This is a genomic window from Psychroflexus sediminis (assembly GCF_900099815.1).
In the GTDB taxonomy this organism is placed as follows: Bacteria; Bacteroidota; Bacteroidia; order Flavobacteriales; family Flavobacteriaceae; genus Psychroflexus; species Psychroflexus sediminis.
The window spans coordinates 115,343-173,013 of record NZ_FNCW01000006.1 but is presented as its reverse complement, the minus strand read 5'-3'; the positions used below and the strand labels follow the sequence as shown (position 1 = coordinate 173,013).

Annotated in this window: 41 protein-coding genes (2 of these 41 running past the window's edge); 16 read left to right on the top strand and 25 right to left on the bottom strand. The window is 37.4% G+C overall.

The genetic code is table 11. The features are described from left to right. From gap to BLP81_RS07615, 8 genes are all read right to left on the bottom strand, one after another. Window positions 1-704: the 5' portion of a type I glyceraldehyde-3-phosphate dehydrogenase gene (gene gap / locus BLP81_RS07650; protein WP_093367861.1), read on the bottom strand. 298 nt of this gene lie to the left of the window's left edge; only the first 704 of its 1,002 coding nucleotides appear in the window; it begins with the start codon at window positions 702-704; its stop codon lies off the left edge, out of view. Window positions 705-706: 2 nt separating this feature from the next. Next, entirely contained in the window at window positions 707-1,603 is an 897-nt protein-coding gene (lipA, locus tag BLP81_RS07645; RefSeq protein WP_093367860.1) for a lipoyl synthase, read from the bottom strand. 199 nt (window positions 1,604-1,802) lie between these two features. Then, on the bottom strand, window positions 1,803-2,438 hold the full coding sequence (gene trhA, locus BLP81_RS07640) for a PAQR family membrane homeostasis protein TrhA (protein WP_093367859.1): 636 nt from the start codon (window positions 2,436-2,438) through the stop codon (window positions 1,803-1,805). A 124-nt stretch (window positions 2,439-2,562) separates the two neighbouring features. Then, entirely contained in the window at window positions 2,563-3,489 is a 927-nt protein-coding gene (locus BLP81_RS07635) for a PorP/SprF family type IX secretion system membrane protein (RefSeq protein WP_093367858.1), read from the bottom strand. Next, a complete protein-coding gene (locus BLP81_RS07630; RefSeq protein WP_093367857.1) occupies window positions 3,489-10,520 on the bottom strand; it encodes a PKD-like domain-containing protein in 7,032 nt (2,343 codons plus the stop codon). The genes BLP81_RS07635 and BLP81_RS07630 overlap by 1 nt, the downstream gene beginning before the upstream one ends. 310 nt (window positions 10,521-10,830) lie before the next feature. Then, on the bottom strand, window positions 10,831-11,346 hold the full coding sequence (locus BLP81_RS07625; protein ID WP_093367856.1) for a DUF4468 domain-containing protein: 516 nt from the start codon (window positions 11,344-11,346) through the stop codon (window positions 10,831-10,833). A gap of 73 nt (window positions 11,347-11,419) precedes the next feature. Then, a complete protein-coding gene (locus tag BLP81_RS07620) occupies window positions 11,420-12,022 on the bottom strand; it encodes a class I SAM-dependent methyltransferase (protein WP_093367855.1) in 603 nt (200 codons plus the stop codon). Window positions 12,023-12,061: 39 nt separating this feature from the next. Then, window positions 12,062-12,703, bottom strand: coding sequence for an SDR family oxidoreductase (locus tag BLP81_RS07615; protein WP_093367854.1), 642 nt, complete (start codon window positions 12,701-12,703; stop codon window positions 12,062-12,064). Window positions 12,704-13,008: 305 nt separating this feature from the next. Here BLP81_RS07615 and BLP81_RS07610 point away from each other — a divergent pair, with 305 nt between their 5' ends. The 4 genes from BLP81_RS07610 (at window position 13,009) to BLP81_RS07595 (ending at window position 16,175) form a co-directional block, all read left to right on the top strand. Beyond that, window positions 13,009-13,557, top strand: a complete 549-nt coding sequence (locus BLP81_RS07610; protein ID WP_093367853.1) for a type 1 glutamine amidotransferase domain-containing protein — start codon at window positions 13,009-13,011, stop codon at window positions 13,555-13,557. Between the two features lie 172 nt (window positions 13,558-13,729). Beyond that, a complete protein-coding gene (locus BLP81_RS07605) occupies window positions 13,730-14,308 on the top strand; it encodes an RNA polymerase sigma factor (protein WP_245686430.1) in 579 nt (192 codons plus the stop codon). Window positions 14,309-14,374: 66 nt separating this feature from the next. Then, window positions 14,375-14,923, top strand: coding sequence for a hypothetical protein (locus BLP81_RS07600; RefSeq protein WP_093367851.1), 549 nt, complete (start codon window positions 14,375-14,377; stop codon window positions 14,921-14,923). Next, window positions 14,895-16,175, top strand: a complete 1,281-nt coding sequence (locus BLP81_RS07595) for a hypothetical protein (protein ID WP_093367850.1) — start codon at window positions 14,895-14,897, stop codon at window positions 16,173-16,175. Before BLP81_RS07600 ends, BLP81_RS07595 begins: the two co-directional genes overlap by 29 nt. 74 nt (window positions 16,176-16,249) lie before the next feature. Here BLP81_RS07595 and BLP81_RS07590 read toward each other — a convergent pair whose 3' ends face one another. The 5 genes from BLP81_RS07590 to pyrE form a co-directional block, all read right to left on the bottom strand. Beyond that, window positions 16,250-18,724, bottom strand: a complete 2,475-nt coding sequence (locus BLP81_RS07590) for a M14 family metallopeptidase (protein ID WP_093367849.1) — start codon at window positions 18,722-18,724, stop codon at window positions 16,250-16,252. Window positions 18,725-18,794: 70 nt separating this feature from the next. Beyond that, window positions 18,795-19,700, bottom strand: a complete 906-nt coding sequence (locus BLP81_RS07585; RefSeq protein ID WP_093367848.1) for a sterol desaturase family protein — start codon at window positions 19,698-19,700, stop codon at window positions 18,795-18,797. A 108-nt stretch (window positions 19,701-19,808) separates the two neighbouring features. Beyond that, the gene (locus BLP81_RS07580) at window positions 19,809-23,780 is read right to left on the bottom strand and encodes a PAS domain S-box protein (RefSeq protein WP_093367847.1); all 3,972 of its coding nucleotides are present in this window, start codon (window positions 23,778-23,780) and stop codon (window positions 19,809-19,811) included. A gap of 112 nt (window positions 23,781-23,892) precedes the next feature. Further along, window positions 23,893-24,285, bottom strand: coding sequence for an orotate phosphoribosyltransferase (locus BLP81_RS07575; RefSeq protein WP_093367846.1), 393 nt, complete (start codon window positions 24,283-24,285; stop codon window positions 23,893-23,895). A 2-nt stretch (window positions 24,286-24,287) separates the two neighbouring features. Further along, the gene (gene pyrE / locus BLP81_RS07570) at window positions 24,288-24,932 is read right to left on the bottom strand and encodes an orotate phosphoribosyltransferase (RefSeq protein ID WP_093367845.1); all 645 of its coding nucleotides are present in this window, start codon (window positions 24,930-24,932) and stop codon (window positions 24,288-24,290) included. 8 nt (window positions 24,933-24,940) lie between these two features. On the opposite strand from pyrE, the gene BLP81_RS07565 reads away from it, so the two are divergent. Further along, complete coding sequence (locus BLP81_RS07565) at window positions 24,941-25,564, top strand: NUDIX hydrolase (RefSeq protein ID WP_093367844.1); 624 nt, start codon at window positions 24,941-24,943, stop codon at window positions 25,562-25,564. Here the strand turns inward: BLP81_RS07565 and BLP81_RS07560 are convergent. Beyond that, the gene (locus tag BLP81_RS07560) at window positions 25,532-27,274 is read right to left on the bottom strand and encodes a M14 family metallopeptidase (RefSeq protein ID WP_093367843.1); all 1,743 of its coding nucleotides are present in this window, start codon (window positions 27,272-27,274) and stop codon (window positions 25,532-25,534) included. The genes BLP81_RS07565 and BLP81_RS07560 overlap by 33 nt on opposite strands. A gap of 63 nt (window positions 27,275-27,337) precedes the next feature. Here BLP81_RS07560 and BLP81_RS07555 point away from each other — a divergent pair, with 63 nt between their 5' ends. Next, on the top strand, window positions 27,338-29,401 hold the full coding sequence (locus tag BLP81_RS07555) for a TonB-dependent receptor (RefSeq protein ID WP_093367842.1): 2,064 nt from the start codon (window positions 27,338-27,340) through the stop codon (window positions 29,399-29,401). 334 nt (window positions 29,402-29,735) lie between these two features. Here BLP81_RS07555 and BLP81_RS07550 read toward each other — a convergent pair whose 3' ends face one another. From BLP81_RS07550 to BLP81_RS07530, 5 genes are read right to left on the bottom strand one after another with little or no spacing between them, the layout of a single operon-like run. Then, complete coding sequence (locus BLP81_RS07550; RefSeq protein ID WP_093367841.1) at window positions 29,736-31,013, bottom strand: amidohydrolase; 1,278 nt, start codon at window positions 31,011-31,013, stop codon at window positions 29,736-29,738. Between the two features lie 11 nt (window positions 31,014-31,024). Further along, window positions 31,025-31,558 (bottom strand): DsrE family protein, encoded by a 534-nt coding sequence (locus BLP81_RS07545; RefSeq protein ID WP_093367840.1) that lies wholly within the window; start codon window positions 31,556-31,558, stop codon window positions 31,025-31,027. Further along, entirely contained in the window at window positions 31,555-32,019 is a 465-nt protein-coding gene (coaD, locus tag BLP81_RS07540; RefSeq protein WP_093367839.1) for a pantetheine-phosphate adenylyltransferase, read from the bottom strand. Before coaD ends, BLP81_RS07545 begins: the two co-directional genes overlap by 4 nt. A 36-nt stretch (window positions 32,020-32,055) precedes the next feature. Further along, window positions 32,056-33,045: a D-alanine--D-alanine ligase gene (locus tag BLP81_RS07535; protein WP_093367838.1), complete on the bottom strand. Its 990-nt coding sequence runs from the start codon at window positions 33,043-33,045 to the stop codon at window positions 32,056-32,058. A 39-nt stretch (window positions 33,046-33,084) separates the two neighbouring features. After that, window positions 33,085-33,774, bottom strand: a complete 690-nt coding sequence (locus tag BLP81_RS07530) for an RluA family pseudouridine synthase (RefSeq protein ID WP_093367837.1) — start codon at window positions 33,772-33,774, stop codon at window positions 33,085-33,087. 159 nt (window positions 33,775-33,933) lie between these two features. Here BLP81_RS07530 and BLP81_RS07525 point away from each other — a divergent pair, with 159 nt between their 5' ends. Continuing rightward, the gene (locus tag BLP81_RS07525; protein ID WP_176752699.1) at window positions 33,934-36,744 is read left to right on the top strand and encodes a M16 family metallopeptidase; all 2,811 of its coding nucleotides are present in this window, start codon (window positions 33,934-33,936) and stop codon (window positions 36,742-36,744) included. Between the two features lie 82 nt (window positions 36,745-36,826). Here BLP81_RS07525 and BLP81_RS07520 read toward each other — a convergent pair whose 3' ends face one another. Continuing rightward, window positions 36,827-38,455, bottom strand: a complete 1,629-nt coding sequence (locus BLP81_RS07520) for an acyl-CoA carboxylase subunit beta (protein ID WP_093367836.1) — start codon at window positions 38,453-38,455, stop codon at window positions 36,827-36,829. Window positions 38,456-38,701: 246 nt separating this feature from the next. On the opposite strand from BLP81_RS07520, the gene BLP81_RS07515 reads away from it, so the two are divergent. Continuing rightward, window positions 38,702-43,714 carry a translocation/assembly module TamB domain-containing protein gene (locus tag BLP81_RS07515; protein WP_245686429.1) on the top strand — a complete coding sequence of 1,671 codons (5,013 nt, stop codon included), beginning with the start codon at window positions 38,702-38,704 and terminating at the stop codon, window positions 43,712-43,714. Then, window positions 43,707-45,980, top strand: a complete 2,274-nt coding sequence (tamL, locus tag BLP81_RS07510) for a translocation and assembly module lipoprotein TamL (protein WP_093367930.1) — start codon at window positions 43,707-43,709, stop codon at window positions 45,978-45,980. The genes BLP81_RS07515 and tamL overlap by 8 nt, the downstream gene beginning before the upstream one ends. Window positions 45,981-46,022: 42 nt before the next feature. Here tamL and panB read toward each other — a convergent pair whose 3' ends face one another. Then, a complete protein-coding gene (gene panB, locus BLP81_RS07505) occupies window positions 46,023-46,841 on the bottom strand; it encodes a 3-methyl-2-oxobutanoate hydroxymethyltransferase (protein ID WP_093367834.1) in 819 nt (272 codons plus the stop codon). Between the two features lie 89 nt (window positions 46,842-46,930). Here panB and BLP81_RS07500 point away from each other — a divergent pair, with 89 nt between their 5' ends. The 5 genes from BLP81_RS07500 to BLP81_RS07480 all read left to right on the top strand — a co-directional run bounded on the left by BLP81_RS07500 (window position 46,931) and on the right by BLP81_RS07480 (window position 53,093). Continuing rightward, window positions 46,931-48,103 carry a GlmU family protein gene (locus BLP81_RS07500; protein WP_093367833.1) on the top strand — a complete coding sequence of 391 codons (1,173 nt, stop codon included), beginning with the start codon at window positions 46,931-46,933 and terminating at the stop codon, window positions 48,101-48,103. A gap of 19 nt (window positions 48,104-48,122) precedes the next feature. Further along, window positions 48,123-49,106 (top strand): acyl-CoA dehydrogenase family protein, encoded by a 984-nt coding sequence (locus BLP81_RS07495; protein ID WP_093367832.1) that lies wholly within the window; start codon window positions 48,123-48,125, stop codon window positions 49,104-49,106. Window positions 49,107-49,199: 93 nt separating this feature from the next. Further along, the gene (locus tag BLP81_RS07490) at window positions 49,200-50,129 is read left to right on the top strand and encodes a YihY/virulence factor BrkB family protein (RefSeq protein ID WP_093367831.1); all 930 of its coding nucleotides are present in this window, start codon (window positions 49,200-49,202) and stop codon (window positions 50,127-50,129) included. 171 nt (window positions 50,130-50,300) lie between these two features. Further along, a complete protein-coding gene (rpsA, locus tag BLP81_RS07485; RefSeq protein ID WP_093367830.1) occupies window positions 50,301-52,130 on the top strand; it encodes a 30S ribosomal protein S1 in 1,830 nt (609 codons plus the stop codon). A 129-nt stretch (window positions 52,131-52,259) separates the two neighbouring features. Beyond that, a complete protein-coding gene (locus BLP81_RS07480) occupies window positions 52,260-53,093 on the top strand; it encodes an alpha/beta fold hydrolase (RefSeq protein ID WP_093367829.1) in 834 nt (277 codons plus the stop codon). 71 nt (window positions 53,094-53,164) lie between these two features. Here BLP81_RS07480 and msrA read toward each other — a convergent pair whose 3' ends face one another. From msrA to BLP81_RS07465, 3 genes are all read right to left on the bottom strand, one after another. Then, window positions 53,165-53,827 carry a peptide-methionine (S)-S-oxide reductase MsrA gene (gene msrA, locus BLP81_RS07475; protein WP_093367828.1) on the bottom strand — a complete coding sequence of 221 codons (663 nt, stop codon included), beginning with the start codon at window positions 53,825-53,827 and terminating at the stop codon, window positions 53,165-53,167. Window positions 53,828-53,950: 123 nt separating this feature from the next. Beyond that, complete coding sequence (locus BLP81_RS07470; protein WP_093367827.1) at window positions 53,951-54,733, bottom strand: zinc ribbon domain-containing protein; 783 nt, start codon at window positions 54,731-54,733, stop codon at window positions 53,951-53,953. 2 nt (window positions 54,734-54,735) lie between these two features. Next, window positions 54,736-55,830 carry a Nif3-like dinuclear metal center hexameric protein gene (locus tag BLP81_RS07465; protein WP_093367826.1) on the bottom strand — a complete coding sequence of 365 codons (1,095 nt, stop codon included), beginning with the start codon at window positions 55,828-55,830 and terminating at the stop codon, window positions 54,736-54,738. 48 nt (window positions 55,831-55,878) lie between these two features. Here BLP81_RS07465 and lpxK point away from each other — a divergent pair, with 48 nt between their 5' ends. Together lpxK and BLP81_RS07455 are read left to right on the top strand one after the other, a co-directional pair. Continuing rightward, window positions 55,879-56,877 (top strand): tetraacyldisaccharide 4'-kinase, encoded by a 999-nt coding sequence (lpxK, locus tag BLP81_RS07460; protein ID WP_093367825.1) that lies wholly within the window; start codon window positions 55,879-55,881, stop codon window positions 56,875-56,877. A 97-nt stretch (window positions 56,878-56,974) separates the two neighbouring features. Then, complete coding sequence (locus tag BLP81_RS07455; RefSeq protein ID WP_093367824.1) at window positions 56,975-57,235, top strand: type B 50S ribosomal protein L31; 261 nt, start codon at window positions 56,975-56,977, stop codon at window positions 57,233-57,235. 123 nt (window positions 57,236-57,358) lie between these two features. Here BLP81_RS07455 and BLP81_RS07450 read toward each other — a convergent pair whose 3' ends face one another. After that, a protein-coding gene (locus tag BLP81_RS07450) for an NADP-dependent isocitrate dehydrogenase (RefSeq protein ID WP_093367823.1) crosses the window boundary here: on the bottom strand, window positions 57,359-57,671 show its final stretch. The gene runs 1,916 nt beyond the window's last position; the window shows 313 of its 2,229 coding nt (coding positions 1,917-2,229); its start codon lies beyond the right edge, outside the window; its stop codon occupies window positions 57,359-57,361.

Sequence of the window (57,671 nt, the reverse complement as noted above, 5' to 3'; positions counted from 1 at the left end):
CTTATGCCACAACCTCCAATAACGTCGCTTAAGTCTGGAAATATTTTTGTGAGTGCTTTTGCTGCACCCGTTGTAGTAGGAATTATAGATTGTGAAGCTGCTCTCGCTCGTCTCAAATCGCGATGAGGTTTGTCGTGTAAACTTTGATCAGACGTGTAGGAGTGAACAGTGGTGATATAAGCTTGTTCCACTTCGAAGGCATCATGAATCACTTTAAGCATGGGAGCTGCATTGTTGGTGGTGCAGGATGCATTAGAAATCATCACATCATCTTTCTCCAAAACCCTATCGTTGACCCCCAGCACAATCATTTTTACTGAGTCATCGCTTGGCGGAACGCTTAAAATCAATTTCCGGGCCCCAGCCTGAAGGTGTTTGTTGAGTTCTGTTTTAGTCTTGAATTTGCCAGTACATTCTACCAGCGTATCCACATCAAACTTGGCCCAGTCCAAATCTTTGAGCTGAGGCGTATTCACTAAAGGAAATAAATTCCCATCAACTACGATTCCTTCAGGATTGAAAGTAACTTCAAAAGGAAACTGACCATGAACGCTATCGTATTTCAACAAATGTGATAAAGTTCTAGCATCAGACAAATCATTAATGGCCACGACTTCAATCTGTGGGTGCTCATACAATAAACGAAAAAGGCTTCGACCGATACGACCAAAGCCATTTATTCCAACTCGTATAGTTTTATTCATTCTTATTCAAGATGTTTGTGAGCTTTGTAAGAAGATCTCACTAATGCAGAACTCTCCACGTGTCTGAAACCAAGCTCTTTACCGATCTCCTCGTATTTTTTGAATTGTTCCGGAGTGATAAATTCCTGTACAGGAAGGTGCTGTTTACTTGGCTGTAAATATTGGCCAATAGTAACCACATCCACATCTACACTTCTCAAGTCTTTCAAGGTTTGGATTACTTCCTCTTCTTTTTCACCCAGACCCAGCATAATACCAGATTTGGTTCTTCTTATACCTTGAGCTTTCAAATATCTTAAGACTTCAAGACTTCTATCGTATTTAGCCTGAATTCTCACCTCTCTGGTTAAGCGTTTCACTGTTTCCATATTATGTGAAACCACTTCCGGGGAAACTTCAATAATTCGATCTATATTTCTTGTGTTTCCCTGGAAGTCAGGAATTAAAGTTTCCAAAGTCGTTTGAGGATTCATGCGTCTTATGGCATTTACTGTCTCAGCCCAAATGATAGAACCCATATCTTTTAAGTCATCTCTGTCCACGGAAGTTACGACAGCATGTTTCACTCCCATAATTTTTATGGATCTAGCCACTTTTTCTGGCTCATCCCATTCAATATCTTCAGGTCTTCCTGTTTTTACTCCACAAAATCCACATGAGCGGGTACAAACATTACCCAGAATCATAAAGGTAGCTGTTCCTTCACCCCAGCATTCACCCATATTTGGGCAACTTCCAGAGGTGCAAATCGTATGCAGATCGTATTTATCTACAAGCTTTCTTAAGTTTCTATATTTCTTACCTGTTGGTAATTTGACACGTAACCATTTTGGTTTCCCAGTTCTGGTAGTGGTTTTATTATCGGTAGTCGTTTTATTTTCAAGTACTGCAGTCTCCATATATTGCAATTTTGTACAAAGATAAGAAATAATGAATAGTTAAACTTCAGTTTGTCTCTGTGTTACCTTGAAATCTATAAACTCTAAGACAAATTTAACCTAGGTTTATTTTCTCAATTACAGGTCAGTTATTTTTTCTGAATTTATAGACCTTAGAGGTCATGTACAGAGGGGGACAGCTTACATTTTCAAATTAAGATTATGTTCTTGCTACTGAAAAGTAAATCATTAAAAAATGGCTCAAGCTTCCAAGCATAACAAAAACATGCCAGATCACATGATTAAAGGCCAATGTGGTTTTGACGTAAAAATAAATACCGATGCTGTAAAATAAACCCCCAAGCGCAAGCAATACAAGTTCTAGGTTTGTGAAATTTTCGAAAACAGCTACTATATCAAAAATGATTAGCCAACCCATTAACAGATAGAGTAGAAGTGATAGTTTTTCAAACTTGCCCGTAAAAAAAAGTTTTAAAATGGTGCCAACGAAAGTAATTCCCCAAACGGCGTAAAAAAGCAATATTCCATGGCTGTCTTTCAAAAGAGTAAGAACGATAGGGCTGTAGGTTCCGGCTATAAGGAAGTATATGCTAATGTGATCCAGAACTCTTAATTGGCGTTTCAATTTGTTATTTGAAACATAATGATAGCCGGTTGAAGCTGCGTACAGTAAAATTAAGGATAAGGCATAAAGACCAAGGCCAAGGTTAAGGTAGTTGTTATGAAACTCAGCAGTGAAAAATAAAATCGAAATACCAATGAAAGCTAAAAATAATCCTATGCCATGTGTAAGCGTGTTCCAAAATTCTTCCTGCTTAGTTTGTATATTTTCCATTAGTTTTAATAGTGAATAACTTACAAATCTAATTTATAAAACCCTTTTTAAAAAAAATCCCTGCAGAGTTTTTCCACTGAGATTTTGAAGACAAGATAAGAATAAAGCTTTTTGGTCATTAATATTAATAAGTAAAACATCCACATCGATCTCTCCTATACCGCTCTTTTGCTCTGAAGTTGATCATGAGTGAATGAATACCTCCATTGTATTGTGCGAAAGTAGTAATAGAGGTGTCGTAGGAATATCCAACCATTATTTGATCCATGATACGGATGCCAAAAAAGGCGCCTGCTGTCACATTATGTTCATAATTAACACTTGCAAACATTTTGTCTTTCCAATCTAGATTAAAAGAAACTAAAGCACTGTAAGGAGCCCCGTTGGCTATACGAGTCATTAGGGTAGGTTGAAGATAAACCTCTCTTTCAAGTTCAAATCTATAACCTGTAGTCAAATAATAATTTGGTGTTGTATTGGCTAAAGTGTTCCGGAAGTCATCTATATAACTGGTGGTTAGAAAGTTTGGGATTGATACACCGATAAAAAAGTTTTCTCTATGCAAGAAAACACCAGTCCCAAAAATAAGACTAGTTCTCGATAAATCTCCAAAGGGATTTCCAAATTCATTTTGATCTTCAATGGAAAGTAAATTATAATCTATAGCATAGTTTTTAACGCCAAATTTTACTCCTGCAGAAAGCAGCCAGTTTTGTGATAATCTCAAGTGATATGAAATATTTCCAGCGACTTTATTTTCTCTGCTTGCTCCTATTTTATCACTCATAATATCAAATCCTGCACCTAGATTTGTGAGCCCTATTCTATCATGTCCGGTAAGTATAAGAGTTTCTGGAGCTCCATCAAACCCAACCCACTGCGATGTATAAAACCCAGTGGCACTATAACCATCAGAACTTCCGGCGTAGGCCGGATTATAAATCAATGGTGCGAAAACAAAATTTGATAACTTAACATCGGTTTGAGCCTGCCCTAAAAAGCCTAGACTTAAAATCAGAGCCATGGATATGTTTTTCAAAAGTTGTATCATTAAATATTATTATCAATTTGTACAAAACCTTTTTTTGTATCATTCTTACAGGGTGATCTGTAGTTCAAAATATAGAAGTAGGTGCCGGTTGGTAAAAAGTTGGATTGATTGATTGTTCCACCTACATTTGATGCCCCTCTGAAGGCATTATTCGTATTGTTATAACCAGTAGTTTCCCAAACTAACTTACCATATCGATTATATATTTTCATCTCATTTTCAGGGAATAATTCAATATTTATAACATTCAATTTTTCATTTAAATTATTTCCATTTAATGTTATAAAATTGTTGACGTCAATTATACCTTCGATGATATTGACCTGTACTATGAGGGTTTCACTGCTCAGACAATTCAAGTTTTCATCGTAATTTCTGGCATACAAAACTGTATTCTCTGTTATCAGATAATTTTCCGGAAGAGTTTCATCATCGGTAGGAGATAAATACCATTTGATGTCCATACCACTGACATTGATATCTCTCAAGGACGGTTGATCCTCTATGCAAAAATCTTGAACAGACTCTCCAACAGGAGCTGCTATTTCATTAATATAATCTTGTTTAATTTCAATTTCCAAGACTTTCATACAGCCATTACTATCCATGACTTCTATATCATATACGCCTGGTTCTAGACCTTCAAAAAGGAATGTAGAGTCTCCAGGGCCAAAATTCGAAGTATAGGGTGGAGTTCCACCTTCTACAAAAAGACTTATTGTACCATCATCAATACCAAAGCAATTGGCTTGGGTCGTTTGAAACCTAATATCAAGGGGTAGAGGTTCTTCAATAACAAGATCTAAATCGACAGAACAGTTGCTAGCATCTGAAACTATTAGAGAATATGTTCCAGCATCAAGATTATTTAAAATTGGTTCTGTACTTGTAAACCCATTAGGACCAGTCCATTGATAATCATAAGAACCATTGTCTAATTTCCGGCCTCCATCAACCTCCACACTTACAAAACCGTCGGCAGCATTATAACAACTAATATTCTCAGAACTAAAAGCCAGGTCTAAAGCATTTACTCCTTTAATTTCAACACTTACAACTTCGTCACAGTTATACTTATCAGAAATATTGGCTGTGTAAGTGCCTGGAGCCAGGTTTGTAAGTGTAGGGCCGGTTTCACCATGATTCCATACGATGTTGTATGGTGTCGTTCCTCCCTCAATATCCAGAGAAATAAAACCATCCTCGTTAAATGCACAAGTTTCATCTTTCGAGTCGATTGTAATATCTATGGGATCGGGCATAATCAATTCAACCTCTTTTGATGCTAAACAGGTTAGGTTATCATATACATTTACTTTATAGAGCCCTGGTCCTACGCCAGTTAAATTCTTTTCTGTTGAAATGATTTGGTCTACAGCATTTCTCCATTCATATTGATATTTAAATTCATTTGCTCCAGTTTGAAGAGGTGTTCCTCCTTGAACATCGATATTGATAAACCCATTGAATTCATCGACTTTAGCTTTGGAGTTGGCGTTTTTTGGAATACTGATCAGGTCGGTGCAAACCAATGCTGTTTTTTCTAAAATTTCAATCCGTATAGGGGAAGGTTCAGTAACTTCAAAATCTTCAATTACTGTACAATTATTTTGATCTGTTATGATGACAGTATAATAACCAGCACCGATATTTTCGAGATCTTGAGTGGTGGATATAAGCATGCCGTTTTTCAGCCATAAATAGGAATAACTTCCTGTCCCGCCGGAAGGGGAAATAAGAATCTTGCCAGTAAAGTCTCCATGGCATTGTAAATTTAAGACAGCATCTTCAGTCACAATAAGTTCTTCGGGTGCTTCAATTTCATAAGTAAAGTCGTATATACAACCAAATCCATCAGTGATTTCTAAGTTATAGGTCCCTTGTTTTAAATTGAAAATATCTTCTTGATTAGAACTAAAACCATTGGGCCCCGTCCAGCTGAATAAATAAGGCTGATTATTTGATCTTGAAATTCCTCCTGACGGACTTATCTGTATACTCCCATCATTAGCGTCAAAACAACTGGTTTGGTTGCCATTGAAATCTGAAATTACAGCATTATCAACAACTTCTGATGGAACAGTAATCTCAAATTCTGTAGTATTTTGCCCGCAGGGATCACCATCGAAAATGCTTTGAGAAGTAACTGTGATAATGGCGGTTTGAGTTACACCAGTGGTATTCGTAGCAGTGAAAGTTGGAAGGTTTCCGCTTCCACTTGCTGCTAGACCTATTTCAGCATTGGAATTGGTCCAGTTGAAGGTGGTAATCATTGTTGGATTGGTAGTCGAAAAATTGGCTACATCTACCTCATCCCCGTGACATACTTCTAAATCTTCTATTGGATTAATTTCTGCAAAAGGAACCACAGAAATAGTCGCAGGATCAGAGACTAATGGACCACAGGTAGAATTATCAAAACTAACGACCACATAATAAAAGTATTCACCAGCAACATCAGCAGGAGGTAAGAAAGTGGATTGGGTTTCTCCCGTTAATGCCGTCCCTCCCAGATTGCTTTGGTCATCATTTTCAAACCATTGATACGAAGGATTTCCTAAACTGAAATTGACATTGACCGAAAGTAGATTTGGTGTTGCATCCAGGCAAAGTTTTTCCGACTGAGGATGTTGATTGATAAGAGGCTGAGGTTCAATTCTAATCCTTGCAGGATCGCTCACAGTTTCACATCCAGGAGTATTTTGAGTTATGCTTACATAATAATAAAAAGTTCCCACTGCATCTGTTGGTGGTGTGAAGTTTGAACTGGTTTCATTAGGGATTGCAGTACCTGTTGTTGTGTCTGCGGTATCATTAACGAACCATTGGTAATTAAACTGGCCTAAGCCCCCTGAGACTTCCACACTCAACTCATCGGCGAAAGCATCAACACATAAATCCTGGTTATTTAATTGCTGTACATCTATCCCAGGATCTTCTAAAACTTCAACTTCAGAAACCTGGCTTATGACATCTCCACACTGGTCGCCTTCTGGACTGACGACAACATAATAATAGTAAGTACCTGGAACATCGAATGCTGGAGGAAGATAAGTTGCCTCTGTGGCTCCGGGAATTGCAGTGCCTCCTGTATTTGTTGAGCTTGTATTAGTGAACCACTGGTAGGTGGTAGAAGTAGATTCGCCACTTTCCAGCTCAACTCCTAAAGGAGAAATTTGTCCTCCTTCACATAGGGATTGAAAAGCTAAAGGTTGTTCTTTAATCTTACCAGAACTTTCCACTACAATTTCAATAATGAATGGTTCACCTGCGCAATTCTCGGATTGTGGGGTGACGGTATAAGTGAGGGTGGCTATATTCTCTGATGTATTAGTCAGGTTTTGGCTAATCTCGGTTTGAGGCGTGGTTTCTGCAGACCCCCCTGTAATTGCTCCGGGCGGGTTGCTTACCGGCTCACTCCAGGTGTAAGTAGTATTCAAAGGAATTATGTTATTTCCAACATTCTTTGGTTCTACTGTAAAAGTCCCGTCACTACAAATATTCTCCGTGGTATCTTCAATAAAGACTTTGGGTTCAACAAGGACTTCAATTATAAATGGATCTCCTGCACAGCCATCACATACAGGGAAAACTTCATAAGTCACCATGACATCTTCACTGCTAGTGTTCACAAGTGTTTGTACAATTTCTTCCTCAGGCATTGTAGCTAGTGTATATCCTGAAATTGCTCCAGGTTGAGAAACTGTAGGAGTTTCCCAGGTATATTGGGTGCCAGTTGGAACTCTATTTGGTAAAATATCTTTTGGTGAAACCCTAAAAGTGTCATCACTACAAATAATACGATTGAAATCATCAATAACTGGTTCTGGCTTCACATTTACAGTAACTGTAAAAGCATCACCTTGGCAACCATTCACCACAGGAATGACAGTATATACAGCTGTTGAAGTTGAGCTGGTTGTATTTATGAGTTGCTGATCTCCGGTTTTAACCGGGCTAGTTTCAGCAGTGGCTCCTGTAAGTGATCCAGCGGGATTTATGGTTGGTAATCCCCAGGTGTATTGAGTTCCTGCAGGAATTTGATTGCCGCTTAAATTTTCGTCTGGTTCAACTGAAAATGCTTCGCCACTACATACTTCTCTATTGATATCCTGTATGATAGGTTCTTCAGGGAAATTTACGGTTAGGGTGAAAGGTGCTCCTTTACAACCGCCTAAAACAGGAGTAACAGTATAAACTATACTTGCCGCTTCTGTGGTTGAGTTTTCGATAGATTGAGAAATACTGGTTTGGGGAGTGCTTTCTGCAGAACCTCCAGTTACGGCACCCGATGGACTGCTTACTGGAGCATCCCAGATATAGGTGGTTCCTGTTGGAATAAAATTACCGCCAGAAGAATTTGGAATATGATTTAAAGGGTCACCATTACATAAATCAATAGTGGTGTCTAAGAGGAGAGGAGCAGGATTTACTGTAATCGTAAATGTTTCTGGAGTTCCTTCACAATTTGTGTTACCAGAATTTATAATCGGTCTTACAGTGACTGTAGCAACGATAGGATTTTCAGTTAAATTTTCAGCAGTGAAACTTGGTATATTACCTGTTCCACTCTGAGGATTCAAACCAATATTTTCATCGATTACCCATTCAAAATCTGTTGTATTTGAGGTATTTGGCGAACTAAAAACAATTTCAGAAACCTCTTCTGTGTTGCAAACCTCTAGATCTGGTATTGGTTCTACTTGACCTAAAGGAAGCACTTCTAAATCCACAGAATCTGAAGTTTCAGTACATGAACCCGCAGGATCGTCTGTGGTTATAGTAAGAGTTAAAGTGCCTACAAAGCCAGGTGGAGGAGTAAAAGTTGAATTGGGATCTGCCGGGTTTGAAAAGCTTCCTCCGTCTGAAGACGTCCAGGTAATGCTTGAGGCAGAACCTCCAAAGCTGCCATTCAAAGAAATTGTATCATCAATACAAAGTGGTTCATAATTTCCTGCGTCAACTTCAGGTGCTTCTAAAACTTCTACATAATGATCATCTTTTTGCTCAGAGCACAACGTGCCAGAATTGTCTGACTCTAATGTAAAGGTGATGCCTCCTGTATATCCAGCAGGTGGAGTGTAAACGGGGTTCAAGTCCTGAGCATCTGGAGAAAATGTTCCTCCTTTAACGTTTGCTTTCCATTCCCAATTTCCAGTACCTCCAGAAATGGTTCCATTGAGTTGAATACTTCCATCAACACAAATTTCTGTTGGTCCGTTTGCCTGAACATCTGCAGGGACCAAGACTTCTATGTTACCAGTGTAAGTATTGGAACCACATTCGTTAGTTATGGTTAAATCATAGGTATAATTACCCGGAGTAGTATAGGAAATAGAAGGATTTGGATCTGTAGAACTTGATATAGATGCAGGAGGAGATGCTCCAAAATCCCAAGAATAAGTTGTCCCATCAGTAGAGTAGCAGTCGTATACTTTAGGGTCTATTGTGAATGCTTCGTCTTGACAAACACTAAGATCTTCCAAATCAGCCCTGGGTCTATCTTTAATTGTAATCACTCTTTCAAAAACATCATCTCGACATTTTTCCCCAGGCAAAATATCCTGAACGAAAACTTCCAGACGAATAGTGTAGATCCCCGGAGCTAAAAATCTAAATTCAGGCTCTTCATCTTCAGGACCGGTTCCATTTACAAATTCCCAACTTGGATCAATAGGTGGACCATCTTGCGGGCAGTCTGGGTTTTCTCTTTCTACTTTCCATTCGTATGTTGGCTCTATATCACAACCGGAGGCCTGAGAAGTATTTGTGGTAGATACAATTTGATCGTCTTCAAAACAAGCTTCGTCTTCGCTTACTGTGAACTCAGATATAACTTCTGGTATGATACATATTGTCTGAGTCTTAAAAGTCTCACCACAATTATTTCTTGTCACTAACGTAATATCATAATATCCAGGTGTATCAAATATAACTCCTAAAACTTCAGACCCGTCAGTCCAAGAAAACCTGTCATCAGTTCCATTGTCGCTACCTAGTTGACCTGTAGAAATTGTAGATCCTCCAACTGGAGAAATTTCCCAATATCTGCTGTAATCCTCATCACAGCCAGAAGAAGAAGTATTAGTTCCTCCTTCTGAAATATCTGTAAAATCGACTAAAGAATTCACACAGGCTATTTCTGATGGAAGTATAAAATCTGCTTTTGTTGGTTCAGAAACTCTTATCGGACCAACGGAAACAAAATTTCCCTGGGCAGAACAGGGGTTTGAGGCATTAACAGTTATTGAAAAAGAATTTTCATATGGCGTACCATTTATAGTTGAAGTGCTGTCACAAGAAGTATCCAAAAAGACATGCGTGAAAGTTTCAGAGAATCCGGTTCCAATGGGATAATCCGAAGAATTTAAAACTATATCTGGAGAACCATCATTAATTGAAATTGTATAAGTTGTACCAGGAGTATTATTACTTACAGTAACAGTATATTCATATTCATCAGGCAAACAATTTTCGCTTTCTGTTAGTTGAACATAAACCACGGGCGGCTGTATGCCTACAAAAACTCTAAATTCGTTTGTGTTTTTGGTTCCATCAGGTAGTTTAACCGTGTAAGAAAGAGTATATAAACCAGAGCTATAAGTGTGAGATTCAACCTGATTGCTGGTACTTCCATCCCCCCAGTCTATAAAATAAGTTGTTCCAGCTGGATAAGATGATTCTTCTGGATCAAAAAAATCGAATGTTCCGTTGAATGATATATCATTTGTACACCTTAAAAAGGTTTTAATACCATTTTGAACTTCGATATTGTATCCACCAGCTCCTAAGACGTTATTCATCTCTAAATCCGGGGTATTAAAAGCAGTTGAAGTCTGGTCGGTGAAAATTTCAAAAAAAGAATTTACAGCTTTGATCTGCTGAGTAGGTTTTTCAACAGCCTCTTTTTTTGTATCCAAAAAAGCATATTCATCAATAGAATTCACGACTTTTTTAGCAGGGTTTATTGAAACAAAACCAGCTATAAGTAGACATCCAGTAAAAAATGTAGGGAGTAGTTTTGTTTTCATTAGCTAATATTTTATTACAATGTCTACAAGAGCTAAATTCAAAGCGACAATTCTGGCTAATGAAATTTTGTTTGTAGAACTAGTATTACAATATTAGTAACAATAATTAAGATATAAAAGCAATAATAATGAAAAAGAAAAAGAAATAGGGATTATGAGCTTTTGAAAACGCTGTAAATATTTGTCTGCCAGTTTTTTATGGAGAAAACCCTGAAGAGCAATCTACTTATATTTAAAGCAATAATAGTAGATTATTTGAATGTTTGCATCATTAATTCAATAAAACATTAATAACTTTTGAGTTTGTTCTTCACCAATCACTAGAATCGCGTGTAACAGATTCGTATAACTCTAAGTTTAAGTTATTAAAAAAAGAAGATAAGATAGAACGGCTTTCATCCAAATCTTTTTTAATAACCTCATCCATGATGAGGTTGATGTTGGATATTGGTCTATATTCTGTATAATATTTATACCTTAAGGAGGTGATTTCTAGCCTGTACTTACTATCTCTAAGGGAAATTCTAAGGTTATACCTTACTTCGGATGTCAAATTTTTCACCTCTATCAACTGGTCCACTTTTGCTTTTATAATAAACGTATCCTCTAAATATTGACATTCTAATAATGTAGATTTTGAGTAGTGAACTGAAAGCCAGTTTTGAATATTTTGCTTAAGCTTTGCTTTGTTTTTATTTTCGACCTGAACTATAATTGCTTTAGGGAACTCATAATTATCAAAATCAAATCTTGGTATTTTTTTATCTTGACTTAGACAACTTATCGAAATTAAAATCGAAATCGTTAAAAGGTAAACATTTGGCATAAGTAATATTCTTTAGGAATCGAAATTACTATTATTAACTTGAAAAGACAGTGATAAACTATAATTTAGCTGTTTATTTAACGCCCGTGAACCGAGTTATAAAACCTTTGCCCCTGTGAAATTGACCTTCATTTAAATCTATCTCCAGTTCTTCACCCTGACTCTCTGCTAAGTCTCGGAAATCCTTCTCAAGCATGTCTAAGGAGTAAAGCATTTCCCTATTTTTTGGTCCACCAGACTTGTAGTCACCTGTAAGTTGATTGGGATGAAATGCTTCCACAATAACTTTACCTTCCGGTTTTAAGGATTTGAATACATTTTTATGAAATTTTTTCCTGAGTTCCGGATTTAGATGTGCATAAATAAGAGCAATAAGATCATATTTGTTTTCTTCAAATTTAAAATCTTCAGCTTTATTAATGTCGTAGGAAATTGATACGTCTTGAGAATTACACAAGCTCATAGCCTTGTTTTTTCCAGCTTCAGAGAAGTCAAAAGCTTCTACTTCCCATCCTTGTTTAGCAGCATAGCAGGCATTTCTGCCTTCACCCTCTAAAGGGAATAGAGCAATACCTCTTTTGCTGATTTTATCTATTTCAGATTTTAAAAAGGAATTGGGCTTTTTTCCATAAATAAATTCATCTTTAGAAAATCTTTCGTTCCAAAATTCTTTCATAATAAAAAACCCGAAGCTTAAACTTCGGGTAGATTAAATTTATCTATAATTTTTCATTTGTCCTTTGAGGTCCTTATCTCCGGAAATCATTTCAAAAGAAGTATTTTTAGTGCGTTCGAGTTCCAGGGCATAAACCAGAGCTTTCGCAACATCTTCTCTAGGAATTTGCCCCTGCTTATTTAGATGTTTGGCAATTTCGACGCGTTCATTACCTTGCTTTTCTGTGAGTCCACCTGGCTGAACAATAGTATAAACCAATTTGGATTCTCTTAGGAAATCGTCAGCAGCTTTTTTTGCTCTTAAATAATGTTCAAGGCCATCAACTCGACTTGGAGCATCTGTCCCCATAGAACTTAACATGACAAACTTTTGAAGCTTGTGAGCTTCAGCTAATTCTATGGCCCTAATAGCCCCTTTTTGGTCTACCTCTGTAGTTTTTTTATCGCTGGTTTCACCACCGGAACCAGCAGCGAAAATGACTTTATCCATACCTTTAAAAGCGTCGGAAAAATCTTCCTCTAAATCTCCTATTCTTGTTTCTATACCTAGATTTTCAAAATAAGGCTTTTGAATTTCTTTTCTTATCATGGCAAAGGGTTTAAAACCTGAAGAGTCTCTCAGGATTTTAGAAATAATTCTTCCCGTTTTTCCATTTGCTCCAATCACTAATATATTTTGCATTTACGTTTGTTTTTAACTATTCACTTCAAAGTTATTTAAAGTGTTTTCGAATTTGATTAAAATGAAACTAAATATTAGAGAAATTAAGTTAAATACTATTAATAATTTATTTTTTGCTGAGTTTGAGAAGGATTTTCAGTACAAAAATAAATATGACACAAAATGAAAACAAGAAATGGCTTCATACGCTGCTTGTTTTTAGGAATTAATAAAGTTTAACTTTAACCCTACTTTTTTTATAATGGCCTTAATAGACTTTCGTTAGTAGGTATTTTATATTTAATAGAACCATAAATCATAAAATCATGAAGAAGAGAATAGCAATATTAGCCACCAACGGATTTGAAAAAAGTGAATTATTTTCACCTAAACAAGCCTTGGAAAATGAAGATTTTCAGGTAGATGTAATAAGTCTTGAAAAAGGAAAAATAAAGGGCTGGGAAGGAACTGACTGGTCTGGTGAAATCGAAGTTGATTATACCGTCAAAGAGGTGAGTGCCAAAGATTACAATGCCTTGGTTTTGCCAGGGGGTGTAATGAATCCAGATCAGCTCAGAAGAAACGAAGATGTTTTGGTATTTGTCAGAGACTTCTTTAAGCAAAGTAAGCCCGTCGGCGCCATTTGTCACGCTGCCTGGACTTTGATTGAGGCCGAAGTCGTAGAAGGCAGGACAATGACTTCTTTCAGTTCTATCCAAAAAGACCTCAAAAATGCAGGAGCACTTTGGGTTGACAAAGAAGTAGTCGTAGATGAAGCTTTAGTAACCTCTAGAAATCCTGACGATCTTCCAGCCTTCAATGCGAAAATGGTTGAAGAGATTTATGAAGGAAAACACGATTTACAACACGCTTAAATCCAATTTAAGATTTAATATAAAAAGGCTGTTTGAGCGATCAAGCAGCTTTTTTTATTGAAAAAACTCAGTTGGTCTCACCATTTCAATAAGCTATATTTCAGTATTTTAGCCCTAATATTGATTTTTATCACTCGTTTTGTAACGCCAGAGATTTTCAAACGTATTTATAGTGAAGCCATTTAATTTATCTCTACTGAATTTGTTCACAGCCAAACTTATAGAAGAAAGTTTAAAGGGAAACAGAAAAGCTCAGCTGAAGCTTTACAACTCCTATTGTGATGCCATGTTAACTATAGCTTACAGATATGTAAAAGATATGGATACGGCTCAAGATGTCACTCAGGAAGCTTTTATAAAAGCCTTTTCGAATTTAAGAAGATACGATGGCAGTTCAAGCTTTGGGGCCTGGTTGAAGCAGATCGTAATTCATCAAAGTATAGATTTTCTCCGCAAGAGAACATTTGATCTGTGTCTGGATCAGGTTCCGAATTTAAGCATTGAAAACGATGATAACTGGGACGTAGAGGAACATCTGGAAGTAAACCATATTAAAAGGGCAATTGACAAATTGCCTGAAAAATATAGTGTAGTCCTCAAGCTTTATTTGATGGAAGGCTACGATCACGAGGAAATTTCTGAAATTCTGGAAGTTTCTGTCAATGCATCGCGAACTCAACTCCACAGAGGTAAAAACATGTTGAAAGAGCAATTAAAAATGAAAGGCTATGAAATGAGTCATAACCACTAGACACGTACAAGCAGAGTGCCCTGTGGCGAATACATAGGATCGCTTTAAAATACTAAAATTTTACAGATGAAAGATTTGCGTAAGGATTTTAAATACACAGAGAACCAACTCAAAATGCCTGAAGGACATCTCGAACGTTTTCAAATGAAACTCGGGCCAGAACCTGATAAAAGCGCAGGTCAAAGTCTGTGGATACAAAGAATAGCAGCTGTCCTTATTCTCGGGATTTTAATTTCTACGTATTGGTTTCCAAATGCTTCACCAATATCCAATACCAGCACAATTGCTGATGAAACAGTTGATTTGAATGACATATCACCAGAGTTAGGCAATTTAGAGACCTTCTTTAAAACCTCTATAAATTATGAACTGGCGACTTTGGAATATGGAAATTATGAAGACGTTGCTTTTTCCTACTTGGATGAATTAGAAAAAATTGAAAAGGATTACAAAAAATTAAGCAAAGACTTACAAACCCATGGATATAATAAATTAATCATAGACGCCATGATAGAAAATCTTCAGTTGAGACTTGAATTGCTTCAAAATTTAAAACTCAAATTAAACGAACTTAAAACCCTTAATCATGAAAAAGACCAAACGTATCAGCTATAAATTAATGATTATTTTTTTACTGCCACTCCTGGGATTGGCTCAAAGTAAACGCGAAACCCTCGAAACTTTTGATGTGGAGACAAATCCTGTCATTACACTGGATGTGTCTCATGCTGAAGTTGTAGTGACTACCTGGAATAAAAATAAGGTGGAGGTAAAGACGACTTTATCCAGTGAGACGTTTGGCGAAAAAGAGGCCAGTGAACTTTTTGATGTTCATGAAGTCAAGGTGCTTGGAAATAGCAATAGGGTAGAGGTTTCATCTGCAAACAATCCAGGTGTAAGAAACTTTACATTTATTCAATCTCCAAAGCCGCCTAAATCCCCAAAGCCAAATATGAGTTCGCCAAGGCCGCCAATGCCACCGGGACCAGCTTTGGAATTTGACTTTGATTATTTAGCCTTTAAGGAGGAAGGAAAAGCTTACCTGGAAAAGTTTAAGCAACAACTGAATTCCACTGACTTTAAAGATGAAATGAATAATTTCAGAAAAGAAATGATGGTATGGAAAGATCAATTCCTGAAGGACTCTCTGATGAGTTTTCATTCGGATTTGGACTCTTTAAAAATTTATATCAAAACCTTTAGAGATGTAGCTCAGGATATGTTTCAAGACTTAAAAGAAGATTATGGAAATTCAATTTCTGAAAGTTCTGTAAAGAAAGTTATAGAAATCAAAGTGCCACAATCGGCCAGGTTTGAAGTCGATTTAAGGCATTCTAAGCTCGATGCAGACGCCATGAAAGACTTGACCGCTAATCTTAGATATTCCGATTTTAAACTGAAAGACCTGTCAGGAAAAAACTCAGAGATCAACATGAAGTACTCCACTTTGCGAGTAGATTCGGCAGACCAGTTAAGTTTAAATCTTGTGTATTCCAAAAAGGTTGAATTAGGAGATGTGAATAAACTTAATGTGAGGTCCAAAATGTCTGAATTAAGCATTAAACATCTTAAAGACCAGGGGCTTATTAATGGTTCTTATGGCAAATTATTTATAGATAAGATCGACCCTGACTTTTTTCTAATCGATATTCAATTGGAAAAATCCACAGCTAACCTCAAACTCCCCAAAAATACAAGTTATAGATTCTATGCTAAATCTTCCAATTCCAAATTCAATATGAATACTGATCTAGACCTGAAGATGTCCAAAAGCTTTGAGGATGTGATTTACACCAGTGCAGGTCAGACGAATGATGCCCAAATACTTTCATTATCAGCTAATTATAGTACAATCAACTTAGATTAATTTTCAGTATACTACAAAAGGCCAAAGTCTCAAACTTTGGGCTTTTGTTCATAAGTTTAACTGCCGGGGATAGCTTACCTGAATTCCTGGCTCCTGTTGTTGACCATAAACAGGGCATTCACAAAAAAGAGTTTACCGTTTTCCCAAAACGAACGGAACATCACATCATCTACCATATAAATGATGCTGCCACGCCCGAGTCGCTGTTCTCCAAAAACTAAAGAATTTGAGATTTTTTCTGTGGCTTTTTCCCCTGAAAAACCACTTAAAGGTCTAGGAGAATCTTCTAAATAAGCCACATTGTAGCCTTTTTTGAGATATTGATAAGCTGCAGAACTCGTTTTTAGAGTGGCATAGGTGTCCTCGTAGCCGAAAGCAAGCGGATGTGTGTTATCCACTCTCACCTCAAAAATGGCTCCCGTAATATTGTCCTTGGTGCGTTCTTTTTCCCGTTGGGCATAAGAAATGAGGTTGGTATCTGTACTGTCTTTTTCGGTTTCTACTTTTTCCAAACCAAAACCTTTTTTACCTTCAAAAGTGGATAAGGCATTTGCTATAGCGATGATTTTCCCTCCGCTTTTGACCCAATCTGTGACATCTTCAAATTTTTTCTGATTTAAAGCGGAAGAGTAACTTCCGTTGGGAAGGACCAGTACATCATAGTCGTTTAAATCTATACTGCTGAAATCATCTGTAGAGATGGATATAATTGGATAATTTAATTCCTGTTCAAAGAAATACCAAAGTGAACCGTAGCTTAGTGAGGAAGTTCCTTCGCCCCTTAAAACAGCGATGCGCTGTGGATGAATTTTCTTGATGTCCGGTGAGCCAAAATCTGTACCTGTATCTGAAAAACCGGTTGTTGCAGCTTTCAGTTCAATTTCAAATGCACTGGCTAATGCAATGACTAAGGAATCAAAATCAGCTTGTTTGTTGTTGGTTTTGGTGAGGACCAGACTTCCGCGTTCAAAAGATTGATTTTCAATCTTAAATGCTTTGGTGGTTGCTCTTACATCAATCTTATGCTCGAGAAGTTTTGCCAGAAATTTAGCATGTGCCATGCTATTCCATTCAGAAATATAACCGACTGTTTCTTTTTCAATAGCTTGTTTGGAAAATATTTCGCTTTTAGATGTGGTATCGAGTTCTCCATTTACCTGATAAACATCAACGCCATGTGCCAGGGCTAAATTCCAGGAGGTAATATCGTAGGTAAGCGGCGTGCTCAATTTTGGATCAGCTTCAAATAAAACCCTTAGCATTTTAGCTTTTGGCTGACCTGCAGGCAGAACTATGGCATGTTCAGCATCAAAAGAAGTTTTATTATTGCCATATACCTGGCTTCCCTTTAAAGTCTTAGTCGTTGAAATGTCATAAAGATAGTCGTGCTTATCGAAAAGTTCACTTAAGACCTTCAGTTTTTGTTTATCGCCAGCCAGAACGTAATAATCAAAATCTGGCGATTGTTTGAAGTAAGTCTTGAATTCAGAATTCAATCTTGCAGCATTTTCAGAAGAAATTTCAATGGTAGATAAACCGGTTAGCGTGTGATGCTGAACCCGATCTACCAAAGTTAATTCATAACCTTCATCGGTATTGATCCCAAGACCAGCGCGTCCATGACCAGCCTGCTCGTAAGTCATACCAATTGCCCCATTGTAAGTAGGGTAGGTATCTCCGTAGCTTGGATAAAATAAATCAAAACGCTCTCTGGTAAAATAGAGCCATGCTTTCTCATCGAAAGCATCAGCATTGTTTTTTCCGATTTCGGTTTGGAATTCCTTTTGAAATTCTGTGATCACCTCATGAAAGGGCTCTGCGGCTGGTGCAAAATAATAAGGTGAATTGATGCCCTGCTCGTGAAAATCGACATGCACATGAGGCATCCACTGGTTGTAAAGTTTCAAACGCTGCTGGGTCTCTACTTGCGTTGCCCACATCCAGTCCCTGTTCAAGTCGTATAGATAGTGGTTGGGACGTCCTCCAGGCCAGGGTTCGTTGTGTTCTACCGCATCCTGATACGGAGAATAAGGAGTTGCTTTGACCTGATTGTACCAGTTCACATAACGATCTCGACCATCTGGATTAATACAGGGGTCTATAATGACCACTGTATTTTCTAAAATGTTTCGGCGATTGGTTACCAGCTCATACGCCGTAAGCATCGCAGCTTCTGTACTGGAAGCTTCATTGCCATGCACATTATAACTCAACCAGACAATCGCGATTTCAGGATTGGATTTTCCTTCGATGATTCCCGTTTGTTTGAGATTATTGATTCTGATTTCTTCAATGTTACTTAAATTTTCTTCGGAAGAAATCACAGCATAGCTTAAGGTTCTGCGTTCGTTTGTTTTACCGTAGGCGGAATAAGTAAGGTTTGAACTGTTTTCAGCCAGGTGATTAAAATAGTCTACAACCTGGTGATGTCGCGTAAATTCTGTTCCAATCTTGTAGCCTAAAAATTCTTCTGGAGATTGAATTGAATTTTGTGCCTGAGAAGCACCAAAAAAACAGAACAAAAAGAGAAAGCTTAAATTAAATTTCATGTGTTAAGGGTTTGCTGTAAATTTAAAATAAATACCCTTAACAACTGATTGTATTCAATATAAAATCAGACTATTGTTTTTTCAACCTGGTTTTATGAACTTTTATCTTTTCCATTTCAGATTTGTGATAATCTACGGGACTGCCAAAGGCCATCTGTAAAGCATTCTTAATGGATCTGGCTTTGGTCATATCTTTGAAAAGTGCAATCCACTCGTGGAATACGAGCATAAAAGGATTATAGGTATTGATGGGTTTGGTGATTCCATAAACCGGTTTTTCAACCTCTTCTGCGAAGGTGCCAAACATTCTGTCCCATATAATTAAGGTAGAACCATAATTTTTATCCAAATATTGTTCGTTTTTGGAGTGGTGCACTCGGTGATGAGACGGTGTTGTGAAAATATATTCAATAGGTTTTGGAAGTTTTTTAATATATTCAGTATGAATCCAGAACTGGTAAAGCACCTCAATCTGATGAACAACTAAAAACACAAAAGGATGGAATCCCATCAAAATCACCGGTAAAAAGAAGACGATTTTAAGGTTTTGAGTCCAGGATAATCTAAAAGAAGTTGAGAGATTATAATACTCAGAATTGTGATGAACTACATGTGTAGACCACCAAAACCGCTGCTCGTGAGCAATTCTATGCGACCAGTATCTTACGAAGTCAAGAGCAATAAAACATAGCACAAAAGACCACCAGGTCATGGGAATGTAAAGGGGGGTGAGGTTGTAGAAAAACAGGAAAAAAGCAAAAACACCGAGTTTCATCACGCCGTTAAGAAGAATATTGACCACTCCAATAAAGGTCGAAGCCAAAAAATCTTTGCCTTCGTAAAGCTTTTTGTTTTGCTTATAGCTGAAGTAGGATTCCAGAGCTACCAGCGTGAACATCACGGGTGCAGCAATCCAGATAATGGTTGTAAAATCTAAATTCGCAACATCTTCTAAACTTATTTTTACTTTTTCCATTTACGGTGTTTTTTTTGCAAACATAAAGAATGAGATACTATATTTTTAGATTTTGGACTAATTTTACCACGTCATAGGCAATTTTAGCATAAATTCAATCTTTTTGATTTAGGTGAGTACGGGAAATGAATCGATGAGTTGTTTAATCTCATCTTGAAGTCTCATTTTTTGTTTATCTATTTCTTTTTTAGTGGTAAGATTCGATTTTTCAATGTCCAAAGCACAATCAGATAAGGATGAGGCCCCGAGATTTAAAGCGGTACCTTTTATTTTATGGGCAAGCTTCTTTAGTTGTTGCTTATTTTCTACATCTTTTAAATCCGCCAAAGCTTTGGTTAAGGTTTCATCTGCCAGTCTAATAAGTTCATTAAAAAATGTTTCATTATGTCCAATCATTTCCATCAAGTGAGATTTTTTAAACTCACCCGCTTTATCTTTTTTGGAGCTACTTTTCGACTGTTTATTAGTAGGAGTATTTTTTATAGCATGCTTTTTGTCTTGAACAGCATATTTTAAAATGACATTTTTAATGGACTCCTGCAGTATAGGTTTTGAAATATAATCATCCATACCTGCTTCGAGGCATTTCTCTTTGGCACCATTCATCGTCCCTGCTGTAATCGCAATAATGGGAATGTTCTTTCCTTTTTTTTCCCCTCTGATCGATGCTGCAAGCTCATACCCGTTCATATTGGGCATCTGTATGTCAGAAAAAACCATATCCGGGTTGTGTTTTTTGAAGAGTTTAAGAGCTTTTAGACCGTCCTCTGCTTCATAGATATTCACGTTGGTATAAATATTTTTCAAGTAAGATTTAATCAACTCCATATTGATAAGATTATCCTCTGCAATCAAAAATTTGAGGCCTTCTGTCTCTTCAACACTTTTTGTTTTAATTTCATTTTTTGAAACTTCACTCTTACTTTTTTCTGAACTTTTTAAAATTCTTAATAGGTCACTCTTCTTAATAGGCTTTGTCAGTATCTGGTCAAAATATTTACTAAACTCTAAGTTTTCATAATATTCTGTTGAATTTGATTTACTGATCAATATGAAACGAATATTTTTTGACTTGATGTGTGTTTTTAATTTTGAAACCAGCTCATAAGAATGCTTAATGGAGAATTCCTGATTTATAAAAATAATCTGTGGAGAAAATTCAATCATCTTCTGTGACGCAGTCTCTATATCTTTAGCATGATCTGTTTTGAGTTCAAACCTTTTTAAATGATTTTTGATGGTCTCAAAATATTCTTCTATGGATGAAATAACTAAAATATTTTCAAGATCTTCTAAACTTTTATTTTTTCGATTTACATCATATTCAGACTGTAAAAGCACATCAAAATAAAATTGACTTCCTTGTCCGACTTTGCTTTTTAACTTCAGTTTACTATTCATCAAATTCAATATCTTGTCTGATATAGCAAGTCCCAAGCCAGTGCCTCCATATTTTTTGGTGACTGAAGTGTCTTCTTGAATAAAGGCATTGAATATTTTCTTTTGATTTTCTTTTGCGATACCTATACCTGTATCTTCTACTGAAAATACTAAATTTGAAAGATGATTGGATTTCTTTTTAAGTGAAATTTTTAGTTTCACTTTACCTTTATATGTAAATTTAATAGCGTTGTTGAGTAGATTCATTAAAATCTGCTTGATTCTTACACTATCCACCCAAACATAATCGGGCACATTCTCATCTACAACAAGAATCAATTCCAAATCTTTTTTATGCGCTTCATATTTTGTAAGATCAACAACTTCCTCAGCAATATTAAGTAAATCTGTTTTTTCTGTATCCAGCTGTAACTTTCCTGATTCAATCTTAGAAAAATCTAGAACATCATTTATCAAATCCAGAAGAATATGAGCCGATTGAAAGACGGTTCGCATGTACTGATACTGCACTTCATTCAACGGGGTTTTCATCAATAAATCGGAGAAACCAATAACCCCGTTAAGCGGAGTTCTCATTTCATGACTCATATTGGCTACAAACTCAGATTTAGCCTGGCTTGCTTTAATAGCCTCAGCTTTAGAGGTTTTCAATTTTTTTTCAATTTTTTTCTGCTCGGTAACATCCTGTAAAGTAGAAATAACAATTCTTTTGCCATTTTTGTCAAAATGTATGAGTCCATTGATCACTACTGTTATGGAGTCTCCGGATTTTGTCTTAAGAACTCTTTCAAATGGTCCTAATTTCTTAAGATTTTTTAATTTTAGAATTTGCTGGTAATCTGTTGCTGAAGTTTGATTTTCTGGTGTTATACTCCAGATACTTTTGCCGAGAATTTCTTTTTCAGAATATCCGATCATGTCCTGCATAGCCTTATTGACATCTAAAAATTCTCCAGAACTAAAATCGGTAATGACTATACCTACAGGCGAGAGTTCAAAAATATTCTTGAACTGCTGTACGTTTTGCTTGAGTTCCTTTTCGAGAGCTTTCTTGTCTGAGATATCCTGGTGAGTTCCAAACATCCATTCGGGTTTACCATCTTTTGTCCAGGAGATCACCTTGCCTTTATCAAGCACCCAAATCCAATGACCCAGTTTATGTTTAATACGCAACTCAATTTGATAAAAATCTGTTTGACCTTCAAAGTGTTCTTTTAAGAGTAGATTACTCTTTTTAAGGTCTTCCGGATGTGTAGATTTATTCCAGACGTCAATGGAGTTGTTTAATTGGATTTCATTTTGAGTATACCCCATCATCTCAACAAATCTGGAGTTAAATAAAGATTCTCCGGTCTGAATATTCCATTCCCAGGTCCCTAAGTTGGTAGCGTTAATGATATTGTTTAACCGTTCTCTTTCTTGCTTTAGCTTCTCTTTGGTGCTTTTAACTTCAGTGATATCCTGAAAAGATCCGTAAACTCCTATGCATTCGCCATTCACGATTTCTGGTTTGATGTTGACAAGAGCCCAAAGGTGTTTCTTCTGAGCATTAATAATCTCAAATTCACCGGTATATGAAGTGCTGTATTTTATACTCTCAAGCATTTTTTCGGTCATCAATTCCTTATTTTTCCCTTCTTTGAAAAAACATAAGGCCTCATCTATTGTGGGCTGAATATCCCTTTTTAAACCTGCAATATCTTTTAAAATAGGAGTCCAGAACAATTCTTTTTTCTTCACATCATAACGCCAGCCACCTACTTTTGCTAGGCTTTCTGCTTCCTCCAGCAAATTATTAATGAGCTTTAGTTTTTCTTCTGTTTTTTTGCGATCACTTACTTCTCTGATGACGCATAGAATCTCGGTGTTATGATGTTCTCTTTGTATGACATTTACGTTCATACTAAACCATCTCTGCTGGCCATTTCTGTTTAGCTCGTATTCTACAGGAATACTGGATTGGTATAACTTACTTGCCTTAACAGCCAGTTTTATTTGATTCGAAAGCTTTTTATCCAGGTTTATGTCTTCAATATTTTTACCTACAAGACTTTCTTTTTCCATAAACAAATCATCTCCTTTTCTATAAAATTCCATAAAATTCAAATCAGAGTCCAGAAGAAAAACGAGGTCCCCAGTATTGTTGAGTAAAGTCTGGAACCGGCTTTTGCCATCGGATATACCGTTGTTTAGCATCCTAAGATTTAGGCTCTCTTTGTGAGAAATGATCTTGTCCATAGCTTCCTGTGAAAGCTGATTTAAGATGTGTTGCTGGGAAGAACTTAGCTTTTTGGCTTTAGAATCAAATACACATAAGGTGCCAATGGGATAGCCATCCGGATCTACAATTGATTTTCCAGCATAAAAATTGATATTGTTAGACCTTAGATAATCGATTTTCCTATTCTTAGTCTTCACTTTCGAGGCATCATGAATTATGAAGATCTCATTGGGATTATGAATGGCATTGCCGCAAAATGAATCTTCTTTAGGTATTTCATCGAGATCAAAATTGAAACTCGATTTTATCCAAAATCTATCTTTATCCACTATGCTCAGCGTAGCCTGCGAGCACTCACAAACCCTGGCGGCTATTTCCACTAATCTATCAAAACCTGAATCCTGATTGGAATCCAGAATGCCGTATTTATCTATTGCATTAAATTGATCTTTATCCATATGAAAATTGTAACGCTTTAAATTTAATATATTAAATCAGGAAATAGTCGGATTGATAAAAAAAAGGCAATTAAAGTAAATTAATTGCCCGGCTTTCTTAAATGGATATGGGTTAAATTGAAGTCAGGTTTTCACTTAAAGTCGTTATAAACTTTTGTATTGGTTTTTTAATCATCATGGCCATCATGCTGTTAAATTCTCCTTCAAAAATGAGCTGCACTTCAGAACTATTTTCGTCTATAGCGCTTATTTCTCCTTTCAGTGTAAATGGGAGTTTGTCGCTGGCAGCAGCCAAAACTACGAGATGATGGGGCTCCGTTTTATCGAGTTTTAATTTTATAGCTGGCATTCCTTTGAGTTGAAAAAGAAAACTATCTTCAGCTAACATTTCAAATTTTTCAATGCTCTCCGGCATTAATTGTTTGAAATTTTCAACATGTTTTAAAAATTCAAAAGTTTCTTTTTGACTTTTACCTATTGTTTTTTTTTCGCTTTCTATGTACATAATTAGTGGTTCCAGTGCACAGGGTCTCTGCGCCAGTTTTTTAGTAAATCTACTTCAGATTCGGTTAGATAATTCGTTTTGTAGGCTTGCTTGAGAAGAATATCGTAATTGCCTAAGGTATACACTTCCAAATGTTCATCTTTAAAAGCTTGTTCAGATTCTTCAAAGCCGTAAGTGAAAATGGCCATCATACCTTTTATGTGAGCCTGTCCTTCTTGCTTCAAAGCGTTTATGGCATTCATACTGCTCTTTCCTGTGCTTATAAGATCTTCTATCACTACCACATTGGCATGAGGATGCAGTCTTCCTTCAATTTGATTTTTACGCCCGTGCTTTTTGGGCTCAGGTCTTACATAAACAAAAGGCAAACCCAAATAGTCTGCTATGATAGCGCCTATGCCAATAGCTCCCGTGGCAACGCCAGCAATAGCGTCTGGCTTTCCAAAAAGTTCTTCTATGGGCTTGGCTAGTCTAGAAACAATAAAATTTCTAATCGTAGGATAGGATAAAATTATTCTATTGTCACAATATATTGGGGACTCTAAGCCACTTGCCCAAGTAAAAGGCTCTTGTGGATTTAATTTTATTGCGTTAATTTGCAGCAGAAGCTCTGCTGTTTTATGGGCTGTGTTTTCATCTAAAATCATAGTTGCAAATGTATAAAGTTTTCGTCAATGACGTGCCAATTATATTGTCTACTCAAGAAAATATAGGTTCAAAGTATACTAATATAGCCATAAAAAAAGCAAAACTCAAAAAACTTATAGGTCAAATTGAGTCAGGTGAACTTACATACCTTAATCTGTACCATAAGAATGAACAAAAGCTTTTAAAACACCTCAAGCGAAAGCTAAAAGTCGTCGTTGCGGGTGGTGGTTTGGTTTATAATGCAAACCAGGAAATTCTTTTCATCTACCGCAATAAAAAATGGGACTTGCCAAAAGGTAAAGCTGAGAAAGGCGAAAACATAGAGGAGACCGCTCTTCGCGAAGTAGAAGAAGAAACCCATGTCGAGGGTCTTAAAATCGTCTCTTTTCTTCAAATCACCTACCATATCATTAACAGAAATGATAAATATAAACTCAAGGAAACCCACTGGTATGAAATGAAAACCAATTTTAGTGGTGAACTTGTACCAGAAATTTCAGAAGGTATAAAAAAGGCAAAATGGAAAGACTTTGAAAAAACTCAAAAAGCCCTTAAGAAATCCTATGCCAACATCAAACTTCTGTTTCCAAAAGAATACCTAGTTCAGCACCCTAACGACAGGGTAGGTTAAATGCGCTTTTTCGTAATATTTGGAATGCTTGTGGATCCAATCCAATTGGGCATACCAATTTTTAGCAAATTTTGGTTCAGTGTTTTGTTTTTTCTCGAATTCAGCTTTCAATTCAGCATTGTTCTTAAGAATCTCAATAGCCAAATCTTCAAATACATAAGGTGAAAAACCTTCTTTTTGCTGCAAAACACTATCGAAAAAGTTCCAGTTAAAAAAGGAATCTACAGCCACAGGCTCAAGCGTTTCAATCAGATAGCGTAAGCCGGGCTGATTGGTTTTTACCAAAACATCTCCTTGAGTAAATTTCTTTTTCAGGATTTCTGATCTGACCTTGGTTTCAGAATGAGGGTAATGCCCTTCATAAGCAGTCCTTCTGGTATTAAAATCAAGGATTCTATATTCCTCCACTTCCATAACCGTATCCTTGGCAAATCGTTCGTAATCTATGTTGTTCCAATTCAATAATTCTACAACAGTATGCCACTGTTTCGGAATAATGTAGGCTTTTGGCACAGTCACAGAATCTGTGGGTTTAAAAATAGTGTAATAGCTCACCTCCTTCTCATAAGGCTCATCTCTTCTGAATTTGATTCTCGGTAGCTTTGTGACTTCGCTGGTTAAGTTTTCAAGCTCGTAACCCAGGAACTTAAGGCGTCTGTAGCTGGAAGAATCCATCTGAAAGTTCAGAGGGTAAGTTCTTGCTTCAGAAAAGGACTGAAAGTTTTGTTTTCTGGCTTCCTGAATACCTGTTTTTTGCTGCTGAGACACCTGGACCAGAGTCTTAAGCATCTCTAATGTGCCTTCCACACGCCTGGGGTAAGGTTTAAGCATGTGCGTTTCAATCATGAGACCAAGCGTATTCCATAAAGCTGTATAGCCAGAAGAATATCTGGGGGAATCATTAAATTGAACAAAACCCTTTTCAGGACTCTCATTGTTGACATTGACATAAGGAGTGATTGCCCAGTCTTTTTCACTTAACTGATTTTCAACGGAAGGGATGAATTTAGTTTCCAAATGCCGGCCCAGTTCGCCACCAAGCTTATTGTGCTGAGTAAAGAGATGAGTCAAAGTGTACTGATAATCGGCACCATTACTCACGTGCGTGTCCACAAAGACATCAGGATTTACCTGGTGGAAAATGCTGTAAAAAGCTTTGCTGTTTTTGGTGTCAGATTTTATAAAGTCTCTGTTCAGGTCGAAGTTCCTGGCATTTCCTCTAAACCCATAAGCTGCAGGTCCGTTTTGATTGACTCTGGACGTTGAGTTTCTGTTCAAAGCTCCTCCCACATTATACACAGGTATGGCATACAGTTCAACAGCATCCGGTAAGGTCCATTCATTATTGGATAAGGCTTTAAAGAGCAACATAGTCGCATCAATCCCGTCCGATTCTCCGGGATGAATACCATTATTGATCAAAAATTTAAGCGGGTTATTTTTAACTTCAGCAGGGACAAATTTGATCAGGTGAAGCGGCTTTCCAATATCGGTTTCGTAAACTTCTTCTAAAGTTATTCTGTCATCCTTATCGGCCAGGTATTTGTAAAACTGAATCACTTCGGGATAGGTAGAGGTTGAGTCTCCATCGGAGCGCTCAAACGCAATTTTAAAGTCCCCGGTGATAATATCCGAAGTTTTGTTTTCAGAAGAAGGCTTACAGGCTATAAAGCAAATGGATAAGGAGAGCAATAGACAGTATCTTAACATTAGTATTTTTTTAGAATTATCTTTTCTTTATTCGTTTACTTTTGAATTTCTAAAAATAAGCACTTGAAACAGTTTAGCATCATTATCTTTTTTATTTCTGGAATAATTTTTTCCCAAACTCAAAATGAAACTACAGCCTTAGAAGAAGTCAAACTTAAAACTTCACTGGATATAGAAAAGGAGTACCAATCAGAACTCAATGTTTCTTATTTAAATCAGCAGGAATTGCTACAGTCCAATCAAACATCCATTGCTCCGTTCTTGAATAAAATCCCCGGGGTTTATATGCAACAAGGTGGTCTCAATACGGCCAAAATCAATATTCGAGGCATAGGGGCGAGGGCCCAGTATGAAACCAACAGGATCAAACTGTATTACAACAATATTCCGCTCACCTCTGCCAATGGGACTTCCATCCTGAATGATATCGATCTTACCATCATTTCTGAAGTAAAAGTGATGAAAGGTCCACAAGCTTCTGAATTTGGGGCAGGTTTAGGTGGCGTTATACAGCTAAGCTCTGTTCTAAAAAATCAAAACTATACGGAGTCCGAATTGCTTTTTGGGAGTTATGATCTTTTAAAACAAAATTTTGTTTTGAATGTCTCGGAAGGCAACAAAAAAATTAATCTAACCTACAACAATTTGAGTTCAGGAGGTTTTAGAGAAAATAGCAATTACCAAAGAGAGTCTTATTTTTTAAATTCAGAATGGAACTTGTCTAAAACGTCTAAACTTCAGTTAGTAGGTCAGGTAATACAGTTAAAAGGATACATCCCGAGTTCGTTATCGGGAAGCAGTCTGGAAGAAGACCCAAGCCAGGCAGCTTTCACCTGGGGACAGGCAAGAGGCTACGAATCTTATACCAGAGGAGTCGTTGGAATTAATTTTTCAAACAAGTTAGGTTCAGCCATTCAACAAAATACAGCTGTTTTTACCAATATTAAAGATGCTTTCGAGCCTAGACCCTTTGATATTTTGCAAAATGATAATGTAGGCATAGGCGTGAGGCATACTTCAGAACTGGACTTTGACTTTTTTGGATTTTCCTCAAAATTAAGTCTTGGCGGTGAATTCTTAGGAGATGATTATGAGGTATCTACCTTCGAAAATTTATACGAACAAAATGATGGGCAGGGGTATTTACAAGGGAATTTGCTTTCCGATTTAACGCAGACCCGTCAATATATAGAAGGTTTTGCAACTTTAGAGGTTGCTTTATCGAGAAAGCTAGAGGTCAATCTGGGCTTAGCTACCAACAAAACGCGTTATGATATTCAGGATCTGTTCTCCAGTTCAGGAAATTCCCAGACCGGAGATTACAGCTATGATCAGGTTTGGTTGCCAAACCTGGTTGGAACTTATGCAATTTCTGAAAACCAAAAAATTTCAGCATCGATTAGCAAAGGCTTTTCAGTACCCACTGTAGAACAGAGCCTGACCGAAGAAGGTGTTTTTAACACAGAACTTAAACCCGAAATGGGTTGGAACTACGAAATTGGTTATAAATCCAAGTGGTTTGCCGATAAATTCTTTGCAGAAGTGAATGCCTATTATATGGATGTTGAAAATTTACTGGTAGCCAGACGTGTGGCAGAAGATCGCTTTGTGGGTATCAATGCAGGTTCGACATCTCACCCCGGTATTGAATTTTCTCTAAAATCGAATCTCAATTACAGTTCCTGGTTGAAATTTCAACCTTATATCAATGGAAGTTTTAATTTTTATGAATTTGACGAGTTTGTAGACCAGGGACAATCTTTTTCCGGAAATGATTTAACGGGTGTACCTTCAAGCCAATTCAGCTTTGGACTTGATGCACAAATAGCCGATAAGTTCTTCTTTTATTACCAAACCAATGCGGTTTCAGAAATCCCTGTCAATGATGAGAATACCGTATTTACAGAATCTTACGCTGTTTCTTTACTAAATGCCGAATACAGATTTTCACTTTTCGATAGCTTTACTGCAGGATTATCCTTGGGTGTGAACAATTTATTCAATGAAAAATACGCCTCGAGTATTGTTACCAATGCCATAGGATTTGGAGGGAGTGAACCGAGGTATTTCTACCCCGGTGAACCCAGAAATTATTTCGGAAGCTTGAGCCTAAATTATGCGTTCTAAAATTCACATGGCTTACTAAACGGCATTCAGGATGATTGACGCAGCAGTGTTTTTCGCCCCTGTCAGCAGGGCACGACTGAAAATAGTTTAATATCAAATCACGAAGGTTTACCAGGTATTTTGGGCAGATGATTTAAAAATTCAAGCTTTATAAGCATCTATATAATAGTAAAGTTCTTCAAAAAGTCCTTCTAATTCATTTGGATCGCATTCTTTTTTCCCTTCCTGCTTTCAATAGTTGACTTTAAAATTACTTTCGTTTTCGTCTTGATTCGTGACTCATGGCTCATCTTTATCAAATTCGCCTAAAATCCAATAGCTCAAATCTCTCAGTCTATTTATTTAAATAATCAATAGCCAGTTGAGACAGGCTTTTCACACCCAGCAGCATGCCTTCATCGTCGATCATAAAATCTGGAGTATGGTGAGGATATGGGGTTGTGTTTCCCGGAGTCATACCACCTAAGAAAAAATAAAATCCGGGTACTTTTTCCTGAAAAAATGAAAAATCTTCACCGCCAGTAGTTGCTTTCACGAGTTCAACATGTTCTGCTCCTGCTATATTTTGAAGCGTTGGCAGCATTTCTGCCGTAAGTTCTAAGTCATTGTAAGTGATAGCTGTATTGTTTTGAAATGAAATTTCTGCATCTCCTCCATAAGCCTTGGCAATAGCAGGAACCATTTCGTTCATGCGTTTGATAACCATTGTTCTCATCTCCGGATCCAAAGTTCTGACGGTGCCAATCATTTCTGAAGATTCTGGAATGATATTAAAGCGGGTTCCAGCGGTTATCTTTCCTACGGTAATGACGGCAGGTTCATCCACGAGTTTGGCTTCCCGGCTTATAATCGTTTGTAATCCATCGATGATTTTTGCAGAAATAAGAATCGGGTCCACGCCGGTCCACGGAGCCGAACCATGCGTTCCTTTTCCTTTGACGTTGATCACAAAACGCTCTACAGCAGCCATGGTTCCTCCCGGCTTATATCGGATGGTCCCTACAGGCGTCGACGAATTGATGTGCAGACCAAAAATCGCATCTACCTCCGGATTTTCCAGAACACCTTCTGATATCATTAAGCTGGCACCGCCTTTTTCACCAGGGGGTGGCCCTTCTTCAGCGGGCTGAAAAATAAATTTCACGGTACCATTAAGCAAGTCTTTATTTTCGGATAGAACTTCTGCGACACCCATCAAAATAGCAGTGTGGGTGTCGTGACCACAGGCATGCATTACCCCGGTTTTTGTGCCCAAAAATTCTGTAACCACTTTGCTTTTAAAAGGCAAATCGTTGCGTTCTGTGACCGGTAAAGCATCTATATCAGCCCTCAGGGCTACCACCTTTCCCGTTTCCTTTCCTTTTAAAATACCTACAACGCCGGTATGAGCCACTCCTGTTTCTACCTCCAGTCCCAGGCTTCTGAGATGCTCTGCAATTTTTTCTGAAGTTTTAAATTCACGGTTGGAGAGTTCAGGATTTTGATGGAAATGCTGTCTCCAGTCAATGACTTTCTCTTCGATAGACTCTATATCTTTTAAGAGCTGAGCATCCATTTGTGAGAACAGATTCATGAAACATAAAAGACCTAAGCTTGTAAATAGTATTTTCATAGTTTGTATTTTTAAAAATTCAGAATGGTGTACCCTTTCTTTTGAAAATGGATTAGAGTGGTCATAGCCGAAAGGGCAATCTTGATATCGGGATGCAGTTTACTCCTGTCTATGGACCTGTGTCTGGACGTCTGGCCGCATAAAATGAGGTCTACATCATATTCAGAAAGGATACTTAACAATTCATAATTGGGATTCCTGAGATTTTTCTCATTATGATGAAGTGCATATGCTTCATGATTGAGTAAATCAAATATAGCAGAACCATGAACCACCAGGGCCGCTTTCACTGAATTGTTTTTTAGTTCAGGAGCTTGATGAAGCCTTAAATAACGGGCTACAGTTACAAATTTTTGATTGGGTTTGTCCTTAAATTCCGAACCGCTGGCCACATCAAAAACCGCCTTAAATTCCTGATTTAAATCAATTTTAAAATCAGTATTTCCAATCTTATAAACAGGCCCATAAGAAGCAAGTGTTGCTTTGGTTTGAGAAAATCCAGAAACAAATATGAATAAAGCGAAGATTAATAGTATTTTTTTCATGGCTTATGTTTTACGACTACGGCATCAGGAACCAAAGAGGAGTAATCACCATGATGCCGTATCACATCTCTTACAATAGAGGAGGAAATATAACTTTTTCCACTCGAAGTAAGTAAAAAGACGGTTTCTATTTTTTCCAGTTTTCTATTGGTATGTGCAATAGCTTTTTCAAATTCAAAATCGGCAGGATTTCTCAGGCCCCTTAAAATGAAATCGGCATTTTCTTTTAGGCAGTAGTTAACAGTCAGGCCCTGGTACGTATCCACTTTTATCTTGGGTTCCTCTTTGAAGGTTTTTTCCAAAAAAGATTTTCTTTCTTCTAAAGTGAACATGTATTTCTTTTCTGAATTGACTCCAATGGCCAAAATGATCTCATCGAAAAGGGTAAGCCCTCTCATAATGATATCGTAATGTCCTAGAGTTATAGGATCGAAAGATCCAGGAAAAACAGCTCTTCTCATAACTTAAAAATTTGTTCTAAGATACTTAAAACTCAATTAGCTTTCAAAGTTTTTGAAAGCGACTTCAACCGCATTTGTAAACAACTCCTGAAGCGAAATTCCTGCAGCTTTGGCTTGCTGGGGTAAAATACTGGCTTCAGTTAAACCTGGACAGGCATTACATTCCAAAAAGTGAGGCTGATTGTTATGAAAAATGAATTCGGACCTGGTTAAACCTTTCAATTTCAGTAATTTAAATATTTTAACGGCCAGATTTTGTACTTCTTCGGTTTGTGCTTTGGTCAAATTAGCTGGTGTGATTTCCTTCGATTTACCCATGTATTTGGCTTCGAAGTCAAAGAATTCATTTTCAGAAATGATTTCAGTTACAGGTAAGGCCTGAGTTTCATTACCAATATTGATGACACCCACACTCACTTCTCTGCCGTCCAAAAAAGACTCTATAATCACTTCTTCATCTTCCTTAAAGGAATGTTCCAAAGCTGATAAGATGTCTTCTACACGCTTTACTTTTGAAATCCCATAACTACTTCCCGCTCTGTTTGCCTTTACAAAGCAAGGTAATCCAACATGATCAACAATGGCTTGAGGATCTATGTCATCCCCTTTATTGACGTAAATATTTTTAGCGGTTTTTATACCGTAAGCTTTGAGTACAGAGATACAATCCCTTTTATTGAATGTAAGCGCAGCCTGATAATAATCGCAGGCTGTTTGAGGGATTTGTAAAGTTTGTAAATAACCCTGAAATAATCCATCTTCACCTGGAGTACCATGAATCGTGTTGAACACGCAGTCGAAATAAACCCTTTGACCTTCAATATCTACCGAAAAATTAGATTTATCTATGGAAAATTCCTGACCTGAATCTGTTTTTATAAACCAGTTATCTTTTAAAATATGAGCTCTGTAAACCTCGAAATTAGAATTAGCAGACAAGTGTTTATAAACAACCTCTCCGCTTTTTAGAGAAATAGCTGCTTCGCTGGAATAACCGCCCATGGCTACGGCTATAGTTTTATTCATAGTTATAATTTTGTTCAAATATAAGTTTTCAGTTTTGAATCATGAGATGCAGGTGTTCCAGATGACCTCTTCCGGTGGAGCTGCTTCAAAAGTGATATTTTCTTTACGCACTGGATGGGTTATCGACAGTTTTCTGGCGTGAAGGTGAATGCTTCCATCTTTATTACTTCTGTCAAAACCATATTTGAGATCGCCCTTTATCGGTGAGCCAATAGCAGACAACTGACTTCTAATTTGATGATGTCTTCCCGTTTCTAAAGCTACTTCCAGAAGATGATAATTATTCAAGGATTTTTTAAGCTGATAAGAAAGTACGGCTTCTTTAGACTCTGGTACAGGCTTGATATGTGCATAGGATTTGTTTTGCTTTGGATTTCGCTTGAGGTAGTGTACAAGTCTGGCCGAATCCTGCCTGGGTTTGTTTTTGACTACAGCCCAATACAATTTATGAGTTTCTCTATTGGCAAAAGCTTTATTTAAACGGGATAATGCTTTGGAGGTTTTTGCAAAAACGATGATACCACTGGTAGGCCTGTCCAGTCTGTGAACAACACCCAGGTAAGCCTCACCAGGTTTATTGTATTTATCCTTCAGATAAAGTTTTACAACTTCACTCAAAGGTAAATCCCCGGTTTTATCTCCCTGAACAATATCACCGGATCGCTTATTGATGACGATGAGGTGATTATCTTCAAAAATAATTTGAAGGTTATTTGGGGTTGAGCGCATAGGCTAAGAATTTTAGATGCACAAAGTAAATCAAACCAGAATGATAAAACAATAAATGCTTCGATTGAAAGAATCCAAAATTTAACATTGGAAAACTAATTATTTCGTTGAATTTTAGTTTTTAAAGTCTATTTTTGAGATATAACTAAACCCAATATTATGAATTTTTTAAAAAAATCACTGACGCTGCTCCTGATGACAGCTACCTTTGTACTTTCAGCGCAAGAGGTAAATTACTCAGATCCTATCCCAATGGATTCTGATGTTGTAAAAGGTAAACTGGAAAATGGTTTAACCTATTACATTAAGCAAAACGATAAACCAGATGATAAAGTCGATTTGCGATTAGTCATTAATGCTGGCTCTGTTTTGGAAACCGAAAAACAACGTGGCTTAGCGCATTTTATGGAGCACATGTGTTTCAATGGCACAGAAAGATTTCCTAAAAATGAGCTTGTAGATTATCTGCAAAGTATAGGAGTGAAGTTTGGTCAGCATCTTAATGCTTACACCAGTTTCGATGAAACGGTTTATTTCTTGCCTATACCATCAGATGATGATGAAAAACTGAAAAAGGGCTTTGAAATATTAGAAGACTGGGCCTTTAATGCCACGCTTAGCCCGGAGGAGATAGATAAAGAAAGAGGTGTTGTTTTGGAAGAATACAGGCTTGGCTTGGGAGCTAACAAACGAATGATGGCCAACTATATCGATAAATTGATGTATGATTCGAGATACGCTGAACGTTTACCAATCGGCAAGAAAGAAGTTCTTGAGAATTTTGATCACGCTGAACTCATCCAATTTTACGAAGATTGGTACAGACCAGATTTAATGAGTGTGATAGCAGTAGGAGATATTGATGTTGTACAAATTGAAGGAATGATTAAAGAACATTTTTCTAAATATAAGAATCCAAAAAATCCTAAGCCTAGAACAACTTACGGCGTACCAAATCATGAAGAAACCTTTGTAGCTATAGAATCAGACGAAGAAGCACCTTTTTCTCAAGTTGAGGTTTATTATAAAGATTACAAGGAATCAGAGCCAAGTAAAACGATAGGGGATTATAAAAAACAGTTGGAAATTTCTTTGTTTTCAACAATGATTAATAATCGTTTGGACGAAATCAGAAATAGTAATAATCCACCTTTCAATTATGGTTTTTCTTATTATGGGGGTACATGGTCGAGAGATAAAAAAGCTTATCAATCAACCGCTATGGTGGGTGAAGGCAAGCAGCTGGATGCTTTAAAAGTTTTAGTCGAAGAAAATCAGCGTGTTAAGCTTCATGGATTTACTGAAGCTGAACTTGAAAGAGCCAAGACAGAGATGCTGACTAGAATGGAAAGACAATACAAGGAAAGAGATAAAACAGAGTCTGCCAGATACGTTCAACAGCTTCAGAGTCAATTTTTACGTGGAAGCATAATGACTGATATTGAGTGGGATTTTGAAACAACAAAAAAGCTGTTGCCAAAAATTGCTATTGGCGATATAAATGCTCAAATCGATGATTACATCAAAGAAGACAATCGTGTTGTTATATTAACAGGTCCCGAAAAAGAAGGTCTTGAAAAGCCATCCAAAGAAGAGGTCTTAAGTATCATTGATGTTAAATCTCAGGACTTGACACCTTATGAAGATAAAGCTGTTGCTGAAAGTCTTATTAGGAAAACGTTGCCTAAAGGTAAAATTACGGGTACTGAGACTAATGAAAAAACAGATGCTCATACCTTGACTTTATCCAATGGAGCTAAAGTGACTTATAAGAAAACAGATTTTAAAAACGATCAGGTTTTATTTGAGGCCATTAGTTTTGGAGGTTCAAATTTAGTTGATGATGAAACTTATAAAAAAGTACAATGGGCAATGGGTGGTCTTACTGAAGCTGGATTTTCTGGGATGGACAAAAATGACATAAGCAAGTTCATGAGTGGAAAAACGGCAAGTGTTAATCCGTATGTTGGAGCTACAACCGAAGGAATGAGAGGTAGCGCAACCCCAAAAGACTTGGAATACTTAATGCAAATGGTACAGGCGTATTTTACAGATTTAAATTATGATGAAGAGGCTTTTGAAAGTTATAAAACCAAGCAAAATGCCTTTATGTCTAACTTGACATCTATGCCAAATTTCTATTTCCAAGAGCAGTTTTTTACATTTTTAAGTAAAGATAATCCTCGATTCAATGGCATTTTACCAGATTCTGTAGCCTGGGAGCAAACAAGCTATAAGACGGCTTATGAAATCTATAAACAGCGATTTGAAAATGCAGGCGATTTTCATTTTTACTTTGTTGGTAACATCGATGAGGAAGAATTTAAATCCCACGTAGAAAAATACATCGCAGCATTGCCTGGAAGTGAACAATCTGAGGAGGCAAAAGATTTAGGATATAGAATGCTGGCTGGAGATCACAAGAAAGTGGTGAAAAAAGGTAAAGATCCGAAAAGTCAGGTCACTATTTTATTTTACGGAGAAGCAGACTATAGCCCCAAAGAAGCTTTAGCGATGAACGCTGTTGGTGAAGTCCTAACTATCAATCTGATTGAAGAACTCAGAGAAGGCGAGAGTGGAGTATATGGAGCAGGAGCAAACGGTAGCATCAGTAACATTCCTTACGGAAGTTACAACTTCAGTATCAGCTTTCCTTGTGGTCCGGAAAATGCAGAAAAACTCACTGAGTCTGCTTTGGTAGAGTTGAACAAGATAATCGAAAACGGCCCGGATGCTGAAGACTTGAACAAGTTTAAAGAAGCTGAAAAACTAGAGTTTAAGGAAAAATTAAAAGAAAACAGATTTTGGTTACAGCAGTTTACAAGAGCTTATACCTATGATTCATCTTTGGACGAAATTATTGAGTACGATACTAAAATTGAAGGCTTAACCGCTGCAGATATTCAAAATGTAGCCAAGAAATACCTTTCTGAAGACAAAATTATCGGGATGTTAATGCCTGAAGAATAGTCTAAAACTTAGTTAGTATTTTAAATATAAAAGCCTGCAAACTTTAAATTTGCAGGCTTTTTGCTTTGGATAAAAAAGGACTTTAAGTCTGTATTACACCAAGATTAAAATCTTTGGTGATAGGAGCGTGGTTGGCAACCTCAATCCCACTAGAGATCCATTTTCTGGTATCCAATGGTTCTATAACCGCATCTGTCCATAGTCTTGCTGCTGCAAAGTAAGGACTGGTCTGCTCGTCATAATTGTTTTTAATTTTATCGTAAAGTTCTTTTTCTTTCTCTTCCGTAATTTTCTCGCCCTGGGCTTTCAATCTCGACGTTTCTATCGAGAGTAAAACTTTTGCAGCAGAATTTCCACTCATCACGGCCAGCTCTGCACTAGGCCAGGCAAAAATCAATCTTGGATCATAGGCTTTTCCACACATGGCATAATTACCGGCACCATATGAGTTACCTATAATTACGGTGAATTTTGGAACAACAGAGTTACTCACAGCATTCACCATCTTGGCGCCATCTTTTATAATACCTCCGTGTTCACTTTTACTGCCGACCATAAAGCCAGTGACATCCTGGACAAACACCAGAGGTATTTTCTTTTGATTACAGTTGGCGATAAAACGGGTGGCTTTATCGGCAGAGTCGCTATAAATCACGCCACCAAACTGCATTTCACCTTTTTTGGTTTTAACAATTTTACGCTGGTTAGCCACAATACCAACAGCCCAGCCATCGATCCTGGCATAGCCTGTAATAATGGTTTGACCAAAGCCTTTTTTGTATTCTTCAAATTCCGAATCATCAACGAGACGCTCTATGATAGGCATCATATCGTATTGGTCACTTCGCTTAGCCGGAAGTAAGCCGTAAATTTCTTTGGGGTCCAGTTTTGGTTTTACTGGTTTAACACGGTTGAATCCAGCCTTATCAAAATCGCCAATTTTATCTACAATAGCCTTGATTTTGCTTAAAGCATCTTTGTCATCGTCAGCTTTGTAATCGGTTACACCGCTTATTTCGCAGTGGGTAGTGGCTCCGCCAAGGGTTTCATTATCCACATTTTCACCGATGGCAGCCTTTACAAGATAGCTTCCTGCAAGAAAAATACTTCCTGTTTTATCTACAATCATAGCTTCGTCACTCATAATTGGTAAATAGGCTCCACCAGCTACACAACTGCCCATAATGGCAGAAATCTGAGTGATTCCCATGCTACTCATGACCGCATTGTTTCTGAAAATTCTACCGAAATGTTCTTTATCTGGAAAAATTTCATCCTGCATCGGCAAATAAACTCCAGCACTGTCGACAAGATAAATAATAGGAAGTCTGTTTTCAATTGAGATTTCCTGAGCTCTCAGATTCTTCTTACCCGTAATAGGAAACCAGGCTCCCGCTTTTACAGTAGCATCATTGGCTACTACGATGACTTTTTTTCCGGAGACTTTTCCAATTTTCACAACCACGCCACCACCTGGGCAGCCGCCATGATCTTTATACATTCCATCTCCGGCAAAAGCTCCAATTTCTATAGCATCCTTAGCGTCGTCAAGCAGGAAGTCAATCCGTTCTCTGGCCGTCATTTTACCTTTACTGTGGTGTTTTTCAATTTTTTTCTCTCCACCGCCAAGGCTTACTTTAGCAAATCTACTTCTAAGGTCAGAGACTAAAAGTTTATTGTGATCTTCGTTTTTATTGAATTTTATATCCATGAATAAGGCTCTATAAGTTGAGTTGCTAAAATACAAAACCTATCTAATAAACCTTAAACGTTTTCGTTTACTCTTGCTTTATTTTCTTTGAAATTTGACCTTGTCTTCCCGATTTTCGCTTATTTAACTTAATTTAAACGCGATTGCCTGTTTATAATAGTGATGTTATTCTAAATTTGATTTTTATTTTAACTTGTGAACGAAAATCAATCAACTTCCCGGCCATTATATAAAAAGATACTTAGGGTGCTTCTAAGAATCCTTCTGGGTCTTTTTATTTTTTTTATTCTTCTGATACTCTTTATCCGAAGTCCCTGGGGACAGGATATAATTGTAGGTAAGGCTACAGATTATGTCAGTGAAAAAATCGATACCAAATTCAATATTGGTAAGCTATACGTTAGTTTTTCCGGGAATATAACTCTGGAAGACCTTTACCTGGAAGATACCTCTCGGGATACCCTGGTCTACTCCGAGTACTTAGAAGCCAATGTCCCGTTTAGACCTCTTCTTTTCGGTGATGAAATTCAAGTTGATTTTGTTGACTGGCGGGGACTTAAAGCCAATATCTACCGGAAAGACAGTGTACAGGGCTTTAATTTTCAATTTATTATCGACGCCTTTACAGCTGATGCTGGCAACCCATCTCAAACTCAGGACAATTCTGAAAGTTCCTTCAGTGCCTCTCTCGGCAGTCTTTCTTTTACTGAGTTTGATCTTAGCTATTATGATGAAGTCACAGGAATAGATGCAAAACTTAATCTCGGTGGTTTAGAACTTGAGAACGAAATGATTGATCTTGAAAACATGAAGTTTCATCTGTCTGAAGTCAGTTTACAAGAGACCTCTTTTTCTCTGTCTCAGTTGCAAGCGTCGAAATCAATTGAAGAAGAGCAAAAATCTCGCTTACCCTGGATCCTGGTAGATGAACTCAGTGTACAGGATGTGGATATTCACTACAATTCTTCAACCGAAGGCATCGCTTCTGAAGCCTATATAGATGATTTTTCCTTTTCAGATTTGGATGCCAATCTCAACACGCAGGTGGTTGCTTTAGACCAGTGGGTGTGGAAGGACAGTCGCTTAAAGCTGGAAAAGAAATCGGCTTCACCTTCAAAAGAAAAAGCTGCCGAAGTTGCTGATTCGGATGAAGTGTTCACCTGGCCTGAATGGGAGATCAACGTTAATGACATCGCTTTTGAAAATCATCAGATCGAGTTTTACCAAAATGGAAAACGGCCAAGCAAAGGAGAGTTTTCTGCTGAAGCTATTGCGGTGGAGAAGTTTAATTTTAAGATCAAGGACTTGTCTTATTCAAAAAACAAAAGCTTAAACTTTGATCTCAACGACCTTCGATTCAAAGAAGAAAGCGGACTTGTTTTGGAAGAATTCCAAATGCTGACGCGATTGAACTCAGAAGAAACTGCATTGAAAAATCTGAGATTGAAATTTAATAAGAGTTTAATCTTTGCTGATTTGAATCTCAAGTATAACACCATACAGAACCTTATAAATTCGCCCTTGAATTCAACCGCCAATTTTGACGTGAGCAGTTTAAAAATTAATGTGGAGGATTTATATGTGTTCTCTCCGGAGTTAAGAAAGAACAATCAGATCCGGAAATTAGCTCAGCATAACCTAGAAGGGAACTTTAAAGCCTATGGGGATGTCGACACTTTAAATGTCACGCAGTTCAACCTGTATTGGGGTGAAAATACTCAACTGCAGCTCAGCGGGAGTTTGAGTCGATTGACGGAGGTGGAAAAATTAGGTTTTGACTTTAAAAATTTGACTGCCAAAACCATAAAGCAGGATCTTTCTCAATTTATTTCTGAAAGCGATTTAGGAATTTCTATTCCTAAGACCATTGCAGTCAATGGTAGTTTTAGGAAGTCTGCCAGTAATTATTCGTCCAACAGCAAAATCAATAGTTCGCTGGGCGATATTCAATTAAAGGCTTATTACAACTCTACGGACGCGATTAACTATAAGATTGATCTCGATATCAAATCTTTAAAATTGGGAGAGTTACTTCAAAATGAACAGGTTGGCAACTTAAGCATGCAATTGAATTCTGAAGGAAAAGGGAATACAATTTATGAGCTTTCAGGTGAGCTTTCTTCAAAAATCGATAGTATACGCTGGAATGCTTACACCTTTTCCGGGATGGAAATCCAGGGAAACCTGGATGAAGGAACCGGTGATATAAAATTTGACTATGCCGATAAAAATCTAAAATTCGATTTTGTTTCTACGCTTGAATTAGATTCTGTTTCTCCTCAAGTAGATATGAAGTTCAATCTGGAAGGCATAAACACGCAAGAGCTAGGGCTAACCACCAAAGATATAAGGGCTAAAGTGCTGGCAAATATTCAATTTAAAGGCGATGCAAATCGGTATCAACTCGATGCTCAGCTTGAAGACGGTCTGGTAGTGTATGATAATCGTCCATATTATTTAGGAAACTTTGATTTTTCTTCAGAAGTGGATTCTACAAAAACTGTTGCAGAAATTTCAAGTCAGTTTTTGAATGGAAATCTAAAAGCCAATGCAAATATAGAAGGGATTTCCAGGGCGCTCGAAAGCCATTTTAAAAAATACTCAAAGGATTCAGCTTCGCAAAGCCAATCTAAACGGCCTCTTCATTTAGATGCTAATTTAAAATTTATAAATTCTCCCATCTTATCTGAAGTATTTGTTGATGGCATAAGACAGATGGATACACTTCAAGCTTCCTTTCAGTTTGATGAAGAAAAAGCGCTTTTAACTTCTGCTCTAAGCCTCCCGTATTTAAATTATAAAGACAATGAGGTTGAGGGCTTACGTCTGGAGGTTCAGTCTGAAAAGTCCTATATTAAATTTGACTTAGGATTTGATAACATTTATGCTGGCCCTTTGGATGTTGCGAAAACTCAAATTCAGGGAAATTACGAGGATCGTCTTTTAAGTTTGGATTTAGACGCTTATAAGAATGAGAAAGAATTATATAGTTCTTCGGTATCTGTCCAGTTTGAAGATGAGGATCTTTATAGGATAAGTGTTTCTTCTGATCAAGTGATTTTAAATGGTTCTTCCTGGACTATTTCTGAAGAAAATGAGATAGTTTATCAAAATGAAAAGATCAGAACTTCAAATTTCAGTCTCCATAAAAATTCGCAACACATAGCACTTAGGGATGATTTAGACTTTGAAAAAAGGCATCTGGGGGTTACGTTCGATAATTTTGAGTTGTTAAGCCTGTTTAGCTATTTCAACCCAGACGAAAAATTGACTAGTGGTAAACTGAGTGGAAACTTTGTTTTGATAGAGCCCTTTGTTTCCAATGGATTGATCTCAAACCTCAATATAGATGATTTAAAGGTTACAGAAGTTGCTTTGGGGAATTTAGCATTGAAAGCAGTAGCAAAACCAGACGACGATTATGAACTCGATTTAAGCCTCAAGGATGCAGGTGTAGACCTGGCCGTAGACGGGGTTTATCATACCAATCCAGCTGAGTCTGAACTGCACTTGAAAATCGATTTGAATAAACTTGAAATGCAGACTCTGGAAAATTTTGCAACCGAGTATATCAAAAATTCTAAAGGTGATTTACAGGGGGATTTTTCAATAGACGGTTCGCTTGATGATTTAGATTATGACGGTCAATTAACTTTTGAAGACGTTCAGTTCAATTTATTAAGGCTTAACACGTTGTTCAGGCTAAAAGATGAAAACATAAAACTGTCCAAAAACAAACTGAGCTTCGATGATTTTACTGTGGAAGACATAGAAGGTGAATCGTTTACCACTAACGGCTTTATAGACCTGGAAGAAGTAACAAATCCAAAATTCGATTTGTCTTTTAATGCAGAAGATTTTCAGTTGTTAAATTCAAACGCAAAAGATAATGAACTCTACTTCGGTAAATTGATTTTTAGTGCGGATGCAAGCTTAAAAGGAGATTTGGATTTCCCAAAAGTAAGAGGAAACCTAACCATTAACGAAAACACAGATTTAACGTATATAGTTCCGGAGTCTCAAGTAGGCATAGAAGAAATAGATGGTATTGTGGTTTTTGTCAATAAAGAAAATCCGGATGACATTCTTACACAACAAAAAGAAGAAGATGTAAAAGCAGTTTTAACCGGCATCGATTTAAAAACGGACATTAAAATCCAAAAAAAATCAAAGATAAAAGTTGTTTTCAATGAGCGAACCGGTGATAATGTAAAAGTCCAGGGTGGGGGAGATTTTAAATTTTCAATATCCAGAACGGGTAAAATGAAACTTCTGGGTAAGTATGAGGTCACAGACGGGATCGTGGAACTTAACTTTTATGATGTAGTGAAGCGGAAGTTTGACATTGCGCCTTCGAGTTCAATAAGCTGGAGTGGTAATCTTTACAATGCAGATTTAGATTTGAGAGCTATTTACAGAATAGAAACCTCCACAAGTGCCTTGATGGCCACACAAACTGCCGGGGAAAGTTCTGTTATTCAAAACAGATATAAGCAGCAATTACCCTTCCTGGTTTATCTGGATGTGGACGGTGAAATCATGTCTCCAGAGCTTTCCTTTCAACTCGATATGCCAGAAGATAAGCAGGGGGCTATTAACGGAACAGTTTACGGAAGAGTAAACCAGGTAAATCAACAGAAGGATTTACTCAATAAGCAGATTTTTTCATTGCTGGTCTTAAATCGCTTTTATCCGGCCTCTGGAAGTGATGGCAGTCAGGGTGGAGCTGCATCAATGGCCACTGAAAATATAAATCAGGCCTTATCAGATCAACTGAACAGGTTCTCTGATAAATTGACTGGAAATACGGGGATCAATCTTAATTTTGACGTGAACAGTTACACAGACTATCAGGGAAGTACAGCGCAGGACCGAACAGACCTTAACGTGTCTGCACAAAAAAAGTTTTTTGATGATAGGCTTGTGGTTGAGGCAGGAAGTTCTGTAAATGTCCAGGGTGAGCAAAGACAGGAAGAAACACAGCCAGTTATAGGAAACGTTAGTGTAGAATATCTTCTTACGGAAGACGGTCGCTGGAAATTAAAAGGCTTTAGAAAAAGTGAATACGAAAATGTGATAGATGGTCAGGTTTTCGTCAGTGGTATTGCTTTGGTTTTTACGCGCGAGTTCAATAAGTTTAAGGTCCTGTGGGACAAAGCTTTCAGAGAGTCCTTAAAAGAAGGGGCCCTGAAAGTGGAGTCGAATGCTCAAAAAAAATCGGAAGACAAACAAAAATCTGAAAACAATACGGATGGGTAGGCTAGCGAAAACATTATTTTTTATAGTTATTTCAATTTATGCGTTGTCTTCATGTAGCGTTAAAAAATATCTGCCGGAAGATAAAACCCTGTATACTGGAGCAGAATTAAAATTAGAAAGCACTCAGGAGAAAGACCTGGAAAACCTGGAGACAAAACTGAAAACAGCTATTTCCAGGAATACAAATACCAAAATTTTAGGAATGCGGCCTGGACTTTATTTTAACTATAAAGCCAAAAGAGAAAATCCCGGGTTTATCAATAAATTTTTAAATAAACAATTTGGTGAGGACCCTTATTATTTTGAAAGTATAAACGTAGAAGCAGCAGAAGACATTCTAAAAAATCGCTTGCGAAACAGCGGTTATTTTGGCAGTAGTGTTACTTCGATAATTCAAAAAGACACCTCAAATCGTTCAACATCTGTTCTGTACTCTATTGATCTGTCAAAACCTTACCGGCTAGAATCTTATCAGCTGGAAAAAACAGTAGCCGATACTCTTCAGATATACGATGAAATTCAATCTTCACTTCAGTATTCAGATTTAAAAGAAAATAAACGCTTTAATCTTGACTTACTTAAATCTGAGCGTGAGCGAATAGATCAATTTTTGAAAAGGCGAGGTTATTATAATTTCAATTCAGATTTTTTAATTTTCGAAGCCGATACCAACGCCTATGACACCAGAAATTTTGATCTGTATGTGAGGCTGAAAACACAAGTTCCGGAAAAATCTTTAGTCCCTTACATCATTGATGAAGTCTACATTCATCCCAACCGTACGGTAACGGATAGGGAACAGGAGAAGGACACAATGTCTTTTAAGGGTTTAAATTTTATTCAAGCCAAAGCGTTTTTTAAGCCTAAACATTTATACCCTTATGTTCAAATATACCCCGGGGAAACCTACAATCCCAAAGCATCCCAGTTTACCAGTCGGAGACTTTCTTCTATAAGTACCTTTAAGTTTGTGAATATTGATTATGAAGAAAAGGACAGTGTAACAGATGCAAAGGGAAAAAGGCATCTAAAGGCAGACATTTTTCTTTCACCACTGAAGAAGCGTTCCTTGAGACTTGAGCTTCAGGGGGTGACAAAATCCAATAATTTTGCAGGCCCTAATTTAAGTGTTGTTTATTCCAACAGAAATATATTTCGGGGGGGTGAATTATTTCGCTTATCATTAAGCGGAGGCTATGAGCAGCAGTTCTTTGGTAAAACAGACGATCAGGGATTGAGCAGCATACAGTTAGGATTAAACGCATCCCTGTTATTTCCCCGGTTAATTTTTCCAATAGACCTCGATGCGAGTTTTGAATATGCCATTCCTAAAACCAAAGTGAGTTTAGGTCTGGACTATCTCAATAGAACTCAGCTGTATACCTTAAACTCAGTTTCTTCATCTTTTGGGTATTTATGGGAAGGAAACTCTTATGTAACCCATCAGTTAAAACCCATCAATTTAGAATATGTGAAGCTTGGTAATACCTCAGATGAATTTGACCAGATTCTGGAGAATAATCCTTTCCTGAGAAGAAGTTTTGAGCAGCAATTTATCGCTGGACTCACTTATGATTTTACTTACAATGAGATAAAAGACCAAACCACAGGGGAAGGTATTTTCTTTGGTTTTCATTATGATATGGCTGGCAATGGGTTGAATTTGCTGGGTACTAAAAATGAAGAGGGACAAAACGAATTTTTGGGACTCCAATATGCGCACTATATAAAGGCAGATTTGGATGTAACCTATCACTTAAGGCTGGATGAAAAACGGCAGAAATTGGTGGGGAGGATTTTTGCGGGAATGGGAAAACCTTTAGGAACAACAGAATCCTTGCCTTTTGTAAAACAATATTTTTCCGGAGGACCCTATAGCGTCAGGGCTTTCAGAATAAGATCACTTGGTCCCGGAACTTTTTCTCCTGAAGATGGAAGTAACTCCTTTTTCGATCAATCTGGAGATATTAAGCTGGAAGCCAATTTGGAATACAGATTTCCAATTATGGAATACCTGAATGGAGCCGTATTTGCCGATGCAGGGAATGTCTGGTTGATGAATGAAAATCAAGCCACGCCAGGGGGTAAATTCACTTCAAATTTCATCAACGAAATAGGTGCCGGGGTGGGTGTTGGTCTTCGCGTGGATATTCAGGGCTTTGTAATCCGGTTTGATCTGGCAGCACCTATAAAAGAACCTTCTACGTCATGGGATTTTGACGCCACAAGTCCGGTTCTCAATTTTGCTATTGGTTATCCCTTTTAATTTTTATGACGGATCTGCCCTCGCCAAGTTACGCAGGCAGGTTTAATACTGCTCATCTTCTGAGGGGAACTTTTTAGCTTTCACATCTTCATTGTAATGTTGTATGGCATCAGTCATCACTGTGTTTAAATCCGCATAACGTCTTAGAAATCTAGGACTAAATTCTTTATTCATCCCAAGCATATCATGAAGTACAAGTACCTGGCCGTCTACTCCTGCACCAGCACCAATACCAATAACCGGGATTTGGATACTTTTAGCCACCTGCTGGGCCAGCTTTGCCGGAACTTTTTCAAGAACGATAGCAAAACAGCCTATGCGTTCCAGCATTAAAGCATCTTCCTTTAGTTTTTGAGCTTCATATTCTTCTTTAGCCCTAACGGTATAAGTGCCAAATTTATAAATGGATTGGGGAGTTAATCCGAGATGACCCATCACAGGAATTCCAGCTTTCAGAATTCGCTTTATCGAATCTTTTATTTCACTTCCGCCTTCAAGTTTTACAGCGTGTGCACCGCTTTCTTTCATTATTCTAATAGACGACCGCAGCGCTTCCTTAGGGTCGCTTTGATAACTTCCGAAAGGTAAATCCACTACCACTAAGGCTCTTTTGACAGCGCGAATGACTCCGGAAGCATGGTAAATCATTTGATCTAAGGTTATAGGAAGGGTGGTTTCGTGACCGGCCATCACGTTGGAGGCAGAATCGCCAACCAAAATCACATCTATCCCCGCCTGATCAACAATCTGAGCCATCGTAAAGTCATAAGAAGTCAGCATTGAAATCTTTTCTGAATTGGCTTTCATCTCAATTAAAGACTTTACAGTAATTCTTTTGTATTGCTTCTTGGCTACAGACATAATTTTAGTTTTATTTGAATGGCTAAATTACTTAATTTTAAATTCACGCTCAAACGATTTCATAATACGCTATTTAAACACAAAATCTTATGAATATAATTTTATTTGATGATCATTTACGCTCTCAGTTCCTGCCTTTAACCTATACAAGGCCTGTCGCTGAATTGAGGCTTGGGATACTTACCTTAAAGGAAAAATGGGAACACATTGCAAAGGCGTCGGTCTCTTACAAAACGCAGTCTTATTTAGCTGAAAAATATCCCGAGCAGGTTGAGGAAGAAAATATATTCATCAATGCGAGATATCTGGCTTCACAGGAGTTTTGGGAAAACGTAAAAAACTTAAATGACGATGAGGTCTTAAAACAAGAGGCTGTCATTTTAGCATACCGGTTAAAGAAAAATCAGACTCTGGATCTTTCAAAGTTAAAAGTGGTTGAAACAGATTCTAAGGTGGAGTATGTTGAAAGTGCAACAGATTTATTTTCAAAAAATCATAAGGCTATTCAGGATGATTTTTCTTTACTGACAGAGGGAAGGACTTCTCAGCCTATACCGGAAACGGTAACCTGCTTCAATCCAGGGCAGATTTTTATTGAAGAAGGTGCCAAATTATATAACGGTACGCTCAATGCCAGCGAGGGTCCTATTTATATCGGAAAAAAAGCTGAGGTTATGGAGAATTCTGCCATTAGAGGACCTTTCGCACTCTGTGAGCATTCTACTGTAAAAATGGGCGCTAAAATTTACACAGGCACCAGCATTGGTCCCCATTCTAAAGTAGGAGGAGAAGTGAGCAATTCTATGATTTTAGGCTATTCCAATAAGGGGCATGACGGCTTTTTGGGCAATTCCGTCATCGGTGAGTGGTGTAATCTTGGGGCAGATACCAATACTTCCAATCTGAAAAACAATTATGCTAACGTAAAACTTTGGGATTACGATTCTGGCCGGTTTAAAGATACCGGACTTCAGTTTTGTGGTTTAATCATGGGTGATCATTCCAAATGCAGCATCAATATGATGCTCAATACGGGAACGCTAGTAGGGGTAAGCGCCAACATTTTCGGATCTGGTTTTCCACGAAATTTTGTCCCGAGTTTCAGCTGGGGCGGGAGCCAGGGCGTCATTACTTACAAGCTGAATAAAGTTTTTGAAGTGGCTGAACTCGTCATGAAACGCAGGGGTTTAAGTTTGACCAAAACCGATAAAGCGATTCTGGAAAACGTTTTTGAAATGACCTCAAGCTATCGCCGGGACTAAGAATTTAATTTAATTATTAATGAGAAAAGTCAAAATAGAAGATTACAAAAGGTCTCAGATTCCTGAAGATTTATTAGAAGAATTATTCCGAAACGATGCGTTCAAATTATTTGTGCCCAAAGACTATGGTGGCCTGGAATTGGATTTGAAAACGGCGGGTCAACGCATCACGGAAACCTCGACACACTTTGGAGGTTTGGGCTGGGTTCTGAATTTGGGTGCAGGAGCTAACTGGTTTTGCGGCTTTTTTGACCCAGACGCTGCCAAAACTATTTTTACACCCGAAAGGACTGTTGTTGCTGGAAGTGGCGCAGTTGGCGGCAGCTTTAAAGCCGAAGATAAGTCTGTGCTTTTAAACGGCAGCTGGGGAAAGTGTTCTGGAGCTGCACATGCGAATTACTTCAGTTTGAATGCTAAAAACGCAGATACCGGAGAAGTTTCTTCTTTTGTGGTACCCAGAGATTCTGTGGAGTTTTCTGAGGATAAATGGGAAATTTTTGGTTTAAAAAGCACCTCTTCCTTATCCATCAATTTGACCGATGTAAGGGTTCCTCAAGAGTTTGGATTTCACATCAATTCCATAAAGAATCATTTTGACTACAACGTATTTCATATTCCTTTTGAACAATTTGCACGGGTCTGTATGTCATCCTGCTTTATAGGGATTGCGCAGTGTTTTTTAAATACCCTGCATGCAGAACAGATTTTTAATTCCGATTTTGAAACAATCACAAACTCGCTCCGTCAAAAAATTTCAAGCGCCATTCAAAACAGAGATGCTATTGCTGAAAAGATTCAGGACCAGTCCAAAGAAGGATTTTTGAGCAAAAGGCTTCAAGCCGATGTAAGAACAGGGCTTGGTCAGGCAAATATGTTGATTTTTGATGAAATTCAGCAGGTGTTCAAGACAGCCGACCTGGCCCTAGTCGAAGAAGATAAACTGAGTCATTGGGCCTATCGGGATGTAATGACCGCTATACACCATTATATGATAAAGATTTAATGAGTTTAGTTGATAAGGGAAACTATTAAATTTTACTAAAGCACCCCTTGGTTGTCAAAGCGACTTTTATTTTTGTCTTCTTAGATTAAGTCCATGAAACGAAAGTTAAAATCAATTCTTGAATTGAAATATGTGAAAATTCTGGTAGATACTATCAAAGATTTCACTTCCAATGAATCCATGAGCTTTGCAGCCGGGACGGCTTTTTACACCATATTTAGCCTTCCTGCTTTTTTGATTATCATTCTGAATGTGGGGGCAAGTCTTTATGAGAGATCAGAGATAAGGGAGCAGATTTTAAACCGGATATCAAGCTTGGCAGGAGAAGATTCGAGAAAAACCTTAGAAAGTATTTTAGAAAACTTTGCCTTGAATGCCGACAATACCCTGTCTGCAACGATTGCGATTATAATTCTCGTCTTTAGTGCAACCACAGTATTTGTAAGTCTTCAAAGAGGTATAAATCATATCTGGCATATCAAACCAAAGCCAGATAAAGGCTGGCTTAAACTGGCCATTGACAGGGTGTTAAGCTTTTCGGTAGTCTTGGTTATCGGTGTTATTTTAATCATTTCATTAGTCCTGGACGCTATCATTTCTTATTCATTTGGGAAATTGGACAACTTTTTTCCTGATGTCAATCTGCAATTGATTTCTATTGGTCAACTGATTATTTCCCAACTTATCCTGGTGGTTATTTTTGCATTGATGTATAAAATTTTACCGGATGCTAAGGTAAGGTGGAAAGATACATGGACAGGGGCCATTGTGACTACTTTGCTTTTTATAATCGGTAAATTTCTCATCGGTTTGTACATGAATAATAACGATCTAAGTACGACTTACGGAGCTGCCGGCTCCCTGGTCATTCTTTTGGTCTGGATTTACTATTCTCTTGTCATCTTTTTATTTGGCGCTCAGGTAACTTATTACATTGCAAAAAATATTGGAGGTGGCGTTATCCCTAAAGCAGAAGCCGTACGTGTCGAAGAAACCGAAGTTGAAGAAGAACCTGAAGATTAATCTATAAAATATTTAACTAAGGTTTTGATTATCATAAAATAGTTGTATTTTTGCACTCCTTTTAAATGCAAAACAAGAAACGTTTAAAGGGTTGATTTTAAATAATTTAATCTCTTCTGTAAGTTTGCTTGAGTTTCTTGGACGAACAGAATACAAATTTTAAATCAGCATATGGCTGAAGACAAAACAACCAAAGAGCAACAATCAGTTGCAAATTCAGAAGAATCTACACCTAAAGTAGCTCCTTCCGAACAACAAGAAAATCCGAAACAATTTCTAGAGGAATTCAACTGGCACAAGTACGAAGAAGGTATTGATGAAGTTGATGATGCACAGTTAGAGCAATTCGAGAAATTAGTAGAGGAAAATTTCGTTGATACACTTCATAACGAAGTCGTAGATGGAACCGTAGTTCACCTTACAGATCAAGATGCTATCATCGATATCAATGCGAAAAGTGAAGGTGTAATTTCATTAAACGAATTTCGTTACAATCCAGATCTTAAAGTAGGAGATAAGGTAGATGTTCTCATCGACATTAAAGAAGATGCAGAAGGCCAGCTTATCCTTTCTCATAGAAAAGCGAGAGTTATCCGTGCCTGGGAGCGTGTAAATAAAGCTCAGGAGGATGGAACAATCGTAAACGGTCTTGTGAAATGCAGAACGAAAGGTGGAATGATTGTAGATGTATTTGGCATCGAAGCATTTTTACCAGGTTCTCAAATCGACGTGAAGCCTATTCGTGATTACGATGCTTATGTCGGAAAAAACATGGAATTCAAAGTGGTTAAAATCAACCATGAATTCAAAAACGTTGTTGTTTCTCACAAAGCGCTTATCGAAGCGGATATTGAAGAACAGAAGAAAGAAATCATCGGTCAGCTAGAAAAAGGACAAGTTTTAGAAGGTGTTGTGAAAAACATCACTTCTTACGGAGTCTTTGTTGATCTTGGTGGAGTAGATGGATTGGTTCATATCACAGACCTTTCTTGGTCAAGAATAAACCATCCAAACGAAGTCGTGGAATTAGATCAGAAATTGAATGTTGTTATCCTTGATTTCGATGAAGATAAGACCAGAATTCAACTAGGTTTAAAACAATTACACAAACATCCTTGGGATGCTTTAGATGAAGGCCTAAAAGTCGGTGATGTTGTTAACGGTACAGTTACAGTTATCGCAGATTACGGTGCTTTTATTGAAGTAGAAGAAGGTGTTGAAGGTTTGATTCACGTTTCTGAAATGTCCTGGAGTACGCATTTGAGATCTGCTCAGGATTTTGTAAATGTTGGTGATAAAGTAGAGGCTAAAATTTTGACTCTCGACAGAGAAGATAGAAAGATGTCTCTTGGTATCAAGCAATTAACTCCAGATCCTTGGACAGATATTACAACAAAATATCCTGTTGGTTCCAAACATGTTGGTGAAGTAAGAAACTTTACAAACTTTGGAGTATTTGTAGAACTTGAAGAAGGTATTGATGGCTTGATTTATATTTCTGATTTGTCTTGGACTAAGAAAATAAAACACCCATCAGAATTTTGTAAAGTTGGAGATAAACTTGACGTAGTTGTGTTGGAGCTTGATGTTGAAGGGCGTAAACTAAGCCTTGGACATAAGCAAACTGAAACAAATCCATGGGATAAGTATTCTGATGAATTTGCAGTAGGAACCAAACATACAGCAGCTGTTTCTGAAATAGTTGACAAAGGTGCAACTGTTGAGTTTAATGAAGATGTCACAGCTTTTGTTCCACAGCGTTATCTTGAAAAAGAAGACGGAACAAAATTAGCTAAAGGTGAAGTAGCAGAATTTCTCATTATTGAATTCAACAAAGAATTCAAGCGTGTTGTAGCTTCACATACGTCAATCCACAAGGAAGAAGAAGCTCAGATCGTTAAGAAGGCCGCTAAGAAGTCTGAAGACGAATCTAAGAAAACGACTTTCGGAGATGCTAATGCAGAATTGCAAGCACTTAAGGATAAAATGGAAAATAAATAAATTTTATTTGTTTATTAAACTGAAACCCTGCTTCTATAGCAGGGTTTTTTTATGGAAAAAGTTTGGTTAAACTTTTTTTAATTCACTTCTGTCTTTTAGGATTTGCTTTATCTTAGAAAGAAAAGACTCATGAACGAATTAAACACCTCCTCTCTAGAAAAATCAAGAGCCATCAAATTGGCATATAACGATTACGGTTCCGGTCAGCCCATTATTTTAATTCATGGATGGCCATTAAACAGAATTATGTGGGAATACCAGGTGGACACCTTAGTCAATTCTGGTTACCGGGTCATTTCTTATGATAGGCGTGGGTTTGGACAAAGCTCAAAGCCATGGAATGGTTATGACTACGATTCGCTGGCAAAGGACCTGAACGATATTATAGAAACGCTTAAGCTAGAAGACGTTATTTTGCTGGGGTTCTCTATGGGTGGAGGTGAGGTTGCCCGGTTTATAGGTCGTTATGGCACAGCTTCCATAGTTAAAGCTGTGTTGGTTTCTGCAGTCACTCCATTTATGTTGCAAACAGATGATAACGATGCTGTAGATGCATCGGTTTTTGAATCGATGAAAGAAGGCATTAAAAAAGATAGGCCACAGTTTTTTAAAGATTTCGGAAAAAACTTTTATAATTATGATTCCCTAAAAGGAGAAAGGATAAGTGAAGCTATGCTTCAGCTGACCTGGAACCTGGCAATGCAGGGCTCAAAAAAAGCAACTTTAGATTGTATCGATAGTTTTGGAAAAACCGATTTTAGAGAAGATTGTAAGAAGTTTGATGTCCCTACGCTTATAGTTCATGGGGATGAAGATCAAATTGTACCTATCGAAGCCTCAGCGGAAAAAGCTAAACAGTTAATACCAAACGCTCAAATGCAAGTCATCAAAGGGGCTCCACATGGATTAGTGGTGACTCACCATAAAGAATTTAACTCGCTTTTGATGGATTTTCTGAAATAGAGATTATCAAATGGAATAAGAATTAAAAAAGCCGCATACAGCGGCTTTTTTAATTCTTATTCCATTTAACTTTATGGCTTATATTTAGGCTTAAGAAGTTCTGGAAACTTTTCTTTAAACCTGTTAAATCTCGGAACTGAAACATTCCTGATGTAGGGATTGTTAGGATTATTGACCTTATAGTCCTGATGATACTCTTCTGCCATCCAGAATTTATCAAAATCCATTACTTCAGCGGCTATTGGCTTTTCGTATTCTTTAGAAAGGCTTTCGATTTTAGTTTCAATAATCTCTTTTTCTTCTTCATTTTGGTAGAAAATAATAGACCGGTACTGTGAACCTATATCTGGTCCCTGACCGTTTTGCTGAGTGACATTCTGAGAGCCAAAAAAAACATCAACCAGTGTTTCGAAAGAAATTACATCTGGGTTGTATATGACTTCTACAGCCTCAGCGTGTCCGGTTGTGCCAGTGTTTGAAGACTGGTAAGTTGGATTTTTGGTATGACCACCAGAGTAGCCGGAAAAAACTTCTTCTACACCTTTCAGGCTCTCATAGATAGTTTCTACACACCAGAAGCAACCACTGGCAAAGTAAGCTCTGTCATAAACTTCATCATCGAATTGTTCTGAAGTTATGTCGCTTTTACTTTCATTGGTAGTTTTTGAATTTTGTGCTTTTCCACAGCTTACAAAAAAGAGGGAAAGCATCAGTAAGCTTAAAAATGATTTCATCGGTTTTTTAAAGCAAAAGTAGGGGTTAATCTAAAAGACAGAGATTAAGGTCTAGTTAAAGTTTGGAGCAAAAAAAAGCCCGAGAGAAATCCCGAGCTTTTCGTTATAGATCTATGAAGAGATTTATGCTAACTTCGTAAACATCTTTTCCATTTTTTCTTCTTCTTCTCTTGCTAATTCTTGATCGACAAGGATTCTTCCACTGTGTTCATCGATGATGACTTTACGTCTCGCAGCAATTTCGACTTGAACTTGCGGTGGAATGGTAAAGAAAGAACCTCCAGAAGCACCGCGTTCAATGGTAACGACAGCCATGCCGTTCTTTACATTGTTACGAATTCTTGTATAGGCTTTTACCAGACGTTCTTCGATATCCTTTTTATATTTCTCTGACTTTTCAGTTAATGCAGTTTCTTCTTTCTCAGTTTCTTTTAAAATATTATCAAGCTCAGACTTCTTATGATCAAGATGATTCTGCCTTTCAGCTAATTTTTCTTTAGTTTCTTCTATCACTGCCGTTTTATGCTCTATTTGAGCGCTGTATTCCCTGATGTGTTTTTGAGCCAATTCGATTTCCAGTTCCTGAAACTCGATTTCCTTAGTCAAAGCATCAAACTCTCTGTTATTTCTAACGTTGTCTTGCTGGCTTTTGTATTTTTTGATCATAGCTTCAGCATCCACTATGAACTGTTTTTTCTCTTTTATCTTCTCTTCGGTTACTTTCAGATCAGATTCTAACTTTTCAATTCTTTTGGTGAGTCCTGCAACTTCATCTTCCAAATCTTCAACTTCAAGAGGTAGTTCACCTCGCATATTTCTTATTTCGTCAATACGTGAGTCTATTAGTTGTAAATCGTAAAGAGCTCTTAATTTTTGCTCTACTGTAACCTCTTTTTTCTTTGCCATAATCAATAGTATTGAATCGGATTGGTATTAATATTAGATAAAACGAGTGCAAAATTAGGGAATTTTTTCGTAAGATAAGCATGTATTAAATCTTTTGTATACTGCTCGCTTTCGTAATGACCTATGTCGGCTAAAATGATCTGATTTTCAGCTTTATAGAAGTCGTGGTATTTCAAATCTGCAGTGATGTAAAGCTCAGCTTTGGCCGCTTTTGCATTTTCAATGGCGAATGCTCCACTGCCTCCAAGCACGGCAATGCGTTTAATGGCCTTATCCTTGAGTTCGGAGTGTCTTATGACCTTGGTTTTGAAAACTTCTTTTACGAGCGATAAAACCTCAGTTATTCCTAGAGGTGTTTCCAGTTCACCAAGCATTCCTATACCCCTGTGCTGATCCTTATTTTCAAGGGTCTCAACTTCATAAGCAACTTCCTCATAAGGATGGCTTTTAAAAAGCGCCTTCAGGATTTTAGATTGCAAATGCGATGAAAACGTCAAATTGATTTGAATTTCTTCTTCAAACTGAGTTTTTCCAGGCTCACCAATTGTTGGATTAGAATTTTCATTTCCATTGAAAGTGCCAATGCCTTGACTATTAAAACTGCACAGATCATAATTGCCAATGCTTCCTCCTCCTGCTTCAAAAAGCGCATTTCTTACGGTTTCAGCACTTGCTTTAGGCACGTAAGTCGTCAGTTTTTTGATAGTTTTCAACTTCGGAATTAACACTGATGTATTTTTTAAGCCTAATTTTTCGCAAATCATTCCATTTACGCCGTTGGAAACATTATCCAGGGCTGTGTGCATCGCGTAAATGGCGATATCGTGCTTAATGGCTTTATGAACTACACGCTCTACATAAGACTTTCTATTTAATTTTTTAAGACCAGTGAAAATAATGGGATGAAAGCTGATGATTAAATTGCATCTGGTCTCAATAGCTTCATCCACTACAGATTCCAAAGCATCCAAAGTTATCAATGCACCAGTTACTTCCATGCTATTTTCTCCTATCAGTAATCCTGTATTGTCAAAGTCCTCTGCATAATAGGAAGGAGCAAGTTCTTCGATAGCTTCAATAAAATCGTTTACAATCATTAGTCAATTATTTTAAACCCTAAATTTAAAAATTATAATTTCGCAGTCATGAAATTCTTAAGATATTTACTCTTTCCTTTTTCAGTCCTTTACGGCTGTATCATGTCTATTCGTAATTTTCTGTACAGGGTCAATGTGTTTCAATCCAGATCCTATCCCATCCCGATCATATGCGTTGGCAACCTGAATACAGGAGGCACGGGTAAATCCCCGATGATTGAACTTTTGATTAAGACTTTACAAAATAAGCACCGCATAGCAACGCTTAGCCGGGGTTATAAGCGAACTACTGACGGCTTTCTAGAAGTCCATCCCCATCATTTGTCTTCTGAAGTAGGGGATGAGCCGCTGCAGTTTAAAATCAATTTTCCCGAAATCACTGTGGCAGTAGATGCCAACCGGCAAAGAGGAATTTCAGAATTGCTAAAAAATCACCCTGAATTAGATTTAATTTTACTTGATGATGCTTTTCAGCATAGAAAGGTAAAACCAAGCTTATCCATTCTTTTGACCACTTTTAACGACCTTTATACACGAGATTTTGTGTTGCCTACCGGTAACCTCAGAGAGTTTCAAACCGGTGCTTCCCGAGCCGATTTGATCATAGTAACCAAATGCCCCCACAACCTGGCTGCTGAACAGCAAATTCGAATACAAAAACAACTTAAGCCCAGGACCTATCAGAACCTTTTATTTTCGACAATTCTCTATTCTGAATTTGTAACGAATGAGATTGAATATGAAAAGTTAGCTGACTTTGATAATTTCACGCTGGTCACGGGTATTGCCAATCCAAAACCACTAGTGACCCACCTGAAGTCCATGAATAAAGAATTTGAGCACATTCAGTTTGCAGATCATCACGAATTTTCCGAAACCGATGTAAAAATGCTCCAGAGAGAATCAGTACTATTGACCACTCAAAAGGATTATGTGCGTCTGAAATCCAAGCTAAAATCCAGTAAGTTGTTTTATATACCTATTGAAACTCAGATTCTGAATCAGACTGGGTTTCTTGAAAAGTACCTGGAAGGCACCTTATTCTGAAGCGTAAAATATTGTATGAATAAATCAATTATTTGTTTGTGTAATATAATCTTTTGGTTAAATTTGCAACCTGAAATAAATTAGTAAAGACGTTACGATGAAAAAAGGTATACATCCAGAAAATTATAGATTAGTAGCATTTAAAGATATGTCTAATGAAGATGTGTTTTTGACAAAATCTACAGCTCAAACTAAAGAAACCATCGAAGTAGACGGAGATGAGTATCCTTTGATTAAGCTTGAGATATCAAGAACTTCTCATCCGTTCTATACTGGTAAAACAAAACTCGTGGATAGTGCTGGTAGAATTGATAAGTTCAAAAACAAGTACAAAAAATACAAGAAAGAAGAAAAATAAGCCTTGTGCTTTTCTTAAATATAAAGCCTTCCCTTGTGAAGGCTTTTTTTAATCCTTTTCTTCTAAAAAAAAAGCCTTGAGAATTTTTTCTCAAGGCTTTTTAATTTCAAGTCGACATCAAACTTATCTGTTATCGATAATAGAGTTTAGTGTTGCACTGGGGCGCATTCTCTGAGTCACTTTATCTTCATCAGGGAAGAAGTAGCCATCGATATCTTGCGGTTCACCCTGAGCCTCGAGTAACTCCTCGTTTATCTTATCTTCGTTTTCCTTAAGGTATTTCGCAACCTTTTCAAATTCAGCTTTTAAAACGCTGTCCTCATTCTGAGAAGCCAGAGCTTTGGCCCAGTAAAGTGCCAGATAGAAATGTGATCCTCTGTTATCTATTTCATTTACTTTTCTGGAAGGTGACTTATCATTTTTCAAATAATGACTG

What these genes read in the sequence shown, in the direction of transcription:
- lipA (WP_093367860.1), bottom strand. Translation starts at nt 1,603, where the DNA reads ATGGAGACTGCAGTACTTGAAAATAAAACGACTACCGATAATAAAACC.
- trhA (WP_093367859.1), bottom strand. Translation starts at nt 2,438, where the DNA reads ATGGAAAATATACAAACTAAGCAGGAAGAATTTTGGAACACGCTTACA.
- BLP81_RS07635 (WP_093367858.1), bottom strand. Translation starts at nt 3,489, where the DNA reads ATGATACAACTTTTGAAAAACATATCCATGGCTCTGATTTTAAGTCTA.
- BLP81_RS07630 (WP_093367857.1), bottom strand. Translation starts at nt 10,520, where the DNA reads ATGAAAACAAAACTACTCCCTACATTTTTTACTGGATGTCTACTTATA.
- BLP81_RS07625 (WP_093367856.1), bottom strand. Translation starts at nt 11,346, where the DNA reads ATGCCAAATGTTTACCTTTTAACGATTTCGATTTTAATTTCGATAAGT.
- BLP81_RS07620 (WP_093367855.1), bottom strand. Translation starts at nt 12,022, where the DNA reads ATGAAAGAATTTTGGAACGAAAGATTTTCTAAAGATGAATTTATTTAT.
- BLP81_RS07615 (WP_093367854.1), bottom strand. Translation starts at nt 12,703, where the DNA reads ATGCAAAATATATTAGTGATTGGAGCAAATGGAAAAACGGGAAGAATT.
- BLP81_RS07610 (WP_093367853.1), top strand. Translation starts at nt 13,009, where the DNA reads ATGAAGAAGAGAATAGCAATATTAGCCACCAACGGATTTGAAAAAAGT.
- BLP81_RS07600 (WP_093367851.1), top strand. Translation starts at nt 14,375, where the DNA reads ATGAAAGATTTGCGTAAGGATTTTAAATACACAGAGAACCAACTCAAA.
- BLP81_RS07595 (WP_093367850.1), top strand. Translation starts at nt 14,895, where the DNA reads ATGAAAAAGACCAAACGTATCAGCTATAAATTAATGATTATTTTTTTA.
- BLP81_RS07590 (WP_093367849.1), bottom strand. Translation starts at nt 18,724, where the DNA reads ATGAAATTTAATTTAAGCTTTCTCTTTTTGTTCTGTTTTTTTGGTGCT.
- BLP81_RS07585 (WP_093367848.1), bottom strand. Translation starts at nt 19,700, where the DNA reads ATGGAAAAAGTAAAAATAAGTTTAGAAGATGTTGCGAATTTAGATTTT.
- BLP81_RS07580 (WP_093367847.1), bottom strand. Translation starts at nt 23,780, where the DNA reads ATGGATAAAGATCAATTTAATGCAATAGATAAATACGGCATTCTGGAT.
- BLP81_RS07575 (WP_093367846.1), bottom strand. Translation starts at nt 24,285, where the DNA reads ATGTACATAGAAAGCGAAAAAAAAACAATAGGTAAAAGTCAAAAAGAA.
- pyrE (WP_093367845.1), bottom strand. Translation starts at nt 24,932, where the DNA reads ATGATTTTAGATGAAAACACAGCCCATAAAACAGCAGAGCTTCTGCTG.
- BLP81_RS07565 (WP_093367844.1), top strand. Translation starts at nt 24,941, where the DNA reads ATGTATAAAGTTTTCGTCAATGACGTGCCAATTATATTGTCTACTCAA.
- BLP81_RS07560 (WP_093367843.1), bottom strand. Translation starts at nt 27,274, where the DNA reads ATGTTAAGATACTGTCTATTGCTCTCCTTATCCATTTGCTTTATAGCC.
- BLP81_RS07550 (WP_093367841.1), bottom strand. Translation starts at nt 31,013, where the DNA reads ATGAAAATACTATTTACAAGCTTAGGTCTTTTATGTTTCATGAATCTG.
- BLP81_RS07545 (WP_093367840.1), bottom strand. Translation starts at nt 31,558, where the DNA reads ATGAAAAAAATACTATTAATCTTCGCTTTATTCATATTTGTTTCTGGA.
- coaD (WP_093367839.1), bottom strand. Translation starts at nt 32,019, where the DNA reads ATGAGAAGAGCTGTTTTTCCTGGATCTTTCGATCCTATAACTCTAGGA.
- BLP81_RS07535 (WP_093367838.1), bottom strand. Translation starts at nt 33,045, where the DNA reads ATGAATAAAACTATAGCCGTAGCCATGGGCGGTTATTCCAGCGAAGCA.
- BLP81_RS07530 (WP_093367837.1), bottom strand. Translation starts at nt 33,774, where the DNA reads ATGCGCTCAACCCCAAATAACCTTCAAATTATTTTTGAAGATAATCAC.
- BLP81_RS07525 (WP_176752699.1), top strand. Translation starts at nt 33,934, where the DNA reads ATGAATTTTTTAAAAAAATCACTGACGCTGCTCCTGATGACAGCTACC.
- BLP81_RS07520 (WP_093367836.1), bottom strand. Translation starts at nt 38,455, where the DNA reads ATGGATATAAAATTCAATAAAAACGAAGATCACAATAAACTTTTAGTC.
- tamL (WP_093367930.1), top strand. Translation starts at nt 43,707, where the DNA reads ATGGGTAGGCTAGCGAAAACATTATTTTTTATAGTTATTTCAATTTAT.
- panB (WP_093367834.1), bottom strand. Translation starts at nt 46,841, where the DNA reads ATGTCTGTAGCCAAGAAGCAATACAAAAGAATTACTGTAAAGTCTTTA.
- BLP81_RS07500 (WP_093367833.1), top strand. Translation starts at nt 46,931, where the DNA reads ATGAATATAATTTTATTTGATGATCATTTACGCTCTCAGTTCCTGCCT.
- BLP81_RS07495 (WP_093367832.1), top strand. Translation starts at nt 48,123, where the DNA reads ATGAGAAAAGTCAAAATAGAAGATTACAAAAGGTCTCAGATTCCTGAA.
- BLP81_RS07490 (WP_093367831.1), top strand. Translation starts at nt 49,200, where the DNA reads ATGAAACGAAAGTTAAAATCAATTCTTGAATTGAAATATGTGAAAATT.
- rpsA (WP_093367830.1), top strand. Translation starts at nt 50,301, where the DNA reads ATGGCTGAAGACAAAACAACCAAAGAGCAACAATCAGTTGCAAATTCA.
- BLP81_RS07480 (WP_093367829.1), top strand. Translation starts at nt 52,260, where the DNA reads ATGAACGAATTAAACACCTCCTCTCTAGAAAAATCAAGAGCCATCAAA.
- msrA (WP_093367828.1), bottom strand. Translation starts at nt 53,827, where the DNA reads ATGAAATCATTTTTAAGCTTACTGATGCTTTCCCTCTTTTTTGTAAGC.
- BLP81_RS07470 (WP_093367827.1), bottom strand. Translation starts at nt 54,733, where the DNA reads ATGGCAAAGAAAAAAGAGGTTACAGTAGAGCAAAAATTAAGAGCTCTT.
- BLP81_RS07465 (WP_093367826.1), bottom strand. Translation starts at nt 55,830, where the DNA reads ATGATTGTAAACGATTTTATTGAAGCTATCGAAGAACTTGCTCCTTCC.
- lpxK (WP_093367825.1), top strand. Translation starts at nt 55,879, where the DNA reads ATGAAATTCTTAAGATATTTACTCTTTCCTTTTTCAGTCCTTTACGGC.
- BLP81_RS07455 (WP_093367824.1), top strand. Translation starts at nt 56,975, where the DNA reads ATGAAAAAAGGTATACATCCAGAAAATTATAGATTAGTAGCATTTAAA.